The organism is Acinetobacter sp. YH01008 (assembly GCF_013420435.1).
Taxonomy (GTDB): domain Bacteria; phylum Pseudomonadota; class Gammaproteobacteria; order Pseudomonadales; family Moraxellaceae; genus Acinetobacter; species Acinetobacter pseudolwoffii.
The window spans coordinates 1-57671 of the sequence record NZ_VOYD01000009.1 but is presented as its reverse complement, the minus strand read 5'-3'; the positions used below and the strand labels follow the sequence as shown (position 1 = coordinate 57671).

Here is a 57671-nt window from a genome sequence, read left to right as displayed (position 1 = left end):
AGGCATTTCAGATATTGCCCTATCAGGCACCCTATTTTGAATTGGCGTAAATTAATGATTTTACTGCTTGTACAGGCACTGATATTTTAGTTTCAGGCAACTCGCCGTATTTTCATTTTTTAAAATGGGTGAATTGAAATCAAATACCATAGTTAGCGGTTGAGAGATTATTCACCTCTAGTTAAACTAAGGAACTTTGATAATGAATATGCGTACAACCTGTGCGATTAAATATTCGTTAATCCCTTTTTAACTTTAGAAGTGAATGATTGATCATGAAGCCAAATGATGTTGTGACATCTCTGCCCGAGAACCCGACCCAAAAGAACAATGCAGTCGATTCAGTGCAGCAGCAAGAACAACAACCGGGCTTGGACTTTGTACGTCAGGTCATTACGGATGATTTAGCCGCTGGTCGTACCCAACAGATCGTCACGCGTTTTCCGCCTGAGCCAAATGGCTACTTACATATTGGCCATGTGAAAGCAATTTGCTTGAACTTTGGGATTGCTGAAGAATTCCAGGGGGTGTGTAATCTTCGTTTTGATGATACCAATCCGGATGCTGAAGAACAGGAATATGTTGATGGTATTGCCAATGATGTGAAATGGTTGGGCTTCCAGTGGGAGGGCGAGCCGCGCTATGCATCGAGCTATTTTGATCAACTTTATACATGGGCGGTTCAGCTGATTGAACAGGGTGATGCCTATGTGGATTTACAAAGCCCCGAAGACATCCGTTTAAACCGCGGTAATTTTGTCGAGCCGGGTAAGAACTCGCCACAACGTGATGCAACTGTTGCAGAGAATCTGGAACGTTTTGAGAAGATGCGTAGCGGCGAATATGCTGAAGGTCAGGCTGTTTTACGCGCTAAAATCGATATGACCTCACCGAACGTACATATGCGTGATCCGATCTTGTATCGTATCTTGCATTCAGCGCACCATCAGACGGGCGATACATGGAAAATTTATCCAATGTACGACTATGCGCATCCATTGTCTGATGCGATTGAAGGCATTACTCACTCGCTTTGTACATTAGAGTTCCAGGATCACCGTCCGTTCTATGACTGGGTGGTGGCAAAGGTTAAATCACCATCTGTGCCACGTCAGTACGAATCTAGCCGTTTGAACGTGGATTACACCATCACCTCAAAACGTAAATTACGTAAACTGGTTGAAGGTGCTCATGTGAATGGTTGGGACGATCCACGTATGCCGACCGTAGTCGGTATGCGTCGCCGTGGTTTTACACCTGAAGGTCTGCGTGATTTCTGTCAACGTGTCGGTGTATCGAAAGTAGATGGCAGTATTGTGGATGTCGCGATGCTGGAATATTGCATCCGCCAGTCTCTGGAAAATACTGCAGCGCGTGGTATGGCCGTGTTAAATCCACTGAAAGTGACCTTAAGCAACTTGCCAGCAGATATGGATCTGACCCATTCACGTCATCCGAACGTGGATATGGGGGAGCGCGTGATTCCTTTAACCACTGAGCTGTTTATTGACCGTAAAGACTTTGAGGAAGAACCACCAAAAGGCTTTAAACGTCTGATTCCAGGTGGTGAAGTACGTTTACGTCATGCCTATGTGATCAAATGTGATGAAGTCATTAAAGATGAAAATGGTGAAGTGGTTGAGCTGAAATGTTCGATTGATCCTGAAACTTTGGGTAAGAATCCTGAAGGCCGCAAGGTGAAAGGTGTGGTTCACTGGGTATCTGCGACTAAAGGTGTTCCTGCGGAAGTCCGTATTTATGAACGTCTGTTCACTGAGTCGGATCCTGAAGTGGGTGATGACTTCCTGGCCAACTTGAACCCTGAATCCTTAAAGGTGGTTCAAGCCGTGATTGAGCCGGCATTGGCGCAAGCTCAACCGGAAGATCGCTTCCAGTTTGAGCGTGAAGGTTACTTCGTTGCCGATCAATACGATCATAATAGCAAGAAACCAGTATTTAACCGTATTCTTGACTTGAAAGACAGTTTCAAGCCAGGCAAATAATCAGGTTTAAATCAGATATTAAAAGCCCAACTTCGGTTGGGCTTTTTCAATACAGCAGGGAAAATGCCATGATTGTGCGTGATAAAAACAATAGTATCGGTTTACTGTTTGCCTGGCAGGGCACAATTTTGCCTAAGGTATTGCCGGCTTTAGTCTTGGTGGTCTTTATTTCCGGCCTACTGGTCTATTTGAGTCAGGCACATTTTGTGAATCTTCCTGCCGTACCCGCAATCGGCTTTACCATTTTTGGTGTGATTCTTTCGATCTTTCTCAGCTTTAGAAATACGGCATGTTATGAGCGCTGGTGGGAAGGGCGCAAGCTCTGGGGAGCGCTAATCGCCACCACACGTCATTTATGCCGGGACAGCCATGTGCTGGATGATCAGACCCGCGAGGTCTTGTTATATCGCATGATGCTGTTTAGCCATCTGTTGCGTGACCGGCTCAGACAGCAAGTACAAAGTATTCAGCATTACCAAACAACCACGCATTTTGAAAATATGGCATTCGATCAGTTGCTCGTGCAAATCAATCCTTCACAATGGGTGCTGGAACAGATGCAAAAGGAGTTGGTTCAGCAATATAAGCAGGGCAACATCAGCGATATTATTTATAACAATTTGAATCAGCATACTGTGGCCTTGGGCAATATTCAGGCCGGCTGTGACCGGATACTGTCGACGCCATTGCCATTTTCTTATTCAGTACTGTTACATCGTGCAGTGTATTCGTTCTGTTTTATTTTGCCTTTTAGTTTGCAGGCCAATCTGGGCCTGTGGACGCCGATTCTGGTCGGGTTGATTGCTTATATGCTCTTAGGCCTAGATGAGCTCAGTGCTGAGCTAGAAGAGCCTTTTGGGCTACAGGATAATGATCTGCCACTCGATTCAATGGTACGACTGGTAGAGCGGGAAACCTTAAGCTCTTTGGGTAAAGGTTTACCTGAAGCGATTCAGGCCAAAAAAGGTTATTTAACCTGATCTGTTCCTTTTAATATCAAAGTTTAAACCCGAACTCAAAATTTCTTACTAACAAAAAATCATCGGCAGGCTGAGCTTTAAATTAACGATGTTTAAGATTAGTCAGGTCTGACACTTTCGTTTTAGCCTGATCTTGCAATTCACGGTATTGTTGCAAACGCAGATTGGCTTTATCTCTAAGCTTCTTCTTGATGTACAAGGCCAAGGCAAAACTCGTCGTGGTCAGGGTCAGGAACATGCTGTTCATGAAACTCATCATCGAGCTGATATAACCAATCGTGGTCAGGCGATTCATCATATAGATCACTTGCGGGCTGCTTTCTACGCCGGTAATCGCCCAAGTACACAGATGTTCGCAATTATTGATAATCAGATGATAATTATTTTCATGCATTCTGGAACGCATGCGACGCACAACTTTACGGCCTTTATATTTCGCTGAGTCATAATGTTGCACATGAATCGCTTTGCCATGACTGAATTTTTCAATAGAGGTTATTTCAATGGGGCGTTTCTTGAATAAATGTGCAAAGCCCGAATAATGAATAACACGACCACGTCCAGCGTATATCCCATGATGGGTATAACCGAAATGTTTAACCATAAGGTGCGCTCCTATGGGAAACCGTTTAGTCTGTTGCATATCAGAATTAAGCCATTTAAAAAAGCATTGTAGTTTAATAACAAGTGTACTGCCTTTTGCTAAATTAATCGACGCTTTGCTTGATTTTAGGCAGACAAGCAATAGGCGTATGCAGCAAGTGACTTGATCACCTGTATGGCAGAATTCAGATGAACATCTGTTCAGTAACATCTATAAATAGCCTAAGCTAACTTTTACATTTCAATAAAATCAGAAAAAGTGAGAGGAAGAAGTGTTCAGATTTATTACCAATTACTCAACAGAAGGCAGAAGGTTGTGTAGTCGGATTTATACAATTGAACTCTCTAAGTTTGGTTCTTCTTCAATGTAATTAAAGCGACAGATATAAAAAAAGCACCTGGTTACACAAGTGCTTTTTTTGATCAGGCTAGAGCCCTTGCCGATTACTGCAAGGGCAAGTGTTGAAGTTCATTCAGTTCCTTACGGCTATAGCCGCGTGATACAAGAACCTTTTTGATTCCGATGATGATCTCTTCATCAGTTGCTTTAGACAAAGCTTCAAGAAGCTGTTCATTTGTCTTGAAAGAGCAATCATTTTCTACACAAGCAATCTGATTCTTGTGTTCATTGTGTTGTTCCACAGAAAACAACTTTTGCCAAAAACTCATAGAGCCTTCATACAACAACCTAACATAGAGTGAAATATAGCCAATTAAATAAATAAAGCAATAGGACCTATGTGATAAAAGCAGCAGTTAGTCTTTAAAATTTCCGATTGAAGCTCAAAGAGCTAACGATATTTTTAGCTGTACAAATGATAATTTGTTATTAAGTTAATGATTTAAGATATAAAAAAAGGAATTTCGAAAAACTCCTTTTTTGTAACAAGAAAATAAATTGAAACAAATTCTTTATCTTCTTTCTAACAATACGCCCGTTTCTACATGGTGTGTATATGGAAATTGATCAAACATAGCGAATTTGCTGATTTTATGGGTTTGAGACAACTGTTTCAGATTGTCATGCAATGTGTCTGGATTGCAAGAAATGTAAATAATGCGTTGGAAGCGCTGTAATAGTTTAAGCGTTTCATCATCAATACCGGCACGCGGTGGATCGACAAATACCGTATCAAAGTCATAAGTCGCAAGATCAATATTGGCTTCTTGCAGGCGGCGGAACACACGCTCGCCGTTGTAAGCTTGGGTGAACTCTTCTGCAGAAAGACGCGCGACCTGAATGTTCTCAATCTGGTTTTGCTCAATATTCCACTCAGCCGCATAGACTGAAGATTTGGCTAACTCGGTTGCCAGAACACGGCGGAACTTGGTCGAGAGTGGCAGGGTAAAGTTACCATTACCACAATATAATTCCAGCAAATCTTGATCAGATTGCTCTGCCGCATCACATGCCCATTCCAGCATGTTTTGGCAGACTTGGGCATTCGGCTGGGTAAAGCTGCTTTCGATCTGTTTGTATTGATAGGTACGATCAAAAACAGAAAGTTCTTCCACCACATATTCATCAGACAGGACAAACTTCTGTCCACGGCTGCGGCCAATTAACTTGATATTTAACTGTTCTGCCAGTGCTTTGGCTGCCGGTTCCCAGCTTTCATCCAATTTACGATGATAAATCAGAGAAACCAGAACCTGACCACTTAAGGTCGCCAGAAAATGTACTTCAAACAGACGTGTCGATAATACTGGATCTGCTTTGAGCGCTTGCAGTAATTTAGGCATCAACTGATTGATACTGAGGTCTGCAACCGGAAATTCATCAATGCGGATGACTTTTTTCTGTTGATCTTCATTGCGCTCGAACATGGCATAGAACATGTCATCCTCAGTATGCCAGATCCGAAATTCAGCACGCATGCGGAAATATTTTTCAGGAGACTGGAATACTTCGAGGGCAGGTGGTTGATATTCGGCAAACTGAGCGCTGATGCGTTCAATTTTGGCATCGAGTTGTTGCTGATAAGATGAAGTCATATGCAGTAAGAAGTCGCAAATATTTTAAAGCGCAAATGGTAGCAAATAATTGCTGATCTGCCTAAGCCTATTGTGGCTGAGCGGCTTTAAAAACTGCATAAAAAAGACCAAACCCTCTGAGGAGAAAAATTTGGCCGTAAAGAGGAAATCATGAACAGAAAAATGACAAGATGATTCGATTAATTTAGAGATGACTCATCGTCATCAAACTGGCATTGCCACCGGCTGCTGCCGTATTGATGCTAATGGCCCGTTCAAGCACCAATCGCTCCACCGGAATGTCATGATTGCCTGAGTTTAAATGCGTGATTCCTACAATGGGGCCTTTTCGAGCCGCAATACGCTTCTGTAAATCAATCAATTCCGCAGCATCACCATGATGTAATACAGCATCAAATTCCCCACTTTCAATGTCTTGAATCACTTTGAATCGGGCAGCAACTGCTTTTGGCATTGTTTGTAGATATTTCAGCACAAAAGTATTTTCAGCCAATACTGCAGGGCGACTGCCGACCGATAAAATGGCCAAAATTTGCTGAATCTGGTCTTGCTCGGTGTGCGCCAAAGATAGAACACTTTCACGTGGCAAGATCATGTACTGGTTTTCTTCGCCGGTTGGACCTTGCAAACTAAAGCTTTGTCCGGTCGCAATCTGGCTGGGTGCTTTTAAGGAGATTGTGGGGAAAGTTTTAGAGGCCCAAGCCTTAAATTCCTGGACTGGTTTGTGTTCAATAGGGGCTTGATCAGATCGCATGGCATAAGGCTGCGCCAGTTTCTTCTCGGAAAGCTGCTGCATTAAACGGTAGATGTAAAGCGGCCCACCAGCTTTAGGGCCAGTACCGGACAAGCCTTCACCACCGAAAGGCTGAACACCCACAACTGCACCGACGATATTACGGTTGATATACAAGTTACCGACTTCTGCTCGCGCAATCACGGTTTGTATGGTTTCATCAATACGTGTGTGTAAGCCCATGGTCAGACCATAGCCTTTGCTGTTGATCTGTTCCAATAACTGTTCCAGTTCACCATATTTATAGCTGATTAGATGCAGCACCGGACCAAAGACTTCACGCTCCAGATCGTTCAGGTTTGGAAGTTCAATCAATGTTGGCGGAATAAAGGTGCCTTGGGTTAATTCAGTCTCATCTTGGTCAAACATCAGTTGATGGACTTTGTGACCTTTGCTGCGCATCTGCTGAATATGCGTCTGAATATTTTGCTGGGCCTCAAGATCAATCACCGGACCAATATCGGTTTTTAATAAAATCGGATTGCCGACTCTTAACTGCTGCATGGCACCTTTGAGCATCGTGCGCACAGCATCCAGGTTATCTTCTTGCACACAGAGCACACGCAAAGCAGAACAACGCTGGCCGGCACTGTCATAGGCAGAATTAACCACATCAAGCACCACTTGCTCAGTTAATGCAGATGAATCGACAATCATGGCATTTTGACCGCCGGTTTCAGCAATCAGGGTCACACTTTCGCCAAACTGGTTCAGACGTTCTGCTACAGTTTTTTGCAGAATATGGGCGACCTCGGTTGAGCCGGTAAACATGATGCCCTGAATACGTGAATCTGCACTGAGCTGTGCACCAATGGTTTCACCGCGCCCAGGTAGCAGCTGTAATACATCCTGCGGAATACCGGCTTCCCATAAAATCTGTACGGCTTGTGCTGCAATCAGCGGCGTTTGTTCAGCCGGTTTGGCAATCACGGTATTGCCAGCGACCAGCGCTGCTGAAAGCTGACCGGTAAAAATCGCCAGCGGGAAATTCCATGGACTGATACATAGCACGGTGCCTAAAGGCTGGATCTGTACATTGTCATTGAGATCCAAAACTTGAGCTGCATAGTAACGCAAGAAATCTACCGCCTCACGCACTTCGGCAATCGCATTGGCATAGGTTTTACCTGCTTCACGAGAAAGAAGAACCATGAGCGGTAGCAGGCGTTCTTCCATCAATTCTGCGGCTCTATTCAGGCAGGCAGCACGCTCATTTTTTGACAGATTGGCCCAGAAACTTTGTGCATTAACGGCTTGGGTGAGTGCAATTTTGGCCTGTTCAGAAGTTGCTTCATAGACTGTACCGACCACATCCTGATGTTGTGCCGGATTGATTACGGGAACTGCATGGGTTGTATCCACGCTGCTAAATGCCGTTCCCATAGCCGCTGCCTGAAATTGCGTATTTGCCAGACTGGATGCAACTTCATTTAAAATACGGAGCTCAGCATCATTGGCCAAATCGAGTCCGGATGAGTTAATGCGTGCATCGGCATAAAGATCTTGCGGATAGGGAATATGCGGATGCTTGGCTCCCAATACGTTTTCCTGTTTTGATGCCTTTAAAATCGTTTGCTGTGGATTTTCAATCAAATCTTCAATGTTTAAAGTCTTGTCGGCAATACGATTGACGAATGAGGTATTGGCACCATTTTCCAGTAAACGACGCACCAGATAAGCCAGCAAGGTTTCATGATTGCCGACTGGCGCATAGATCCGGCAGGGTATACCGAGTTTATTTTTCGATGGATCACCCACGACATTTTCATACAGCGGTTCGCCCATGCCATGCAGACATTGAAACTCGTATTGGCCAGCATAATACTGCTCAGGTTGCGCTAGCTGATAGATCGTCGCTACCGTTTGTGCATTGTGTGTGGCAAATTGCGGGTAGATATAATCCGGTTCAGCCAACAGCTTACGCGCACAGGCGATATAAGACAGATCTGTGTGTACCTTACGGGTAAATACCGGATAATCCGACATTCCATCAATTTGGGCTTTCTTGATTTCACTGTCCCAATACGCGCCTTTGACCAGACGAATCATCAAGCGTTTCTGACTACGCTTCGCCAGATCAATGATGTAATCCACCACATAAAAACAGCGTTTTTGATAGGCCTGAATCACAAAGCCAATGCCTTTCCAGTCCTGCAATTGTGGTTCAAAACACATGCGTTCTAATAATTCTAGCGAAATCTCAAGGCGATCGCTTTCTTCAGCATCGATATTTAAACCAATATTGTACTGCTTGGCCAAGACCGCGAGTTTCAGTACTTTTGCATAGAGCTCATCATGCACGTGATCCATTTGCGAGCGCTGATAACGTGGATGCAGCGCAGAGAGCTTGATAGAAATTCCGGGACCATCATAAACATCTTTATCCTGTGATGCTTGACCAATGGCATGAATGGCTTGCTGATAATCCTGATAATAACGTTCAGCATCCGGATCGGTCAGCGCTGCTTCACCCAGCATGTCATAGGAATAGCGAAAGCCTTTTTCTTCCAGCGGTTCGGCATTTTTCAGGGCTTCATCAATGGTTTCACCCGTAACAAACTGCTCGCCCATCATGCGCATGGCAACATCGACGGCCTTACGGATAATCCCGCGGCCACTGCGTGCCAAAAGACCCGTCAATAAGCTAGACAGGCTTTTTTGCTGCGGGGTTTCCATCAGCTTACCGGTCAGCATCAGCCCCCAAGCTGCCGCGTTCACAAACATTAGCTGGCTCTGGCCTAAATGCTCTTTCCAGTTACCTTGATTGATTTTGTCTCGAATCAGCAGGTCACGTGTGGCTTTGTCCGGAATCCGCAGCAGGGCTTCTGCCAGACACATCAGCGCAATACCTTCCTGAGAAGATAGGGAAAATTCCTGCAATAAGCCTTGTACGATCCCGGCTTTCCCAGTGGAGCTTTTGCGCTCACGCAAGGAATGCGCGAGATCAAAGGCAAGCGCCTGAATCTTGTCACTCATCTCGGAAGAAATTTCACTATGCAGCAAGAGTTCTTCGACGCATTCAGTTTCAGCACGACGCCATGCCGTATTAATATGTTCTTCGTATTGGTTTTTATATTTAAATTCAGCAATATAATTCGAGTGCTGGGCCGCATCTAAAATTGAATCTGGGCGGAGAGTGGTTGGCATAGTGACTTCCTGTACTGCGTCAATCAGTTCTTTGAGGTGAATGAGTTTTAATCTATAATCACAGAATATTTGACGAATATCTCACTATAGTTTTCGCTTTTTTTAGAGAATAATTCTAATGACAAGTCCTTATTTGAACCTTGACCGTATAGATATTCGTATCCTGGGTTTATTGCAATCCGATGCTAAGCTGTCCAATATCAAACTGGCTGAACTGGTCAATCTGTCGCCTACAGCAGCCTTGGCGCGTGTACAAAAGCTGACCCGTGAAGGTTTTATTGTGGGCTATGAAGCGCGCCTCAATCCAGTCATGTTGAATAATGGTTTTGTGGTCTTTGTTGAAATTTTACTGGATAAAACCACACCGAATGTTTTAGATGAATTTTCCCATGCAGTCCGGCAGATTCCTGAAATTATCGAATGTCACATGATCAGTGGCGGCTTCGATTTCGTGGTAAAAATCCGCTGTGCCAATATGGATGAATTCCGCAAAATCTCAGGTCAGATCTTGTGGCAATTGCCCGGAATTAAAGAAACGCGCAGTTATCCGGTGATGGAAGTGATTAAAGAAAGTCAGCGGATCCATCTGAAAATACCGGGAAAATCTAAATAATTTGTAGCGTATTAACGACTAATCTAAAAAACACAAAAGGGACTCGAAAGTCCCTTTTATTGTATTGAATATCCAGACTATTTTTTCATTTCAGCCATTTCTTTTTGATATTCAGCTTTGGCCATTTCAAAACGATGTACCACATCATCACTCGGTGCCTTATCCACTAAGCTGACAATCACGATACTCAGGGTAGCCAGAATAAAACCGGGAATAATCTCGTACAGGCCGGTATCACCCATATAGTTTTTCCAGACGATTACCGTCACCGCACCGACCAGCATGCCGACAATCGCGCCGTTGAGGGTCATACGCTTCCAGAACAGAGACAAGATAATCAAGGGGCCAAATGCTGCACCAAAGCCTGCCCAGGCATAAGCCACCAGACCTAAAACCTTGCTGTTCGGATTAATCGCCAAGGCAATCGCAATTAACGCAATTACTAAAACCATAGCACGACCGACCCAGATCAGTTCTTTTTGCGAGGCATTTTTGCGCAGGAAGCTCTTGTATAAATCTTCAGTCAGGGTGGTTGAACAGACCAGAAGCTGACAGCTCAAGGTGCTCATAATCGCGGCCAGAATAGCTGCAAGTACGATGCCAGCGATCCATGGATTAAACAGGATTTTAGTCAATTCCATAAACACGGTTTCAGGGTTCTGGTTCACCACCGAGGCGAATGCTGGATTAACGGTGAAATAGGCAATCCCGATATAACCAGCTGCCACTGCGCCGCCCAGACACAGAATCATCCAGGTCATGCCAATACGGCGTGCAGCAGGAATGGTCTTCACTGAATCTGCTGCCATGAAGCGCACTAAAATATGTGGTTGACCAAAATAACCCAAACCCCAGGCCAGACTGGAAATAATCGCCACCACGCTTAAGCCTTCAAGCATACTGGACGCATGTGGACGGGCAGATTCAAGGATGACACTCACTTGCTGGCTATTGTCACCCAAGGCCAGGAAGGTAATGATCGGGGTCAGCAACAGTGCGAAGATCATCAAACCGGCCTGAAAAGTATCCGTCCAGCTGATTGCCAGAAAACCACCAATACACACATATAAAATTGTCGCCATCGCACCGATGATAAGCGCCGTGGTGTAATTCCAGCCGAACAGGCTTTCAAACAGGCGTGCACCTGCGACCATGCCCGAGGCACAATAAATTGCAAAGAACACCAGAATCACCAAGGCAGACAAGACCCGTAAAATGCGTTTGCGGTCGGAAAAACGGCTGGTGAAATAATCTGGCAGGGTCAGGGCATTATTCTGGTATTCGGTATGCGCCCGTAGACGACCTGCCACCAGTAACCAGTTTAGCCACGCTCCGATAATCAGGCCGATGGCAATCCAGGCTTCTGACAGGCCAGACAGGTAAATTGCGCCCGGAAGACCCATCAGCAGCCAGCCACTCATATCTGATGCACCTGCGGAAAGAGCTGTAACGACACTGCCCAGACTACGTCCACCTAAAATATATTCATCAAAATTGGAGGTTGCACGGTAAGCATATAAACCGATTGCAATCATGGCGATAATATAAAACATGAAGGTAATCAGGGTCGGATTTAAATAAGTCATAGGCAGGGCATCCTGTAAATATGGAAACCATCGTTCCAGATGATTTTTTGTACGGAGATCACAAGGCAGTGATTCAAGCACGGTTTAAAAATTACACTCTGTAACATTTACACAGCTTTTATGTATGTTTATTGTAAATACTAATTTAACTAGATGGAACTTAAGGAAAGTTAAGCCACTTAACAGCGAGAGATAAAGTATTGGATTGAGGCAAAACAAGCTAATTCAGGATAAGCGATTAAAAGATTTAAATTTTAGCTTTTTATTTACATGATCTTACAAAACTCACAGCTTTACTGTATTGGTAATAAATCGTAGCAAATTTAGGTTAAAGTCCTCCTATTCGCTCTGTATTTGTTTGCTCATATTGAGACCACACCAAATACGGTGCATCGCCAAGGTATTTTTTAGTGGACAATATGCTGCAAATCGAACCGACCCGCATTGAACGTGACTTATTGGGGGAAAAACAGATCCCATTACACAGCTATTATGGGATTCACACTTTACGTGCCATCGAAAATTTCCAGATTTCAGGATTGGCTATAGGGCAACAATCACATTTTATTCGTGCATTGGCTCAGGTCAAAAAAGCTTCGGCACAGACCAACCTGCATTTTCAAAAAATATCCGAGCAGACGAGTACTGCTATTCAAAAAGCCTGTAATGAATTGATTCAGCATCCTGAAAACTGGCAAGCGGCCTTTCCACTTGATCCTTATCAGGGCGGTGCTGGTACGTCAATTAATATGAATGCCAATGAAGTCATTGCCAATATCGCCTTAGAGATCTTGGGGCATCATAAAGGTGAGTATCACATCCTGCATCCGAATGATCATGTGAATACTTCGCAATCGACCAATGATGTCTATCCAACCGCTTTACGTTTGGCAACTTATAGCAGCCTGAATGAATTATTGGCAGTGCTGAAAGCACTGATTGACTGTTTATATACGAAGGCAGCCGAATTTCAGTATGTGATCAAGATGGGGCGTACCCAGTTGCAAGATGCCGTCCCGATGACCATGGAGCAGGAATTCCGGGCTTTTGCGACTTTATTAAAGGAAGATTTAAAACTGATTGAGCAGATGCGTCAGTTATTGCTGGAAGTCAATTTAGGTGCAACAGCGATCGGGACTGGGGTAAACACGCCGCCAGGTTATGCGACGCGAGTCGTCGAAACTTTGGCGCACCTGACGGGGCTGCCTTTAAAAGGTGCAGAAGATTATGTGGAGGCCACCAGTGATTGTGGTGTCTTTATTATCTTGTCGAGCAGTTTAAAACGCCTGGCAGTGAAACTGTCCAAAATCTGTAATGACTTGCGCTTGCTTAGCTCGGGACCACGTACAGGTCTGGCTGAAATTCGCTTACCGGAATTGCAAGCAGGCTCATCAATTATGCCGGCAAAAATCAATCCTGTGATTCCGGAAGTGGTCAATCAGATTGCCTTCCGGGTCATCGGTAATGATTTGACCATTACTATGGCAGCGGAAGCTGGGCAGTTACAACTGAATGTGATGGAACCTGTGATTGCCCTGACCATGAATGAGTCGATTCAATTGTTGACTCAAGGCATGCAAACCCTGAATCAGAAATGTATTGCTGGCATTCAGGCCAATGAAGAAATCTGTTTAAGTTCGGTCATGCGCAGTGTCGGGATTGTGACCTTACTTGAGCCGATTCTGGGGCATGCCAAATGTGATGAAATTGGTAAACAATGTATGCGTGAAAATAAAACCGTGCCGCAAGTGGTATTGGAACTCGGTTTATTAAGCGAAACACAATTAGAAGAAATCTTTGCATTTGAAAATCTGGTGTCTGAAATACCTGTAGCAGAGAGTCAGCTCGAACAGGTTTCTTGATAGCATAAATTGTCTTGAAACAGCTCAACTCAACTGATTGTTGTGATTTTGACAATTTGCCTCAAGTTCGATATGTGGATTTGAGGCATTTTCATCTAGACTAGGGTCTGAACTTTATTTGGCTGGGTAAATGGCGATGTTTGATAAAATCAGTGCATTATTTAAAACTAATAAACCGACTGCTGCACAGTTATATTTAGACGAGCAGAATATCCAGCATGTCGAAGGCACAGGTTATATCGTGGATGGCATTGACTTAAATCAGGAACTGGCCGCACGCTTAGAATATTTGTCCAATCGCCGTCTAAAACAGTTTGATGATTTAAAAGCTTTATACGACACCGCGATGCTGATCAATGAAAAGATTGATCTGGAAATTGCCCATCAGCGTTTTAATGTGACTTTGGGAAATACCGAAGAGAACCTGCTGCAATTTAAAATGATCCTCAAGAAGTTAAATGATTATTATCGTAACTTTCTGCGAGAGAAAAAATAAGTGTTAAAAGTGGCTTGAAATCGAAGCGTATGGATGTGGCAAGACTGCATAAAAATAACAAAATATCCTGAGATCATCGTGCTAGTATAAGCCTCAGGTTATTTAGACTTTAAAGCTATATCCATGTTCCAACAAGAAATTTCCCAACTCAATTTACCACAACTCAAAGCAGGCGAGAAACGCTGGTTAGGCAATCTGCAAGGTTCCTCGACGGCATTGTTGCTCAAAGAAATCGTGCAGCAGCAATCGCGTTTATTTATTGTGATTGCACGCAATAACCAGCATTTGGGTCAACTGGAAAGTGAACTGGAATTTTATGGGATTAAACCCACGATTTTTCCAGATTGGGAAATTTTGCCTTATGACCGTCTCTCCCCACATCAGGATATTGTCTCGGAACGTCTGGCGATCTTATCCAATATGCCAAAAACTGGCGTACTGTTGCTGTCCGCCTCAACTTTGGCACAGCGTGTCGCACCGACTTCATGGATTTTGGGTGAACATTTTGATATTCACGTCGGACAGAAATTCGATCTGGAACAACAGAAGAAAAAGCTGATTCAGGCCGGTTATCATCTGGTCGATACGGTTTATGATCCGGGTGAGTTTGCGGTACGCGGCAGTATCATGGATATTTATGCCTCGGGGCAGGAAGCACCGATTCGGATTGACCTGTTTGATGATGAAATTGAAAGCCTGAAATTTTTCGATTCCGAAACTCAGCGCACCACACAAAGTTTGCAACAGTTTACCGTATTGCCGGCACAGGAATTTCCACTCAAGGAAGGCCGTGCCACCTTCCGTGACCGTTATGCCGAATTTTTCTCAACTGCCAATCCAAAGAAAAACCCGATCTATCTGGATGTGATGGAGGGCATTGTTTCACCGGGAATCGAGTTTTATTTACCGCTGTTTTTCAGTGCTGAGGCCATGCAAGACCAAAGCTCACTTATTTCGTACTTACCAAAGAATGGCATTGTCATTACAGATCGGGCTTTAGACGAGAGTTTAACCCAATTCTGGCAAGATGTGGTGCGCCGTTATGAAGATCGCCGTCACAATGTTGATCAGCCGATCCTACCCCCAGACAGCCTGTTCTTTCAGACCAATCAGGTTCTGGAGCAGCTGAATCAATTTGCACGTATTATTGCCGCCCAAACGCCTTTTGACCAAAAAGCCGGCGTATTGAACCTCGATACCCAGTTGCCACCACGTCTGCCTGTCGATCCAAAACGTGAAAAACCATTTATTGAAGTCAAAAAATATATCGATCAGGCCAATCATCCGGTTCTGCTGGTGGCAGAGAGTGCCGGACGCCGTGAAAGCTTAAAAGATGCGTTACGACCAAGTCTGGGTGATATTCCGACGGTTGATAACTTTGAGAGCTTTATCACCTCCCTGTATGCGATTGCGATTACCAATGCGCCATTAGAGCGTGGTCTGGTGCTGACCGATCGTGTCAGCATTATTTCTGAAAACCAGCTCTATGAACATCGCGTGGTACAACGCCGCCGTAAACGTCAGCAGGAAGTTTCAGAAGAATTTCTGATCCGCAGTCTGACTGAACTGACCATGGGCGCGCCTGTGGTGCATATCGATTATGGAGTGGGGCGTTATGCCGGTCTGGTCACCTTAAGTATTGATGATCAGGATCATGAATTCTTGCAGCTGGATTATGCCGATGCGGCCAAAGTCTATGTGCCGGTGACCAATCTGCATTTAATCAGCCGATATAGCGGTGGTGATCCGGATCTGGCACCATTGCATAAGCTCGGGACAGATGCATGGAATAAAGCCAAACATAAAGCGCTGGAACAGATTCATGATGTTGCGGCCGAGTTGCTGCATATTCAGGCACGCCGTGTCTCTAAACCCGGCATCAGTTTTGAAATTGATCAAAGTCTGTATATGCAGTTTGCCAGTGGCTTTGCCTATGAAGAAACACTGGATCAGGCCAATGCGATTGAAGCCACGCTGCATGACATGCAACAAGCCAAACCGATGGATCGACTGGTCTGTGGTGATGTCGGCTTTGGTAAAACGGAAGTGGCGATGCGTGCTGCATTTGTTGCGGTACAGAATAACCGGCAGGTGGCGATTCTGGTGCCAACCACCTTGCTGGCACAACAGCATTATGATTCATTCAAAGACCGCTTTGCCGATTGGCCAGTTCGGATTGAAGTGCTGTCACGTTTCGGTTCTTCCAAAGCACATACCAAGACCATTGACGACCTGATTGAAGGCAAAGTGGATATCGTGATTGGTACGCATAAAATTTTACAGGAAAATGTCCAGTTTAAAAATCTTGGCCTGATGATTGTCGATGAAGAACATCGTTTCGGGGTGCGCGATAAGGAACGGATTAAGGCCATGCGTGCCGATGTCGACATGCTGACACTGACTGCGACCCCAATTCCGCGTACGCTAAATATGGCCTTTAGTGGCATGCGTGATCTGTCGATTATCGCCACACCGCCGGCACGCCGTCTTGCGGTGAAAACCTTTGTGCAAGAACATACCGATGACACCATTAAAGAGGCAATCCTGCGTGAATTGCTGCGTGGTGGTCAGGTCTATTTCCTGCACAATGAAGTCGATACGATTGACCGTGCCGCAGCGCATATTCGTACATTGGTGCCGGAAGCCCGGGTGATTGTGGCACATGGCCAGATGCGTGAACGTGAACTGGAGCAGGTCATGCAACAGTTCTATCATAAAGAATACAATGTTCTGGTCTGTTCGACTATTATTGAAACCGGGATTGATGTCCCGAATGCCAATACCATTTTGATTGAACGTGCAGACAAACTGGGCCTGGCACAATTACATCAGCTCCGTGGCCGAGTCGGGCGCTCGCATCATCAGGCCTATGCCTATTTAATGGTGCCGTCTTTAAAAGCCTTAAAAGGCGATGCCGAAAAACGTCTGGATGCGATCCAGCGTGCTTCGACCTTGGGGGCCGGATTTATGCTGGCCACCGAAGATCTGGAAATTCGCGGGGCAGGTGAATTACTCGGCGAACAGCAGAGCGGTTCAATGCAGGCGATTGGTTATAGCCTGTATATGGAAATGCTGGAAAAAGCCACCAAAGCCATTCAAAAAGGTAAAACCCCAAACTTCGATGCACCCTTGTCATTGACCGCAGAAATTACCCTGCATATGCCAGCGCTCATTCCGGATGATTATCTCGGAGATGTGCATCAGCGTCTGTTGTTCTATAAGCGTATCAGTAATACTGATACTCAGGAGAGGCTGGACAATATTCGGATGGAATTGATCGACCGTTTTGGCATACCGCCACAACCGGTCAAACAGCTCTTTGCCGTGCATCAGATTCGTCTCAAAGCCGAGCAGCTTGGCATCACCAAAATTGATATTAGTGCTCAAGGTGGGCATGTGGAATTCGCGCCAGATACCCCGGTTCAGGCCATGACCATTATCCAGATGATGCAGAAACATCCAACCTATTTCCGGATGAATGGCGGGCAACGTCTTAAGGTCATGGTCATGCTGGAAGATTACCAAAAGCGGATTCAGTTTATTCAGGATTTGCTGGACAGTCTATTGAAAGAAGTGGGCTAATTTGATTTAGACTAAATCAGTTTAAAACTTCATGATACATTTCATTTTCATTGAAATTTTCAGGAATGATAAACCAGATTTTTTAATGAAATGTTCGAACAAATTCTCGTGATGCGCCTTGCAACAAATCATGAGAATTTGTCTTTAAACACATTGCTTTCAATATTCAGCTTCGGTTGGATATGTTAGTATTAGCCATCATTCTAATTTTGCATCATTTATAAAGATATGTTTAGTTTGCATCCACAACTTGCTCAAGATACTTTTTTTGTAGGCGACTTTCCTTTGTCAACATGTCGTTTGATGAATGATATGCAATTTCCCTGGCTGATCCTGATTCCACGTGTGCCGGGTGTCTCTGAATTATATGAATTGAGCCAAGCTGACCAAGAGCAGTTTTTACGTGAATCAAGCTGGTTATCAAGCCAGCTGGCACGTGTTTTCCGTGCGGATAAAATGAATGTCGCGGCATTGGGCAATATGGTTCCGCAATTGCATTTTCATCATGTGGTTCGTTATCAAAACGATGTAGCATGGCCGAAGCCTGTTTGGGGTACACCAGCTGTTCCTTATAGCAGTGAAGTATTGGCACATATGCGTCAAACACTCATGCTGGCGCTACGTGGTCAAGGCGATATGCCATTTGACTGGCGTATGGACTGATTAGCCCCAAGTATTCCGAGATCTATGAACGATTGCGGACTTCAGGGAGTGACTGAATGCAATTAGACGACTGGATTCAAAAAGAACCACAACAGTTTGAATATTTTCATCGCTTGATGGGCTATATCATGCTGTCTCTGGTTCTGGTCGTCTTTCATTACACTGAACCGGATACCCAGTATCAGCTCTTTGTTCCTGTATTTTTATTCCTGATTTTATTGATTAGCTCGAAACTGTCGCGCTGGTTAATCTATCGCCATGATTATCGTATTCGGCGCAATGTTCTTTTTCTGATTGATGTTATTGTCATTGTAGTGGTTTTAGCCGCAGTACAGCTGGATCTGGTATTGTCCTTGCTGGGTTTGGTGGCAATACTCTATACCGCAATCAGTAATAAAATTTCATTGATGATGGCTTCTCTGGCCAGTCTGGTCGGGATCACCGTTTTTTATCTGGCCAATATTCTAGTCTTTGGTTTTGGGAATTATTTTGAACCGACCAGCAGTGAACTGACGGTTTTAGGCTTCATCTGCCTGATTACCTATTTTGGTGTCGGAAGTTTTTATCAGAGTGGTCGTGTGCAGTATATGACCCAGAAGAAAAATCATTATTTTGAACAGATGAACCGTTATATGGAATTTGCCAATCAGCTGAGTCGTTATGCGCCTGTGCAGTTGTGGCAATCCATCATGAAAGGTGAATCTGAAGCGAAAATTGAATATAAACGTAAAAAGTTAACAATTTTCTTCTCGGATATTCAAGGCTTTACAGAACTGTCTGAAACGCTTATTCCAGATGATTTAGCATTCTTGCTCAATGATTATTTGCGGCATATGACCGAAATCGCCAAAAATTATGAAGCGACTGTCGATAAATTTATGGGTGATGCCATCCTGATTTTCTTTGGTGATCCAAACTCTGAAGGCGTAGAGCAGGATGCCAAGAACTGTATGGAAATGGCGATTGCCATGCGTCAGCAAATGAAACTGCTGCGTGAGCGTTGGATTAAAATGGGTTATCCGCCACTGCATATCCGTATGGGTATTTCGACCGGTTATTGCCACGTCGGGAATTATGGTGCGACGCATCGGATGGCCTATACCATTGTAGGACGGGATGCCAATCTGGCAGCGCGCTTACAGAGCGCAGCTGAAGTGGATGAAATCCTGATTTCAGAAGATACTCATAATCTGATCAAAAATGATTATTTATGTGCGCCGAAGAAACCAATTTTCTTGAAAGGCATTAAAGCACCGGTAAGAACCTGGCAGCTAATGGAAAAATATGCATCGCAGAAAGTTGAGTATCAACGTTGGTTCGACTATGAATATAAAGGCTTTCATTTACTGCTCAATCTGGACGAAGTACAAAACTTTGAATATCCAGAATTGATTCATGTACTGGAAAAAATGATTAAACGTATTGAAACTCAGCAGAAATTGACCAACTCTCAAGGCATCGTCAAGCTTAAACTTGAAGATGAAGTGATTGAGCATCTCCAGCCACAAGACGAATTTGAATCACTCAAAGACTCCAAAGTAATTTAATCATTCTCATAAATATAAAAAACCACGTCTAAGCGTGGTTTTTTATATGATCTTTCAAGAAAAATCTTAATGATTTTCCGAAGCGTGATTGATGGTGTATTTTGGAATTTCAATTTCCAGATCTTCATCGACCAGTGTGACCTGACAAGAAAGACGCGAATCAGGTTCCAGACCCCAAGCGCGATCCAGTAAATCTGCTTCTACATCATCCATTTCTTCAAGGCTATCGAAGCCTTGACGTACCACAACGTGGCACGTTGTACATGCAGCTGACATATCGCAGGCATGTTCGATTTTAATGCCATTTTTGAGCAGGCTTTCGCACAGGTTGGCATTGTGTTCGACTTCAAACTCAGCACCTTCGGGGCAAATCTGCGCATGTGGAAGAACTTTAATACGTGGCATAGTCGTTACCTTAAATTAGTTTGAGTTTGACCAGTCGTCGAGTTTAGTGCCCTTAAGAGCGGCATCAATATGTTGGTTCATACGTGCTGCTGCAAAAGCATCACTATGTATTTTAAGCTGTTCAACTGCAGATTCAATCGCTTTGATGTCTGAACCTTGAAGCTCGGTTTCAAGTTGTGCCTGTGCAGTTTGCAGTGCTGCCAGTTGCTCTTCAGTCAACAGAGCGGCATCTACTTTTAGTGCCTGAACCAGTGCTTCCAGCTCACGCTGGGCTTCAACTTTGGTTTCATTCAAATGACGCAGATTTTTATCTTCCTCGGCAAATTTATAACCGTCAAGCAACAGGCGCTCGGTATCTTCACCAGATAAGCCATAAGATGGCTTAATATCAATTTGCGCATGCACGCCAGATGTTGTTTCTTTGGCAGATACCGTCAACAAACCATCAGCATCGACCTGGAAAGTTACTTCGATACGTGCCTGACCGGCTGTCATTGGTGGAATGTTATGCAAGACAAAACGACCCAGACTACGACAATGTTCAACCAGATCACGTTCACCTTGAACCACATGGATCAACATGGCAGTCTGGCCATCTTGATAGGTAGTAAATTCCTGACGACGTGCTACAGGAATGGCAGTATTACGTGAAATCAGACGTTCCACCAGTCCGCCCATGGTTTCAAGACCAAGAGACAATGGGGTCACGTCTAATAACAATGAACCATCGGTTGAGTTGCCTATCAGTTGGTTTGCTGTAATCGATGCGCCAATGGCAACCACTTCATCCGGGTTAATCGTGCACAGCGGTTCTTGGCTAAATACGTCACCAACTGCTTTTTGTACGGCATAAGAACGAGTTGAGCCACCCACCAGAACCACATTTTGAATGTCATCCAGTTCAAGCTTGGCATCACGCATCACACGTTTACATACGCTGATGGTTTTGTCCAAAGCAACTTTAATGATTTCTTCAAAGGTTGAACGGTCAAGGTTTAAAACTTGATCGAGTAATTGAATCTGAACAGTTTCAGCATCTGAAAGTGCTTCTTTGGCCTTACGTGCTGCCACAATAAAATGTGCATATTCAGCATCATCTAAGGTTTCGATGTTTAGCTGTTTCTTGGCCCATTTCAAAATTAAACGGTCCAGGTCATCACCACCGAGGGCAGTGTGGCCACCAGTCGCAAGCACTTCAAACACGCCTTGCGAAAAACGCAAAATCGAAACGTCGAAAGTACCGCCACCCAAGTCATAAATCACATAGTTGCGATCTGTACTCAAGTTGCTTTCCTGATCGAGGCCATAAGCCACAGCAGCAGCGGTTGGCTCATTCAATAAACGTAAAACATTCAAACCGGCAAGCTGGGCAGCATCTCGGGTTGCCTGACGCTGTGCTTCATCAAAATACGCTGGAACGGTAATCACTGCACCATTCACCGGATTTTGCAGACTTGCTTCAGCACGATCTTTGAGCTGCTTTAAAATTTCTGCAGAAATTTCAACCGGAGTTTTACGACCTTGTGCGGTTTCAAAAGCCGGCATTTCATTCGCTTCGCCCACCAAGGCATAAGGATGCTGGAATTTGATATCCGCTTGAGAGCGCCCCATGAAACGCTTGACTGAAACGATGGTATTTTTAGGATCGCTGGTAATAAAAGGCGCGGCTTCATTACCATATTGAGTCTGCTGTTCTGCATAATGCACGATAGAAGGAAGTAGCACACGACCTTGTTCGTCATTCAGCACTTTGGCTTTACCTGAAAGAACCGTGGCAACCAAAGAGTGGGTGGTGCCTAAATCGATACCAATCGCAATGCGGTGTTCATGTGGTGCACTTGATTGACCTGGTTCTGCAATTTGCAAGAGAGCCATAGTGTTACATCCTTTGCACGTTAAATATTAAAAATTAGAAATCATCATCAAGGTCAAAGCTGTCATCGTCCAGGAAGCGGTCTTCCGCCTTGTCGATATCTGCCATGACTTTAACAAAGAAGCGTAGTTTACGCACTGTATCGCGTGCTTCAGCCCAGTCTTCATCGGTATAGTCAATTTTAAACTCACGAACCAGCCCGTCAATCCATTGCTGTACTTCAACTTTCAGTGAAGTTAAATCTTCAGCAGAGGTGGCATCGTCGAGTTGTTCACGAATTTCCAGAGCGTCCTGCAAGAATTCAAAATCACTGATCGATTGATCTAAGTGATAATCCTGTTTCTTGAGGGATAATAAATACGCTGCACGGCTATCGACCGCTGACAAAACTTTAAAAGCCTGATTGATATCACTTGATTTAATCAGGGCCTGATCTTTGTCTTCAGCTTTATCGGGATGATATTGTTGCTGTAACTTTAAAAATTCAGTTTTTAAAGTTGTCAAATCAATATCGAGTGCTACTGGAAGATTGAACAGCTCAAAATGATTCATGGGAGATGGGGTCCGCGATTAATGTGCAAAAATAACTGTATAAATGCAATTAAAACAGTGTGAAACACACTGTTTTAATGTCAAAAGAGAATAACTGCCGGGTTTATACAGTGAAGGATTCACCACAACCGCATTCGCCTTTTTTGTTGGGGTTGTTAAATTCAAAGCCTTCGTTCAAGCCGTTTTTAACATAGTCCATCTCCATACCTTCAAGATAAACCAGACTTTTCGGATCAATGAATACTTTAACCCCAAACTGCTCAAATGCTTGGTCATGTGTATCGACTTCATCAACAAACTCGAGTACATAAGCCAGACCAGAACAGCCTGAAGTTTTCACACCAACGCGAATGCCTTCACCCTTACCGCGATTTTTTAAATAATTGCTGATATGAGTTGCAGCATTTTCAGTTAAATGGATCATGAAAACTCCGTTAAAATTTCAAAACGTGGAACAATTAAGCTTTAACTTTCTTGCTACGGTAGTCTTCTACAGCTGCTTTGATTGCATCTTCTGCAAGAACAGAGCAGTGTACTTTTACTGGTGGAAGTGCCAGTTCAGTTGCAATATCGATATTCTTGATTGCTTGAGCTTGATCCAAAGTTTTACCTTTGAGCCATTCAGTCACCAAAGAACTTGATGCGATTGCTGAACCACAACCATAGGTTTTAAAACGTGCTTCTTCAATCACGCCTGCATCGTTGACTTGAATCTGTAAACGCATCACGTCACCACATGCGGGTGCACCAACCATACCCGTACCAACGTTTTCAGCATTTTTATCTAAAACGCCAACATTACGAGGGTTTTCGTAATGATCAATTACTTTTTCGCTATAAGCCATGTTGCTTCTCCAAACCTCGGGGTCAGCCTTAGTATTATTAAATATGGGGGTTAAAAAACTTTTCTCAATGAGATAGCAACCGATTGGTCACTATCTCAGAATGAAGATTAGTGCTCAGCCCATTCAACTTTAGAAAGGTCGATACCTTCTTTAAACATATCCCAAAGCGGAGAAAGTTCACGTAACTTCTCAACAGCAGCTTTAGTGATACTCAATACATGGTCGATATCTTCTTCAGTGGTGTATTTACCAAAGCTGAAGCGGATCGAACTGTGTGCAAGCTCGTCTGAAAGACCCAATGCACGAAGTACATAAGAGGGTTCCAGTGTTGCAGAGGTACATGCTGAACCTGAAGATACCGCAGCATCTTTCAAGGCCATCATCAGTGATTCACCTTCAACAAAGTTGAAGCTGATATTCAAGTAGTTCGCTACGTTTTGTGTAGGATGACCATTCAAGAACACCTGTTCAAGGTCTTGTACGCCATTCCAAAGCTTGTCGCGAAGTACACGTAAGCGGGTTTGTTCAGCTTCCAGGTTTTTACCTGCAAGTTCAAATGCTTCACCCATACCCACAATTTGATGCGTTGCAAGCGTACCTGAACGCATGCCACGCTCGTGACCGCCACCATGCATTTCAGCTTTTAGGCGTACACGTGGGCTACGACGTACAAACAGGGCACCAATACCTTTAGGGCCGTAGATCTTGTGCGCAGAGAAGCTCATCAGGTCTACTTTTAAAGTTGAAAGATCAATTTCAACTTTACCTGCCGCTTGTGCTGCATCGACATGGAAGAAAATTTTGTTGGCACGAGTGATTTCGCCAATCGCTGCAACATCAGTAATCGTACCGATTTCGTTGTTCACCATCATCAGTGAAACCAGAATCGTATCTGGACGAATTTCTGCTTGAACCATTTCCGGAGTAATTAAACCGGTTTGCGGCTGTGGTTCAATATAGGTAATCTCAAAACCTTCAGACTCTAACTCACGGCACGTATCTAAAATTGCCTTGTGTTCGATTTTAGAGGTAATGATATGTTTACCTTTCGATGCATAGAAATGAGCCACACCTTTAAGCGCAAGGTTGTCTGATTCGGTTGCACCTGAAGTCCATACGATTTCACGTGGATCAGCTTTAATTAAATTAGCGACCTGTTCACGTGCATATTCAACTTTTTCTTCTGCTTGCCAGCCATAAGCATGTGAACGAGATGCAGCATTACCGAAGGTACCTTCGAATGTTAAACATTCCATCATACGTTCAGCAACCTGAGGATCTACCGGAGTCGTAGCTGCATAATCAAGATAAATCGGACGTTTCATGTCAAATACCTGTAACCGATAAAAGGGCTGAATCAAAGGATGCTGAATTTTGGCGTAATGACACTGTTTGTACATTGTCACGTGCAACCAGATCAGCAAGCGAGATTTTTGCTAAATAATCGGCAATGTGGTGGGAGAGTTCCTGCCATAAATCATGAGTCAAGCACATCGCACCATTCTGGCAGTTGCCTTTATGGTCACAGCGAGTCGCATCAACTGTTTCGTTTACAGCTTCGATAATTGCTAACACAGTAATTTCATCTGCATTACGTGCTAAATGGTATCCACCATTTGCTCCACGAACACTTGAAACTAAGCCATGGCGCTTGAGTTTCGCAAATAACTGCTCAAGATACGCAACAGAAATAGTTTGACGTGCCGCAATTTCGGCGAGCGTAATCGTTTTTTCAGAAGGCTGCAAAGCTAGATCAAGTAGAGCAGTCACAGCGTAGCGACCGCGAGTGGTTAGGCGCATGATTCGATACACATGGTTAGACTAGATGTGTCGATTTTAAGAATCCCGACTAAATTAGTCAAGTTATTTTTAGTAGACCTTAGTGGGATTTAATTTTTTCATAATGAAAGATTTAGATACTGAGCCAATTATACACTAATAACGTAATCAAAAGTATGCTACTCAGGCCAAAAACAATATTAATGCGCTTTTGACGGCGTTCGATCCGTTTCAGGCGGTTTTTATACTGTTTGACTTCTACTTGCAAGGTATTGATCTTGGAACGCTGCTCTTCAATTTTCTTTAAGAGTGGTGCTATACGCTTTTTGGACGCAATAATTTCCGTTTCATCAGTGGGTGTTTCAGACAGCCAGTGTTTCCAGTCGGCTAATACTTTTGGCAAGCTGAATACTGTTAATAAATCACGAAATTCGTCTTTCAAAACCTGATGACCATCAATGCGCATACTACGAATGCTACGACGATTGCCAAAAATAAAAATTTTGATCAGATCGGGGAGTGTGGTACGCACATCCAGATCTACAATGCGACCCGGTGCTTTATGGTCAAATAAAAGACCATTTGTGGTGAATTGCACATAAAAGTCGAAATATGGAATATAGCTATTGATTTTAATCGAGATATTTTCATCTACAAACTTCTTGGCTTGTAATGCAACGACACGATCATGCTTGAGAATGAAGGTAAATATTGTTTCTAAAACAATTAACGTCATCGTAAGCAACAAATGCGGTTGATTTTGACTTTGTTGCGATTCGCTCATATACAACCAATCCTTACCTGAAATATAAAGTGAAAAAGCTTCCTGCCTGTGAAGAGATTTCAGGGTTAAATCAAATTAGACTTGAAATAAATTGCTTTGTAGAACAGTTTAGCAAATCTATCAAGTACTAAATTTGCTATTATGCAGTGATTTTGTAGAATAATTTATAATAATTGCGCAGAAAACAAACAGGAGCCGTGCACATGGACAAGTCAAAAACAGCACAAGACTCAGCTGAAGCTTTAAACCAGAAAACAATGAAAGCCAAGTCCAAATCTGCTTCGGAGCGCAAATCGGCTCTTGATTTTCGTAAATATACCAAACAGATCTGGCTGGCTGGACTGGGAGCATTTTCACGTGCCGAAGAAGAAGGCAATAAACTGTTTGACTCACTGGTCAAGGTTGGAGAAGAACTGGAGTCTAAAACTGCAGATATTGCAGATCAAACTGTAGAAAAGGTCTCAGAAAAGGCCAAAGAGTCGGTCACAGAGACCAAAGATAAAGTGGAAAAGCTGATCGACAACTCTGTTCAGCACTCATTGAATCGTATAGGATTAGTCACACTCAAGGATGTACAACATTTGGAACGTTTAATCCTTCAGTTACATGCCAAGGTTGATCAGTTGACTGCGGAACAAGAAAAAATGCAGGAAGAATTGTCGAAAAAAACACAAATAAAATGACTTTATTTATTATTCAATGTTTTTTTCGCATATTTTTTGAAAAAAAAGAGGTTCTTAAGTATTGCGTTTATACCTAAAGCATTGCTATAAAGGCGTTATGGCATGTTAAACAAATTCTTGAACCTTAAATAAACGATATTAAGAGGACGTAATCTTCATGAATAAATCAGAATTAATTGATGCAATTGCAGAGAAAGGGGGATTATCTAAGGCTGACGCAGGTAAAGCTTTAGATGCTACAATTGCTTCTGTTACTGAAGCTTTAAAAGCGGGTGATACAGTTACTTTGGTCGGTTTTGGTACTTTCGGTGTAAAAGAACGTGCTGCACGTACTGGCCGTAACCCACAGACTGGCGCTACTCTTGAGATCAAAGCAAGCAAAGTGCCTAGCTTCAAAGCGGGTAAAGGCTTAAAAGACGCTGTAGCTTAAGCTTACCCAGCGATGAAACGCGCCTTCTTTGGCGCGTTTTTTATTGATAAAATAAATTGTGATGATTAACACATTCATTCAATGGGTATTTTCGGTTAAAATCCTTTGCAAATAAAATATTGGAATACTTATGGAAGCTTTTCGTAAAGTTATTAAGGGTTGGTTGGGTAAAGTTTTACTCGTTCTGTTTTTGACCCCGTTAGCGCTTGTAGGTATTGAAGGATATTTTAGCGGCGGGAGCTCTGATGCGGCAAAATCCGTGAACGGAACTGAAATATCTCAAAAAGAATTAGAGTCACTGACGAAATCATTTAAAGAACAATATCTCAGTTATGCCAATGGCGATGAAACCTTGCTGAATCAAAGCTTCATTGACCAGAAAGCCATGGATACTTTGGTTTCACGTACCTTATTGCTACAACAGGCAGAAGAATTAGGCATCAGCCTGAGTGACCAGCAAATTGTACAGATGATTGCCCAGCAGCCGACTTTCCAGCAAGATGGTAAGTTCTCTGATGCTTTATATGAGAACTATCTTAAATCAATTGGCATGACCAATCGTGCTTTAGTCGAAAGTTTGCGTAAAGATCATGCGCTGAAAATGCTGTCTTCGACATTCCTGGACTATCCACTGGTGAGTCCGGTCGAAATGCAGCAAATTGCCGATTTACAGACTGAACAACGTCATATTCATATTTCCAGTATTAATCTGGACAGTTATAAACAAGATGTCAAAGTCAGCGATGCTGAAGTCGCTGCCTATTATGAACAGCACAAGGCATCGTTTACACAGCCGACCAGTGTCGATGTAGACTATGTGGTGTTGAAGCCAAGTGATATTCAAGCACAGGGTTTGGCAGTGACAGATGCTGAGCTTCAGGAAGCGTATACAGCCTTTGTTGCGATACAAAAACAGGCAGTTAAACCAGAGGTGAAGCATATTTTGATTACGGCGGACAGTCGTAGTGATGCTGAAGCACAAAAACTGGCTGCAGAAGTGGCAGCGAAAATTAAAGCCGGTAACACTTTTGCACAGGCTGCAGCACAATATTCTGAAGATCCTGAATCCAAGTCTAAAGGCGGAGCAATTGCAGTCTATGAAACTGGCGTATTTGGTAGCACATTTGACCAGACTGTTAGCTCTTTAAAATCAGGTCAGGTCTCTGCTCCTGTGAAAACAGATTATGGCTATCATATTATTTCTGTGCAATCACCTGATGTGGCTGTGCCATCTTTTGAGTCACAAAAAGCACGTTTATCTGAAGAGGTTTTGGCTGCTAAAAAATCCAATGCATTCTCCGATACGGTGAATAGCTTGAATGATATGGTGGTGGGAAGTGATTCTCTGGAGGTCGTTACACAAGAAGTGAAAGGCGTGCAGGTTCAGAAAGCCCAAGGAGTAAAACTTTCAACCCGTGACCCAGTGTTGAGCGATGCCAACCTTAAAGTCAAACTGTTTAATGATGATGTCAAAAATGGTGATCGTAATGCTTCATCAAGCATTCAGTTGGCCAATGGTGATGTGGCCTGGATCAAGGTGCGTGACTATCATGCAGCTGGTGAACAAACACTGGCAGAAGCGAAACCGCGTGTTCAGGCTCAATTGATTGAAGACAAAGCCGCTGCTTTGGCAAAAGCAAAAATTCAGAAAGCTCTGGATGAGTTCAAAACCAAACCTGCTGCATCAGTCGCCAAAGGTGCTTTGATTTTTGAAGATGCTGGCGTGTATACCCGTGCTGAAGGTTTGCTAAAACGTGATGTACAACGTGCCGCTTTTAGTCTTCCGACACCAAAAGCAGGCCATTGGTCAGTGACCACAGCGAAAATGCCAAATGAGCTGGTCGTGGTTGCGGTATCAGAAGTAAAGAAAAACCCGGTGGATGTATTGAGTGCAGAGCAACGTAGTGAGTTGGTGAAGTTGTATCAGCAACTTCGTGGTCAGCAAGAATTTGATGACTATACGCGCTACCTGAAATCTCAGGCAAAAATCAAATAAGACGATCTTGAATAAAAAAACCAGCCTGCGGGCTGGTTTTTTATGCTCTAGCCAAATGAGGGTTTAAGCACGAATAATCAGTTCATAACCGGTATATTTACGCATATTGATTACACCGGTATCCAGAATTAAATACTGACCTTTAATACCCTGTAATTTGCCACGAATCACCGGAGTTTTATCCAGATTATGTGATTTAATCTTTTCTGGATATTGCTCGACCGGATAAATAAACTCGCGTGCCAATTCCTGCTCAAGCACTTCAATATTTTCATTAAACTCAAGATTCTGATTAAATTCTTCACGAATGCTTTGAATTTTAGGTGCAAATTCTTCTAACAGCTGTTCACGGACTTCAATCAGATTCAGTGGTTCTGCTTCACCTTTGAGCAGCTTGCGCCAGTCTGTTTTGTCTGCGACCTGCGTACCAAACATGACTTCCAATTTGCCAGAGAGGCGACGTGAGCCAACTTTCATAATCGGCAGGGCTTGGGTTGCGCCCTGATCCAGCCAGCGGGTCGGCATTTGGCTGGTACGGGTAATCCCGACCTTCAATGCACTGGAATTGGCTAGATAGACAATATGCGGTTGAAAGCAGACATTCTGGGCAAATTCATCTTCGCGGCAAGTGCCTAAATGATAATGACAGGTTTCTGGCTTCATGATGCACATATCACATGAAGCATTGGTCTTAAAACATTTAAAACAGTGACCTTGCGAGAAAGATTTTGAGGTTTTATTGCCACAAGATACGCAATAAATTTTCCCTGTCCATTCAATCTCGATGTCTTGGCCCAAATTAAATGGAAGATCGATTTCTGCACGATCCAGAATTAATTTATACTCAACATTTGCCCGCTGTATCTGTTGATCAGTTACACTAAGGTCTTTGAGGCCGACATGCATTTTATGGCAAATGCCCTGAAGTTCCATAAAGATTACTCACTTAAATCATAAGGATGCAGTTATGGCTGAGCAGAATGTCATTACTTCAATGCTAGACGATTTCGCACAGGAACAGCCAATTCATACTGCTATTTGTATTGGGCAGGACTTAAGGCAAGTCCAGTTTCAGCCATCTATTCAATGGCACTATTTTAGCGTATCTGGCTTTTTAAATCTGCCTTTTCAGCAGCGTTATGACCTGGCTGTGGTAATGCTGGATACGATAGAAACCGAAAACTTGTCTGAACAGATCATGAGTCAAATCTTGGTGAAATTGCGTGATTTATTTGCTAAACGTCTGGTGGTGATCAGTCGGCTGCAAGATGAAAAACTATTGAGAGCTTTGGGATTTACCCAGCTGATTGACAAGACCACGCACGGGGCGGATTTTGCGCTGTGGCAGTTTAATATTTTAACCTATAAGCATGTGCCCGACTGGTTTAATTCCAAGTTCTGGGCCAATCCGGAAAACTGGGATAAATTTCGCTGGTAAGCCTGTGCCTGCTTAATTGCAAATATTAACACAATCCTGCCTAGACAATATGAGGACAGACCGTATTCTGTAACTATGATGCATACAGGATATAGAGCATGACGAATCTGAGTAATATCGTGGAAATATTGGCCAAGCAGGCATTGGGTGGCGGGCAGTCTCAAAAGCGATCTTCACAGCAGGGTGGTCTGGCAGATATCCTGGGATCGGTATTGGGTCATTTGAATAAATCTCAGACTCAACAAGATCAGAGTCAACACAATCAGAATCAGCAGAATCAAGCCGGCCAGCAGACCCGACAAAATGGTTTGGGTGCAATTTTAGGTTCAGTTCTCAGTCAGTTAGGTGGTGCAAATCGTCAAAGTACTGCTCAACCCCGTTCAGGATTGGGAGGAGGTTCGACTGGCAAAACCTTATTGATTGCGGTGCTACCTCTGGTACTGGCCTGGATTCAAAAACAGGGTGGTTTACAGGGTGCATTGGATAAGCTTAAAGGACAGGGGTTGAATAGTCAGGTTGATGACTGGGTGTCGACTGGCCCGGGTGAAAATGCCAATGTCGATCCGCAGCAGGTACAAAATCTGTTTGATGATCAGGAAATTGAAGAAGTTGCACAGCAAACTCATGCGCCTAAACAGGATGTGTATAGTGCAATTTCACAAGTTTTGCCGCAGATTATTGACTCACTTACGCCACAGGGTGAACAGACCAGTAAGCAGGAAGCCAATAATGATATTCAAAATGTCTTGAATATGGTCTCAGGGCTTCTCAAAAAATAAATTCCATCATGTAAAAATCCCGATTTGAGTCGGGATTTTTTAATGCTATGCAGACTTTAAAATCGCTAATCTAGGTTCAGGCTAAACAGCTGGTTAGAGTCACAGATTTTTTTGGCAATATAATGAGATTTTCGGGTACGAATTAAAATAATTTGCGATTGAAAACCCAGTTCACCAAACTCTGGCTCTACCTGTACATAATGCAGTTGCCCATATTCATCTCGAACCCGCGCTTGAGCAGAAAATCCAGGGCGGGCATTGCCACTTGAAATCGTTGCCAGACGGCCGAGCAAATTGACATTATTCTTTTTATATTTGGGTGGAATGACCTGATCCAGACAATGAATCATGAAAATCGTAAAAAAAGTGGCAATAATTAAAGCCGGAATAATCAGATAATAAGCCGGCAGAAACTCAAACTCCTGAGAATAGATCAGGAATTGTAAAACATAGCCAGCAAAGCTGAAATTCATCAGAAAGAAAAATACAATTAGGGTTTTGGAGAATTTGACATTCAACAGGTCTAATTGTTGAAAATTATAAGGTGAAATTTTTTGCAAAAATTTGCTGGATCTGAGTCCAAAATAGAAACCAATGGTTTTCACCACGCCAAACAAAATAATCGCCAATAAACTGAGATGAAAAGGCATCAGATTATAGTCTAGAAAAAATGCAGGCATGGTGAAGTCCGTTTTAAGTCTTATTCTGTGAGGTAAATTCCACCATCAGAATGCACGGTAATTTCTACTTTTTCAAGTGATTGACCTTGGCAAGGCCCGGAAATACATTCACCACTTTCTACCAAAAACAGTGCACCATGCGTTGAACATTCAATAAATTCCTGATCACGATCCAAAAACTGGTTTTCCAGAAATTCCAGCTCGACTTGCAAATGCGGACACAGGTTTTGATAGGCATAAAAGGCTCCATCGCGCTGAGTAATAAAAATAATATCCCCATTCTCCAGTTCAAAAGCTCGGGCTTCACGCTCTGGAATATCTTCGGTCATACAAATTTTAAACATTAAGCACATTCCTTCTGAAAGTCTTGTAATAATGCCGCATAGTCTTCAATCGCTAAACGTGGGCCAAATTGCGAAACTACCTGACTGGAAATTAAAATCGCCAGTTCAGCCGCAGTTTTAAGGCCTAGGTTGGCATTCAAGGCATACAAGAAAGCCCCGGCAAATGCATCACCGGCACCATTCGTATCTACTGCAGTAACTTTGCGGCCAGGAACTTTAAATGTATTGTCGTGATCCGAAATAAGTGCACCCTCGGCTGACAATGTAATGACAACGTGTTGGCTGAGTGTTTTTAACTTAACTAGAGCCGCGTCAATATTATCGGTCTCTGTATACATCAGGGCTTCTTGCTGGTTACACAGCAACAGGTCGACACCTTCTGCAATCATTTCATCCAGACCGGCACGCGCATATTGCACCATGGCAGGATCCGATAAAGTTAAAGCAATTTTAACTCCGTTAGCGCGGGCAATTTCACGTGCCTGTTTGACGGCATGGCGTGCTGTTTCAGAAGTCGATAAATAACCTTCGATATATAGCCATTTCGCAGTATTTAGCGCACTAAAATCAATTTGTTGATCCGTGAGTTCAGCAGTAATACCTAGATAAGTATGCATGGTACGTTCAGAATCAGGACTCACCAGAACCATACAAGTTCCCGTTACACCTTCGCTGATCGACTGGATTGTGGTCTGAATGCCTGCATCATTTAAACCTTTCAGATAGATTTGCCCCAGTTCATCATTACCAACACGGCAACCATAAAATGCAGAACCGCCAAGTGCAGAAAATGCCACGGTAGTGTTGGCTGCTGAACCGCCTGAAGCCTGACCTTTATAAACTTGAGTCGCTTGAAGATTTTGATAAAGCGTGGCCTGAGTATCACCATCTGTCAGCTGCATGGTGCCTTTTTGCAAGTGATGTGCAGTTAAAAAGTCGTCAGACACTTTAAATTCTTGGTCAATCAGCGCATTACCAATTGCAAAAAGATCAACATTTGCCATGTTTAAATATCACATTAAAAATGAAAGTGCCAAGTTTACACGATTGCTTGGGATTGCTGTAGTTTGCTGAATCATTTTCAAATATTTTCCAAGAATGCTGTATTTTATTCAGTGACTATCTTTGGTCTAAGATTTGACTTATTTTTATGCACTACGTTGCTGTAGCATTGATTTAAGCATCAAATTTTATTTATAAGGATATATCGCGTTCGACATGATACTTTAAAGTCGTTCTGCGAAGATCATTCTTCACAATCATTTCAAATAGTGTGCGTATATGGATATTAAAATTGTAAAAGTTGAACAACTTCCTGACCAAGTCGAAGCGCTCGCAACGCTGGCGCGCAAAGAAGGCTTAGATGTGTTGGATAAGTTAATTGAAGAATATCGCACCGGTAAAAACTGCTTTGCTCAAGCCAATGAACATTTACTGGTCGCGCATGATGGCAAAAAACTGATTGCCTGTGGTGGCCTAAACCAGCAATGGGGCGATAATGGCATTGAAGAGCGGATTGGTCGTGTGCGCCGTTTTTATGTCCATCCAAAATATCGGCTGCATGGGGTCGGTAAACAGCTTCTGGCTTATCTGGAACAGTTGGCAGCTCCGCATTATTCGGCCTTATGTCTGCAAACAGATACCCGACTGGCTGCAAGTTTTTATCAAAAACAGAATTATGTATTTGTGGAAAATAATCCAAGTTATAACTACTTCAAATATTTGATTTCGTGATCTTGCGGCTGTTGAGCCAGACTTAGCCAGTAAATTTGATGATTTAATTTTCAAATGATCAAGTTTACTTAATTCGATCAAAATCCTCGGTTTTCAACGTGAATAATTCAGATAACTAAAGCTATAATGTCCTTAGTTATTTTAATTAAAGCATTAGGAGATCGCATGACTGTAGATGTCACTGAAACCATTTCTCAAACTGTACATCCTGCGTTTCAGTTGTTACGTCAACAACATGTTGAAGCTTTAGACATTTTTGTGTCTGAATATAAACATAAAGTGACTGGTGCCACACATTATCACCTGGCGACCAATCACGATGAAAATGTCTTTCTGGTGGCGTTTCGTACCCAGCCGATGGATTCTAAAGGCGAAGCACATATTCTGGAACATACGGCACTTTGTGGTTCAGAAAAGTTCCCGGTGCGCGATCCATTCTTCCTGATGATCCGCCGTTCATTGAACACCTTCATGAATGCTTTTACTGCGGCAGACTGGACGGCTTATCCATTTGCAACGCAAAACAGCAAAGATTTTCAAAACCTGCTTGAAGTGTATATGGACGCGGCATTTGCTGCGAACCTGAATCCACTGGATTTTGCTCAGGAAGGCATTCGCATTGAACTGGAAAATGGCGAGCCAGTCTATAAAGGCGTGGTCTTTAATGAAATGAAAGGGGCGATGAGTTCGCCTTCAGACCAGCTGTATCATACGCTGGCGCATCATTTATATCCGCATACCACGTATCATTATAATTCTGGTGGTGATCCTAAAGACATTCCTGACCTGACTTACCAAGAGTTAGTTGATTTCTATAAGTCACATTACCATCCAAGTAATGCAGTGTTCATGACCTTTGGCAATAAAACCGCTTTTGAATTACAAGAGCAGTTTGAAAATCTGGCATTGTCCAAATTTGAAAAAGGTCAGACTTTATATCCAACGCCTGAAACCCGTTTGACTGCACCATTGACCGTTACAGACAGCTATGCAGTCGATGCTGAAGATCTTCAGGACAAGACCTATCATGTGTTGTCATGGTTATTGCCTGAAGCCAGTGATATTAAACTGCGTTTGGGTATGCGTTTAGTCGAAGGGATTCTGCTTGAAGATTCTGCATCACCATTGCGTCATTATCTGGAAACCTGTGGTTATGCCCAGTCGACCGGTCCATTTATGGGCGTGGATGACTCTAATTTCGAGATGACTTTCTACTGTGCGGTGCAGGGTTCAAATCCTGAACATGCAGAAGAATTTAAAAATGGTGTGTTCAAGGTGCTGGAAGATGTTGCCTCGAAACCGGTCGATCAGAACATGGTCGATGCAATCCTGCATCAGATTGAATTGCATCAGCGTGAAATCAATGGCGATGGCACGCCTTATGGTCTGAGCCTGATTCTGAGCGGTCTGGGTAGTGCGATTCATCACCGTGATCCGGTCGAAGTCTGGGATGTGGATTCTGCCATTGCTGCGGTTAAAGAAGAACTGCAAGATCCAATGTGGCTCTCCAATCTGATTAAAGAATATTTGCTGGATAATCCGCATCGTGTCCAACTGACGCTGATTCCGGATGCAACGAAATCAGCCAAAGAAGCGGCCGATGAAAAAGCCCGTCTGGTTGAAATTGGCAAGAATCTGACCGAAGAGCAGAAAGCAGACATTATTGCCCAGACTGAAGCATTGAATGTGCGTCAGGATACTCCGGATGATTTGAACTTGTTGCCAAAAGTTGGCCTGGAAGATGTACCTGCGGAATTACAGGTGGTTCAGGGCCAGTTACGTGAGATTATCTGTAATCAGGTCGATACACCGTTGAATCTGTATCATGCCGGTACCAATGGTATTTATTACCAACAGGTTCTGGTCAATATTCCGGATGAAGTGGTGCAGTCGCCGTATTTCAACCTGCTGTCGATCCTGATGGGCGAAGTCGGTGCGGGCGAATATGATTATCTAGAATTCCAGCAGCTGCAAACTGCGGTGAGTGGCGGTCTGGGCATGGGCGCATCCTTGCGTTCTAAAGTCGATGACAAAAACAAGATCAGTGCCTGGTTGACTTTGACGACCAAGTCGCTGGTTAATCATCTGGATGCGATCCGTCTGTTGAAAATCGGTTTTGAACAGCTACGTTTTGATGAGAAAGACCGTATTGTTGAGCTGTTACAACAGCGTAAAACACGCTGGCAGTCGCGTATTTCCGGTTCGGGTCATAGCTATGCGATGCAATCTGCATCTCGTCAGCACAGTGCCTTGGCATTGCGTGATTATCACAATACTGGTCTGGGTGCATTAAACTGGCTGATCGAGCTGGTCTCTAAAATTGAAAAAGATCCGGCTGAATATGATCTGCTGATTGACGAGTTAAAACGAATTCATCGTGTCTTGTTGCAAGCCCCGAAGCAGTTCCTGCTGGTGTGTGAAGAGCCGCAATCTGATAGCTTGATTGAAGAAATCCAGAATGTCTGGGACAAACTGGCGGTTGATCCTGCACCGGTTGCACTGACTCAAATCGAAAAAGTGACGCATGATCAGCATGAAGCCTGGTTAATTCAGGCCAATGTCCAGTTCTGCGCGGCTGCTTATCCGGCGGTCGAAGTGGCGCATCCTGATGCTGCTGCCTTGATGGTGCTGGCGGGTTATTTACGTAATGGCTTCCTGCACAGTGCAATCCGTGAAAAAGGTGGTGCTTATGGCGGTGGTGCCAGCTATGACGGCAATGCCTGTTCATTCCGTTTCTACAGCTACCGTGACCCGCGTCTGGCAGAAACCTTTCAGGACTTTGATGCCAGTATTCAGTGGTTACTCAATGCGCCGCAACAGCCGCATCAACTGGAAGAAGCGATTCTGGGTCTGATTGCCAGTATGGATAAACCGGGTTCACCAGCGGGCGAGGCAATCACTGCATGTTATGCCTATCTGCATCAGCGTACACCAGCATTCCGTAAGAAATTACGTGAACGTCTGTTAAATGTCACACTGGATGATTTAAAGCGTGTTGCACAAACTTATCTGCTTGAGCAGCAGGCTACTAAGGTAGTCGTGGCGCCAGTGGCAAAACGTGAAACGCTGGAGCAGCTTGGTTTTGTAATTCAACAAGTTCTATAAATAAAAAAATGAGGATAAGGGATGGCGCTTAATTCGTTTAGGCGCTCAACTCTGCAGCTGAGCGTTGTGCTGGGCTGTACAGTTGGGACGCAAGTGAATGCGGAAGAAAAAATAGTGGTGAATAGTCCCATGCCGGCAACGGCTGAAGCCTGTGCAGCACTGGAAATCAGTGCAGAACGTCTGGCCTGTTATGATAGCTTGTTTAAAATAGCGATTATCGATAAGCCGGTGATCGTTTCTGAACGTCGTGCAGCAGTAGAAATTGCGCCTGAACCTGATAATTTAAAAGCCAGAATGGGACAAACCGTTTCTAATATTTATGCTTCTGAAGGATCAAAGCTGACACCAAATCTGTCTTTGCTGGATAGTCGCTGGGAATTGTCTCCGGAAAGTAAACTGGGTACCTGGAACATCCGTTCTTATCAGCCAATTTATCTGATGCCCGGTTTTTGGACTTCAAAGAAAAATGAATTACCCGAGAGTGAAAATCCCAACAATATAGAGACAGAGAAACAGAATCTCACCTCGACTGAAGCTAAGTTTCAACTGTCTTTAAAGACCAAGGCGGTTGAAAATATTCTGGGGAATAATGGGGATCTCTGGCTCGGTTATACTCAGTCTTCACGTTGGCAGGTCTATAACTCGGAAGAGTCACGTCCGTTTCGTGAAACCAATTATGAGCCCGAAGCAAGTTTTGTTTTGCGTACCAATTATGACCTTTTTGGTCTTAACTGGCGTATGTTGGGACTAACCATTAATCATCAGTCCAATGGCCGTTCTGACCCGTTGTCGCGTAGCTGGAACCGCGTCATGCTGAATCTGGGCTTTGAAAAAGACAATTTTGCCCTGATGGTTCGCCCTTGGTATCGCTTTGAAGAGAATCGTGACGACGATAACAATCCCGAGATCAAGAACTATATTGGACGCGGCGACATGACGGCTTTTTATCGTCATAACGAGCATGATTTTTCCTTGATGCTGCGTCATACCTTAAAAGGCGGTGATGACAATCGTGGTGCAATCCAGTTTGACTGGTCATTCCCGATCAGTGGCCGTTTACGTGGTCAATTCCAGCTTTTTGATGGCTATGGCGAAAGTCTGATTGATTATAACCATCGTGCCACTTATGTGGGCTTGGGTGTTTCCTTAATGAACTGGTTCTAAGTTTCCAGGCTTCATCATTTTAGAATTAATATAAAAAAACCATGCTGTAGCATGGTTTTTTTATTGGGTGGTTTAACCAATCTGGATTTCTGAAGGCGGATGTTTGATTCGGCTCTTTTTCGGGGTAGCAATGAAATAAGCTAAAGTCAGTGGCCCTAAACGCCCTGCAAACATTAACAGCATCAAAATAATCAAACTGGCAGGTTGCAGCTCTTCGGTTATTCCTCGGGTCAAGCCGACCGTGCAGGCTGCTGACACGGCTTCAAACAACAGATCGAGAAAGTCATGTTCAGGTTCCAGAATTAATAAACTCATAAAGCCCATCACAATTAAGGCAGCTGTAATACAGACCACGGCCAGTGCCTTAAATGTGGTTTTTTCGGGAATAGAATGATTAAACAGACGGATTTCATCTTCGCGTCTTAAAAAACTGATCACGCTAATCAATACAATAATAAACGTGCCGACTTTAATTCCGCCCGCCGTACTTAAGGAGCCGCCGCCAATAAACATCAGAAACATGGTGACGAGGGTCGATGCATCACTCATTTGCTCCATCGGTAAGCTATTAAAGCCTGAAGAGCGGGGAACAGTGGCATGGAACCAGGCATTCACGGCTTGATCGCCTAGACTCATCAGGCCCAAAGTTTGCGGATTAGAGGCTTCGAGTAGCCATAGTACAATAAACGCACTCAGATTGAGCCCCAGAATCGTCGAAAGAATGAGCTTGCTATTGGTACTTAACTTGCGCCAGCGTCTATGTTGCTTGACATCCATCAGCACCAGAAAGCCGATACCACCAATGATATACAGCATACTGATGGTAAAGGTGATCAGATACTGCCCTGAAAAGCTCATCAAGCTATTTGGAAAAAGCGAAAATCCACCATTATTGAACGCTGACACACTATAAAAGGCAGCATAAAAGAGTGCTTCACTGAATGGATATTCTCTGAGCCAGGACAAGGTTAGAATCAGCGTACCGATAGCTTCAAAAAACAGGGAATATAAAAATACCGCTTTAATGGTAAAACTGACTTTTTTCAGGCTGGTCTGGCCAATCGATTCCTGTGCCATGACTTGCTGTTTGAGCCCCATCTTGGGTGCCAGACTCATCACTGCCAGAATGGCAAAAGTCATAAAACCCAATCCACCGCATTGCAGCAGAAACATAATGACAACCTGGCCAAATACCGTATAGGCTTCACCGACATTCACTACGGACAGTCCGGTAATGGTCACCGCAGAAGTAGCCGTGAAAATGGCTTGCAACCAGCTGATATCACCCTGATGGGCAATAGGTAACATCAGTAGCAGTGAACCGATCAGGATTAATCCGAGAAAACCCAAGGCCAATAAACTCGGCGGGCTGAGATTAATGGTTCTATGTTGCTTTAAGTCAGAACTTCTCATAGCGCTTTAAAATATCTGGCGAGATGGCGTAAAGGCTCCAGTAATCCTTCAACCACAAGAATATCGCCTTCCTGCAGAATCAGGTCGGATGCGACCTGGTATTGCACCACTGATCCGCGCTTATGTAATAAGGTGGTGATTTCAGGGGCGTGCTTCATCAGTTGGTTGAGCGGCGTAGCATGATGATCGGCATGAATCTCAATTTTGACAATATAATGATCATCTTCCAGTGCCATATAACGACTGACCATCGGGTAGCTTAAAGACTGAGCCACACGCACGCCCATATCTTCTTCAGGATGAATGATTTTCTCGACATTGAGATGGGTCAGAATCATGTGATGGGATTTGGATTTGGCTTTTACCCAGATTTTTTTGACGCCCATATTTTTCAGGTGCAATACACACAAAATACTGGCTTCAATATCTTCTCCGATCGCCACGACTACGGCATCACAACGCTGCACATTCAGTTCATCCAGCACATGCTCATCGGTTGCATCGGCAATTACAGCATGGGTCAGTTGATCAGAAATATTTTCTACATATTTTTTATTCAGATCGATTCCGATCACTTCATGATTCAGACTGATCAGTTGCGTGGCCACAGTCGCACCAAAACTACCCAGCCCAATCACTGCAAATAATGCCATGAATATTGTCCTAACTATTTTTATTACATCTCAATTTTAGTGTAAGAGAATTTCATAAAAATTGCGCTGTTATTCAGCAAGCTATGCCGAGATAAATAGTATGATCATGATTTTGAGTTGCACATAAAAAACCGCCTCGAAAGGCGGTCTATATTTTAACAATTACTTCAGGAAGCGCTGATAGCCCAGATTATTGGTAATTTCCTGATATGGATAGGTAATGGTTTCAAGGGTTTCAATCAAGCCATCCGGATTCTGCTGCGCATCGGTCGCCTCCAGACCCACTAGAACACGCCCTTCCGCAGCGCCGTGGTTACGGTAATGGAACAGGGTAATGTTATGCGTTGGGCCAAGACGTTCCAGGAACATTAATAAAGCACCAGGACGTTCTGGAAATTCCACCCGGAACAGGCGTTCATTTTCAATATCGGCATGACCACCAATCAGGTAACGAATATGCAGTTTTGCCACTTCATCATCAGACAGGTCATCGACGTCATACTGGAATTTTAGCGTTTCATAAATTTCCTGACGTTCTTTTTCACCATTTTTTAAGCTGATCCCAACAAATACTTGAGCAGCAGAGACATCACTGGCACGGTAATTAAATTCGGTAATATTGCGACCTTGCAAAGCGCGACAGAAGTTGAGGAATGAACCTTTCTGTTCCGGAATCGTCACGGCAAAAATCGCTTCTTTACGTTCACCGAGTTCGGTACGTTCGGCGATATAACGCAAACGGTCGAAGTTCATATTGGCACCGCATACAATCGACACCATATTTTTGCCTTCGATTTTATGTTCTTCGACATATTTTTTAATGCCGGCCAATGCCATAGCACCTGAGGGTTCGACAATGCTGCGGCATTCGTCATAAGTATCTTTAATGGCTGCACAAATTTCGTCGGTATTGACCAGTACCACATGTGGTTCTACGATCGGGCCAGAATTATCTGACTTTTGCAGGCGAATCACTTCAAATGGTTTTTCACCAATTTGTGCAACGGCTGTACCGTCAGCGAATAAACCCACAGAAGGTAAAATGACACGTTCATTGGCCTCTAAAGCTGCTTTTAAGCATGCCGATTCGTCATATTCCACCGGAATGACTTTGACATGCGGGGCAACATCACCCAGGTAGGCTGCCACACCTGCGATCAGGCCACCGCCACCTACCGCTACAAATACATAATCGACATCACGCCATTGACGCAGAATTTCATTGGCAATGGTACCTTGACCCGCCATCACCAGCTCATCATCATAAGGCGGAATAAAAGTCATGCCATCTTCTTGAGCACGTTGAATTGCATATTTGTTGGCAACGTCGAATGAGTCACCATGTAAAACAACTTCACCCCCAAGGCGTTTTACCGCTTGGACTTTAATATCTGGTGTTGTTTTTGGCATTACGATAATGGCGCGAATACCCAATTTTTTACCTGATAATGCCACGCCTTGTGCATGGTTGCCTGCTGAAGCTGTGATGACACCACGTTCCAGTTGAGATTTCGGCAATTGACTAATGCGGTTATAGGCACCGCGTAGCTTGAATGAAAAAACCGGTTGTAAATCTTCACGTTTAAAGCGGATGTTATTATTGAGTCGTTCGCTAATTCGTGGTGCTGCTTCGAGTGGGGTTTCGATTGCAACATCGTAGACCGTTGCTTGTAATATTTGTCGAACCAAACGAGACAGCATGTTAATTTTCCATCTAACAGTTTAAAATAGGCGCTTATTGTAACAAACCATACGGCTTTGCGGTTCGAAAATACTGCAAAAGTCCAAAATAGTTGAGTGAAGCCATGAGTCTATATGCAACCCAAGATGAGAAAAAACAAGCAGCGGCCCGTGCTGCTCTGAAACACTTACCAAAAGGCGGCATTTTAGGCGTAGGTACCGGAAGCACGGTTAACTTTTTAATCGATTTATTGCCAGAACTTCAGTTAGAAGCGGCTGTGGCAAGTTCTGAAGCAACGGCGCAACGTCTTAAGAAGTTAGGCATTGAAGTGGTCGATATGAACTCTGTCGGCGGACTAGATGCTTATGTCGACGGCGCAGATGAAATTGATCGTCATTTGCATATGATCAAAGGTGGTGGTGCAGCACTGACACGTGAAAAAATTGTGGCATCGATTGCGAAAAAATTTGTGTGTATCGTGGATGATTCAAAATGGGTCGGACAATTAGGACGCGATTTCCCGCTGCCAGTTGAAGTGATTCCTATGGCACGTTCTGCGGTTGCACGTAAAATTGTCTCTTTGGGCGGTGATCCTGCATATCGTGAAGGTGTCGTGACTGACAATGGTAATGTGATTTTAGATGTGCATAATCTGAATATCTTAAATGCACTCGAGCTTGAAAAAACGCTTAACAATATTCCTGGCGTGGTCTGCAACGGAATTTTTGCGATTAATAAAGCGGACATCGCAATTGTGGCAACCAATGACGGTATTGAAGAACGTATTGCGGTTTAATCCTTTAATTTTATAAATTAAATCCCCCTAAATCTCCCTGAGCGAAGTTTTAAAGCACTGCTTTAAAACAAGTGCAAGAAGGGAGATTTTTAAAAGCCCCTCTTTGAAAAAGGAGGGTTAGGGAGGATTAAAAATAAAATCAATAAAATATGACCCCAAACCTGCCTGAAATCCAAATTACTCGAAAATTACGCGCAACACGCTTAAGACTGCGTGTAGAGCCGACGCAAATTAAATTAACTGTGCCGCAGTTTTGTACACAGCGCCAGGTTCAAGAATTTTTAAAACAATCAGAACAATGGCTGATTAAAACCTGGCAATCGCAGCAGGAAAAAGTCCAAAAAATAGACCGAACGCTACCAACTGAGCTGCAGTTGTTTAATTTAAACGTGCCAGTTCAGATTCATTATCAAAGCCAGAAACATAACTTTGTTTTCGATTCTGAGAAGTTACAGCTCTGTGTCAGTGATCGACATCCTGAAGAATATTTAAAAGCCTTTGTCATCAGCTATGCCAAAGACCAGCTTCCCCTATATTTAAATCTTGTCTCACAGCAATGCAATCTGCCTTTTAAGAAGTGCAATATTCGCCAACCCAAAACCCGGTGGGGAAGTTGTTCTGCTCAGCATGACATTATGCTGAATAGTGCTTTGGTGTTATTTCCCGAAGAAATTACCCGTTATGTCGCGGTACATGAACTGGCACATACCCAATATTTTGATCATAGTCCAAGGTTTTGGGCGGAAGTTCAGAAATATGATGCAAATTTTCAACAGCATCGGAAAATGCTAAAAAATACGCCGTTGCCATATTGGTGGGAAGCTTAAATTGAACTGAATAGAGAATGAGAGGGAAATAAAGGCTTAAAATAGCCTAAGCAATATAGATGTTACTTTTCCATCTCTCTTTAATTTTGAAATTGTGTTCAGTACTTATAAAAAACCAGTAATCCCCGCTGAAACAGTTTAGAAAACCTCAACTTCCTGTCATACTACGCAGTTACGAAATGGAAACTTTGATTTGAGGTAGTGATCGTGATTACTGTTGGTATTGTCGGTGGTACAGGTTATACAGGCGTTGAATTGTTGCGTCTTTTGCTACGACACCCAAATGTACAGGTGAATGTACTAACATCACGTACCGAAAATGGTCGCCGTGTAGATGACATGTTCCCAAGCTTACGCGGACATACCGATCTTCAATATTCAGATTTAAATATCGATGAACTTAAAAAATGTGATGTCGTGTTCTTTGCAACGCCGCATGGTGTTGCAATGAAACATGCCGAAGCGCTTGTGGCTGCAAAGACCAAAGTCATTGACCTGGCGGCAGATTTCCGTTTACAAGATCTGCAACAGTTTGAAAAATGGTATGGCATGCAACATGCTTGTCCAGAACTGTTAAAAGACTCTGTTTACGGTTTATCTGAATTGAATCGTGAACAAATTAAACAGGCCAATGTAGTTGGAAACCCGGGTTGTTATCCAACCACGGTTCAGTTGGGTCTGGCGCCAGTATTAACATCAAGTGACGCATTAGTGAAACCTGAAAGCATTATTATTGATGCGAAATCAGGTGTGTCGGGTGCAGGTCGTAAAGCAAGCTTGGGCGGCATCTATACTGAAAATGCCGATAACTTTAAAGCCTATGGCGTAGCAGGTCACCGCCATCACCCTGAAATTGTCGAAGCCCTGGAAAATATCTCAGGTCAAAAAGATGTGTTTGATCACATTTTATTTGTTCCGCATTTGGTGCCAATGATCCGTGGTATGTTGTCGACCATCTACATCGATCTCACTGAAGCAGGACAAGTAGCAGATTTACAGGCATTGTATGAACAGTTCTATGCCAATGAAACTTTTGTCGATGTCATGCCAGCAGGCAGCTCACCAGAAACCCGTTCAGTGCGTGGTGCCAATCAGTTGCGTATAGCCTTGTACAAGCCGCAACCGACCAAGCTGGTAGTCTTGGTTGTACAGGATAACTTGGTGAAAGGTGCAGCAGGTCAGGCCGTACAAAACATGAACCTGATGTTCGGATTTGCCGAAGATGCTGGCTTAAATAATATTGGTTTATTACCATAAGAAACGTATTAGAACTTCACACACATTTAGATTTGGATTTAAATGTGTGTCTTGAATAAAGCAAACAAGAGATCAAAATGCCGAATAACGAGTCAAATACGACCATTCCTCAGGAACCAGCTGCAAAAAAATCTTTGATGAAAGGCAATACGCCCTTGGTCATTGGTGCGGCTGTATTGATCTTGAGTAGTGGTGTGCTCGGATATACCGTAGGACACCGTCAGGGTTTGACTGCGGCGGGTTATGATGCAGATGCAGAGCAACTGGTCGATGTGGTACAGACACAAAAAGCCAGTCTGGAAACATTAAATAAGAATCTGAATACTGCGGTTCAGGAGCGTGATCTGGCGGTGAGTAATGCCAATGATCTCTATCTGGCCATGACCAAGGCGCGTGATGAACAGGTGCAGGCTGAAAGTGTCGGAACCATTTATCGCGAAATTTTGCGTCAGCGTGGTGGTTTGGCATTGGCGGTTCAAAACCTGTCGATTAAACCTTTGCCGGAAAATGCCTTTGAATATCAGATTGATCTGGTTCAGGTCAGTCCAGGCAAAAGTCGTGCCTCCGGGAGTATTGAATTACGCTTGATTAAAGGGACTGAAATTCTGGTGGTGCCACTGGAAGACAAAAACTTTAATTTTGAAAATTATGAGCGTTTAACCGGTCGCTGGAGCATGCCAAAAGGCTTTAAGCCAGAATTTATTGAGATACGTCTCAGCGGTGCCAAACCGGTGATCCGTCGTTTTAGCTGGGAACAGGGCAAAGCAGTTGAAAATCAGTCTGCCGCCTTGTCAGAAATTCCGAAAACCGAAGCAAATGCAAATTAAGTGTGAAATATAAATCTTATGCCAAGCAATAAACGTCAAATGTGTTTAAGTGATATCAAAAATTCTTTTTATGAATCTGGAATTGTTGATTGGCATATCAGCCCGCGTTTAGCAAATGAACCTCTGGAAGGTGATGATTCTGACCTTGCTGTGCAGACTGCACCGCCAGAACTGAAACGTCCGCCCTTATATGCTGTCGTTTTAATGAACGACGACTATACCCCGATGGAATTTGTAATTGAAATTTTACAACAATACTTTGCAATGAATCTTGACCAAGCTACACAAGTAATGCTAACTGTACATTATGAAGGAAAGGGTGTAGCTGGGGTCTATCCTCGAGACATTGCGGAAACCAAAGCGAACCAAGTCAATAATTATGCTCGATCACAAGGTCATCCATTACTTTGCCAAATAGAGCCTAAAGATTAAGGGGGTTACATGCTCAGTCGTCAATTAGAAGTATCACTACGTTTGGCTGTCAGCATGGCTCGTCAAAAGAGACATGAGTTCCTGACCGTAGAACATTTATTATTAGCCTTGCTTGACAATGACTCTGCCGTAAATGCGCTTAAAGCATGTGGCGCAGACATTATCGTGTTGCGCAAGGAATTAGAAGAATACGTAGAACAGCATACCCCTAAGCTTGGTGAAAATAGTGATCAGGCACCACACCCAACAGAAAGTTTTGACCGGATCTTGCAGCGCGCGATTTTTCACGTGCAATCTAGCGGTGGTGATCGGACTGTAGAAGGTGCTGATATTCTGGTTGCGATGTATTCTGAGCGTGACTCATTTGCCGTCTATCTATTGAAACGTCATCAAATTAATCGCCTTACGCTAACTCAGTACCTGTCTCATGGTACGCGTAAAGAAGAAGTACAGGGTGAAGAAGAAATTGAAGACCTCGATGGTGAGTCTGCATCTTCAGCCAGTTCAGGTCCGCTTGAACTGTATACGACTAATCTCAATATCGAAGCGCAAAAGGGCAAGACCGATCCACTGATTGGTCGTGAAAAAGAAATTGAACGTGCCGCTCAAATTCTGTGCCGCCGCCGTAAAAATAACCCACTTCTTGTCGGTGATCCGGGGGTCGGTAAAACCTCGATTGCAGAAGGTTTGGCATGGTTGATCGTTAATGGTAAAGCGCCAAAACCACTCGAAAATGCTGAAATTTTCAGTCTGGATATTGGAGCATTGGTTGCCGGAACAAAATACCGTGGTGACTTTGAAAAACGCTTGAAACAGCTTTTAAATGCGCTGAAAAAGAAACCTGAAGCTGTGCTGTTTATTGATGAAATTCACATGATTATTGGTGCAGGCTCCAGTATGGGCAGCACCATGGATGCATCGAATCTGATCAAGCCTGCATTGGCCAATGGCACTTTACGTTGCATTGGTTCAACCACTTTTCAGGAATACCGTCAGGTCTTTGAAAAAGATCATGCTTTGTCACGCCGTTTCCAGAAAATCGATGTGAATGAGCCATCTATTTCTGAAACCATTGATATCCTACGTGGCTTGAAATCGAAGTTTGAAGATTTCCATCATGTGCAATATGACGATCAGGCATTGGTATCTGCGGTTGAACTTTCTGCGAAGTTCATCAATGACCGTTTCTTGCCAGATAAAGCCATTGACGTGATTGATGAAGCAGGTGCGCAGCGCCGTTTAAAAGCTGAACAAGATGACAGTTTGATCACGGTAGAAAACATCGAAGATATCGTGTCGAAAATTGCGCGTATACCACCAAAAACGGTCTCTAAAGATGACAAGAGCGTACTGGAAAATCTTGAGCGCGATCTGAAACGGGTGGTCTTTGGTCAGGATGAAGCGATCGAAGCTTTAGCGTCTGCCATTAAACTGTCTCGTGCCGGTTTGAAATCTCCAGATAAACCTGTGGGCAGCTTTGTTTTTGCTGGCCCAACCGGTGTCGGTAAAACCGAAGTGACCAAGCAGCTGGCTAAGCAGATGGGCGTAGAGCTGGTTCGCTTTGATATGTCCGAGTACATGGAACGCCACGCAGTGTCGCGTTTAATCGGTGCACCTCCGGGCTATGTCGGTTTTGATCAGGGTGGTTTGTTGACTGATGCGATCCATAAAAATCCACATTGTGTGCTATTGCTTGATGAGATCGAAAAAGCGCATCCAGATGTCTTTAACCTGTTATTGCAGATTATGGATCATGGTTCCTTGACTGACAATAACGGACGTAAATCGGATTTCCGTAATGTTGTCCTAGTCCTCACCACCAATATTGGTGCTGAAAGTATTTCACGTATTAGCATTGGCTTTATGGAACAGGACAATAGCAACGATAACCAGGAAGCGATGAAGAAAGCCTTCTCTCCGGAATTCCGTAACCGTCTTGACGGCGTGATTCAGTTCAAGGCATTGCCAAGCAGCATCATTGAAAATGTCGTGGATAAATTCCTGACCGAACTTCAAGCGCAACTTGATGATAAGAAAGTCATGCTGGAAGTGGATCAGAGTGCGCGTGAATGGATGTCAGAGCAAGGCTATGACCGTTTAATGGGCGCACGCCCAATGCAGCGTCTGATTCAGGAACACCTGAAAAAACCATTGGCAGAAATGATCCTGTTTGGTGAACTGGCTGAAAATGGCGGTAATGTTGCAGTGTCGGTGAAGAAAGAAAATGGTAAAGCTGTTGGCTTAAAACTTGAAGTCTTTGAAGACCAGACTGCTGAACCTGCTTAATCAATATGAAAAAATAAAACCCGTGCAAGCACGGGTTTTTTCATGCACTCATATTTTAAATCATCACATTCATTCATACAGTTCAAAAGACAAATCATGGATATTCAAATTACCAAGCTGCTCACCACTTTTTGCCTGTTTCTGGTCACGGCATTGATGGAAATTTTAGGCTGTTATTTTCCCTACCTGATTTTAAATCAGGGAAGAAGTCACTGGTTGTGGATTCCAACAGCTCTGGCTTTGGCGGCTTTCGTCTGGCTACTCACCTTGCATCCGGCTGCTTCTGGACGGATTTATGCCGCTTATGGTGGCATCTATATTTTTTCGGCGCTAATGTGGTTGCGCTTCGTTGATCAAGTCACACTGTCACGTTGGGATTTGCTTGGCGGGATGGTGGTAATACTGGGGGCACTGATTATAATTCTACAGCCGCAAGGTTTGGTGCGTTAGCAGGATATAACAGCAAACCTCATCAAAAAGAGGCAGCTATAGCGACCTCTTTGTTTTCTTGATGTTTTAATCCTGAATAAAAGCCAATATCTTATTTCTTTAGACTATTTCAATTTGCAATCTTTCTGGGAAATATCAGTTTTATAGGTTTGTGTTTGCGAGCTCAGGCTGAGCTCGACCTTGTATGGGTTTTCAATCTGATAGCGATGCTCAAAGAAAATCTCGCAATTATTGAGCAGATTATTACGGATCATTTTCATCACTTCTTTGCGGCCCAGATCTTTTTCAAATTGGCTAAAATCCGGTGTGGTGATTAAACCTTTCAATGTGGTTTTATTGGCACTTAACTGTAATTGTTCAATAATTGTATTCTGATCGATCTGTAAAGGTAAAGTTCTGGAATCTTCTGCACTGAGTACCGCGAGTAATTCATTCAGTTCAGCTTTTTTCTGAATTTTAAATTTGCTGTCAATAATATTTTTTTCTTGAAGATATTGGTCAAATTCAGAAGCATGAACGGAGAAGGTGGCACTGCTAAAACCTGCCAATAGTGCCAAGGCCCAATATTTATTTTGCATTGTATAACATCACTTTTTATTCCATTTCAATCATGATTATAAGAGCTGAGACAAAAAAAGCACCAGAGATTGGTGCTTAATTTGTGAAGATTCAGCTTTTAATTTAGTCTTTTTTCAGATTTTCATTAATCAGGAATTCAACCAGGGCTTTTTGTGCGTGCAAGCGATTTTCAGCTTCATCCCAAACCACGGCATTTTTATGGTCAAGCAAGTTTTCTGAAATTTCTTCGCCGCGGTGCGCAGGTAAGCAGTGCATAAACAAACAATCCGGATGCGCAAGATCCATCAGGCGTTCATTCACTTGATAGTCTGCAAAGGCTTTCTCACGGATTTTTTGTTCTTCTTCCTGGCCCATGCTTGCCCAAACGTCAGTCACAATCAGGTCAGCATTCACGGCTGCATCTTCCGCGGTATCGACCAGTTCAACACAATGCGCAAATTCAGACAGGAATTTTTCTTGTGGTTCATAACCTTTTGGCGCTGCAATTTTCAGATTAAAGCCCCACATGTGTGCTGCTTCAATATATGAATTACACATGTTGTTGCCATCACCGATCCAGGCAACAGTTTTACCTTCGATTGAGCCGCGTTGCTCTACATAGGTCTGCATGTCAGCAAGTAACTGGCAAGGATGGTGATCATCTGTTAAAGCATTAATCACAGGAACTTTTGAATAAGATGCAAAACGTTCCACGATATCATGACCGAAAGTACGGATCATCACGATATCTAGCATGCTTGAGATCACGCGTGCAGAATCTTCAATCGGTTCACCGCGGCCTAACTGGGTATCGCGAGAAGACAGGAAAATTGCGCTACCACCAAATTGGCTCATGCCAGCTTCAAACGAAACACGCGTACGGGTACTCGATTTCTCAAAAATCATGCCCATCACTTTACCAACAAATGGTTGGAACACTTCATTGTTATGCTGTTTGCGCTTAAGCTCAATTGCGCGTTGCAAAATCTGGTTAAGTTCTAAAGTTGATAAATCGCGTAAGGTGAGAAAGTGACGGAGAGCCATTCGTTACTCCACAATAATTGCCGAAAAACTCGATCAACAATCAGTTGTTGGTTAGTTTAAGAAAAAATACGGAATCGGCTAATATACTATAAGCAATGAAAAATGCAAAAAAACTAGACTTTTTGATGACCGTCTAAAAAGCGATCCACACAATAACTGATGTATTTGTCGATTTCCTGATCATCTTCTTGTATGGAAATTCCCATCAGGATGCGCCATTCCAGATTACGCAAAATACCAAAATATAGCTGAGCCGAATATTGCGGATTTTCACAATGCAATAAGCCTTGTGCATCTGCCTGTTCTAAAGCAGTGGCAATCGCACTCTGGACATGTACAGGACCATGTTCATGAATATGCTGAGCCAGTTCTGGATTACGCTGACTCTGTTCCAGAACCAGACGCATAAAGGCTGAGTTTTCAGGTTGCATGATCTGATGATAAAAATTCAGCAAGGTGTGAACCAGATAACTACGAAAATCCAGTGCCATCAGTTCGATCGGAATGCTGATATCTTCAAAAAACTTGATACGACGATAATCACAGATGGCCTTAAACAAGCCTTCTTTATTGCCAAAGTACTTATAAATGGAGGCTTTGGAGCCACCTGCATGCTGAACAATATCATCGAGAGACACAGCATCATAACCCCGTTCCAGAAACAGCTCGGTTGCACTGTTCAGCAGCGCAATACAGCGCTCATGACCACGTTTGGTCTGCGGCAGGTCTTTGGCGAGCGGTTCTAGGACGAGGTCTTGCATAGGAGATAATACATCAACATGTCAATAAAGATTGAAACGCCATCATAGCAAATATATGTACATATTTCATAATTGCACCGCATAAGCGCAGTATTTGCCGGATTAGGTAAAGTAAAACTTAAAAATTTGACTAAAGTTTTAGAGTATTTGTTCTATCAGATTGTGGAATGAGCAAGTCAAATGAGTATACTCGAGTTTCAATAATTATAGCCAAGACTGTGGAAAAGGAAGATGACAGAACAAATGTCTGCAGGTCTAAGATTTAGACAAGCACTTGAAGTCGAGAAACCATTGCAAATTATGGGTACGGTAAATGCCTATGCTGCCATGATGGCCAAACAAGTCGGTTATAAAGCCATTTATTTATCAGGTGCGGGTGTCGCGAATTATTCTTATGGTTTGCCTGACCTGGGCATGACCAGTCTGGATAATGTTCTGGAAGATGTACGCAGGATTACAGAGCGTGTTGATACACCTTTATTGGTCGATATCGATACCGGTTGGGGCGGTGCATTAAATATTGCTCGCACGATCAAACAGATGATTGCAGCTGGTGCAGCCGCGGTGCATATTGAAGATCAGGTGGCACAAAAGCGTTGTGGTCATCGTCCAAATAAAGAAATCGTGTCACAGCAGGAAATGGTCGATCGTATTAAAGCGGCGGTCGATGCGAAAACCGATGCAAACTTTGTGGTCATGGCGCGTACCGATGCGCTACAAAAAGAAGGCCTGCAAGCGGTGATTGATCGTGCTTGTGCCTGTGTTGAAGCGGGTGCAGATGCAATTTTTGCCGAAGCGATGACCGATATCACCATGTATCGCACCGTATGCGATGCAGTTGGTGTGCCAGTCTTGGCAAATATTACCGAATTTGGTGATACACCGTATTATACGGTAAATGAGTTGGCAGAGCAGGGTATTGGCATGGTGCTGTATCCATTATCAGCGACACGTGCCATGCAAAAGGCAGCCCTTGAAGTGATGCGTTCGGTGCGTGAACACGGCACTCAGGTGAATGTGCTGGATATTATGCAGCAACGCAAAGAACTCTACGAATTTTTAGATTATCACAGCTTCGAAGACACATTAGATAAACTGTTTAAACAGGAGAATTAAAAAAATGGCTGAAGGAAAAGTACTCACCGGCGCAGGATTGCGTGGACAAGTGGCAGGGAAAACTTCACTCTCAACTGTAGGCAAAAGTGGCGCAGGTCTGACCTATCGCGGTTATGACGTACAGGATCTGGCTGAACATTGCCAGTTTGAAGAAGTGGCTTATCTGATTTTCTTTGGCGAACTGCCAACTTCAGAGCAGTTAGTTGCCTATAAAGCCAAATTAAAATCTTTGCGCACGCTACCTCAAGCCTTAAAAGAAGTGCTAGAGCGTATTCCTGCCGATTCTCATCCGATGGATGTGATGCGTACTGGCGTGTCGATGCTGGGCAATCTTGAAACTGAACTGTCTTTTGAACAGCAACAGGATATTGCAGACCGTATTCTTGCCACTTTACCGGCAATTATCTGTTACTGGTATCGTTATAGCCATGACGGTGTGCGTATTGAAGAAAATACGGATGATGATTCAATCGGTGCACAGTTCCTGCATTTATTACGTGGCGAAAAGCCAAATGAACTGCATGAACAGGTGATGAATGTTTCTCTGATTCTATATGCAGAGCATGAATTTAATGCTTCGACCTTTACGGCGCGTGTATGTGCATCGACTTTATCTGACATGCATTCTTGTATTACCGGTGCAATCGGTTCCTTGCGTGGCCCTCTACATGGCGGTGCTAACGAAGCTGCAATGGATATGATCGAAAACTGGACTTCGCCTGAAGAAGCTGAACGTGAAATGCTGGGCATGCTGGAACGTAAAGAAAAAATTATGGGCTTCGGTCATGCGATTTATAAAGACAATGATCCGCGTAATGGCATCATCAAAATCTGGTCTGAGCGTTTAGCCAAAGATGTCGGTGATACGGTACTTTATCCGGTCTCAGTGCGCTGCGAAGAAGTGATGTGGCGTGAGAAGAAATTATTCTGTAATGCCGATTTCTTCCATGCTTCGGCTTATCACTTTATGGGCATTCCAACCAAGCTGTTTACCCCGATTTTTGTCATGTCACGTGTCACAGGTTGGGCAGCACATGTGATGGAACAGCGTGCAGACAACCGTATTATCCGTCCAAGCGCGGATTATACTGGGCCTGAACTGCGTAAAGTAGTACCGATCGCCGAGCGTTCTACAGCGGCTTAATATTTATTAATATCTTGAATAAAAAATAAGGTCTCAATCGAGACCTTATTTTTTATCGACTTAACAGGACTGGATCTTCAATGCTATAGCCTGTTTCAAAAGGAATCCCCAAATACTTGACTGTCACCAGCGTTTTATTCTGTTTAGGAACTTTATAGGCCTGGCTAATTTTTAGACCTTGCTGATAACTGACCGCTTGATGAGTCGGACTTTTTTGTGAGCCAGATTTGACTTGATATTGATAAGTCCATTTTGGCACTTTTTCTTGTGGATCGTACCAGGCAGCTGCCGTCCCTGTTGTGGTTTTTAAAATTTTAAGTTGTGGCTTTGAACTTTGAATCGGACTCAGTGGAACTAAACGTTTTTTGATTTTGGCAATGTCCTGATCAAACTTGCGACTGTCTTGGTCATAATCAATACGTTTGGTTTTTGGATTGATATATAAGGAGTTGACCTGAATCAACTGATTCGGTTTTGCGGATTTAAAATTATAATAATACAGCTGTGGCAAGCGCCCACGACCATCAAGGTAATGACGCATGACATAGAGCTTTTGCTCTTTGACTTCATAGCCTAGAATTTCAATATTTTGTGGGCCACCGACCGTAGCAAAAGCCAGACTGGGCAAGCCAAGAGGGAGCAGAAACAGCGCAGTTTTAATATTCATGGTTATTCTACCCGCAAAAAATAGATTAGCATTTGATCATGCTAATCTATCTTAAAATACAGTAGAAATAATGAAGCTTGTTGCGGCGTAATTATAAAACTAGATTAATGATTGAGTAGATTAATCATATCGTGTGCAACCACGGCAGACAGTTTATTCAGACGTTCGAGTGGAGTACCTTTCAAATAATACTGGAATTGATGCACTTGAGTACCATCATTAATTGCTACAAAAAAAGTCCCTTCCGGTTTCTCTGGTGTCGCACTACCACCGGGTTTAAGCAAACCTGTACAGGCAATAATCCAGTCTGCATCCCGGAACATCTTTTTACCCGCTTCTGCCAAGGCAACAGTAACTGGCATGGATTCGGCAGTGTAACTATTGATCAAAGTCTGGGGAATGTTTAATACCGAAGTTTTTACACCAACATCGTAGCAGACCAATCCGCCAGCCAGAATTTCGGCGCCGTCACTTTTACAGATGGAAAACTGGCTACATAGATATCCAGAGCTCGCACTTTCAATAAAGGCAATTTTTATATTTTTCTCTTCGAGTAAGTTGCAACAGGTCTTTATCATAGTCTCTATATTTTCTTTATGATCCGAGTGGTTTTAGCTTAATTTAGACAGATTTTTTCTGTCGTTCAACTCCGAGTATATTTATATTTTTATGAAAGTTAAAATTTTTCATGGATTAGTACAATTTGATACTGATTTGATCACAAAACCTGAGTGGTTAAAGCTTAGACTATTTTTTCAAATAGAGGTTTCTTCTCAAGCTGAACAGTGGTAAAAATAAAAATAAAGTGCTTAGTGAAAGTAGGGCGTTAGAATGAAAACCACAGTAAAATATGTAGTCTTAAAAAGTCTTGACTACCAATTGGGTACACCATTATTTCAGGAAGAAATTGATGCTGATGGTCAATATTTTGATCAGATTCCAAGCACGATTTCTTATCAGAATTTACAGTTCAAAGTAAAAAGCAAAGAGCTTAAACGTTTACATCTGGCTGAAGAGCAGGAAGATACCCAAACGATTATTGTTAAAGTTGTGAATATCTAAGATAAACCTTAAAGTGAATAAGCCTCTTTTTTTAAGAGGCTTATTATTTGGCTAACATTAAGTTAATAAAAGCTTTTTAAAAATAAAAAATTACCAAAATTAATGTCAGTCTGATTGATAAATATCTTTTATTAAAGTCAAGATAAATTGGAAACAACTTAGTCGTTATACGTGATTCAATGTTACGTATCGTATATTCGTTTATTAAAAAACTGTTTAGAAAAATTACCTTTTGCATGTTTTATTCCATTTTTAAAAATATTAATACTTAGGCTGAGTTATTGAATTTAATCATAAATATCATGAGCATAGATTTTTAATATATTTTACTTGATAATATATTGTTATTTTTTAAAATATTTTAAATGTCTTTTTTATATATTTTACTCAGGTTAAGTTATTCCTTTTATTGAATAATAAAAATTTCGAAACATATTATCTTTCATCATGTGTCTATTTTATTGGATAAAGTAATTTATGTTGCTTATTAATCTTGATTTCAACTACTTGGCTTACCATTTTTTACATTGAATTAATCTGTAACAGGTTATAGGTTAGAGAATTCTGAAAAATGCGTAGAGTAGATATTAAGTCGAAACTCTATCGGCTTTTAATTAATTTAAAGCAAATAGTAAGGAGTTACACCATGGCTAATAATCAACAGCAAGACCAACAGAAACAGCAACAACAGCAAAACCAACAAGGCACGCAAGATCAACAGCGTCAGCAAAACAACCAGCAAAACCCAAACCAGCAACAAAATAACCAGCAGCAACAACAGCCGCAGGGACAAAATAACCAACAACAGCGCGATCAGCAGCAACAACAGCAGCCACAGCGTAATCAGAAAAAAAACCAGCAATCTCAACAAGATCTGGAATAATCAACAGAACTAGCAGCCATAATAGAATTAACTAGCAGCGTGGGTATGATTCATAAGATCTGCCAAAACTGTAGCGTTAATTCTGTTTAAGCTGTACGTTCATAAAAAAAACCGCCTGAATTAGGCGGTTTTTTTAGGGTAAAAATTTGGTTATAGACGTTAATCAGTATGAATTAACACTGGATATTGGCTTTCTGCTTATAAAAGCTTAAGGCATTGTCTAAATCTGTAAGCAGTCCTTTTTCTGTATATTCCTGAGGCATAAGTTTTAATAAAGCCGGCATATAACGAGTTTTATATTCTTTAGGATATTGTTCACAGAGTATGCGTGTTCTTTCTTCTGGACTAATACTGGAAGAATCTAGTTTGTCCAGATAAGCACTGAGTTGATTATCTGATTGTTCAAATTGGGCTTTGAGGGCTTGATCAGGTTCCGCTGAACTGTCGGCTTGCTGCTTTTGGCAGCCACTTATTGTCAGACTTATCAATAAAGTAATCAGTATACGATTTATCATGATGTCAAAATCTTGTTATTTGTCATATCAAAAATTATAGAGAGAAATAGCCAAAAAGAAAGCAGTCATCTACCAACTTTAGAAGAAGTCAAAAATTCCTGATATTCACATACAGTACAGCAACAGGGAGTTTTATCCTAAAAAATGAACAAATTTATTGTTATGCATATTGATCTAAAGTGTCCATCTGTTTTCTCTTAAGCATAAAATTTAACGAATAAAATATATTTTGCCTAAATTAAAGCCATTCAATTAAGAAAAGTAACGCTTATTGCACATTTAGAAACATAGCCTCTATATATCACACACAGATTGACTGCTGGGCCAGTGATATCTTGGCTTCATTCCAAGAACTTAATGAAAATAATTAGAAAATCAGCACATTATAAAGCCTGCTTAATTTAGGAGAGTTAAGCAGGCTTTTTCTTGTTTATAAACACGGATTGCTCAATGAGAGCTTTTTACTTTAATTATTCTCTTTCACATAAGTTTTCATATACAACATAAAGCCTGAAAATTCTCTCAAGAGTGAAACATGAATAGATGGTATTTATATATCTCTTTTTATAAAAAGACAGGGCAAAGCTATGATGAGATGTATATGTGCATTTGGCATGGGTGTGATGGTAGGTTGTTGTTTTAAATCTTGCAAAGAAAAAATGTGTCATATGATGGGCAATGATCATTGTAAGAAGGATCAAAAGACTAAAAGTGAACCGTACCGGGTTTGTCGGAGAGTCAATATTCTGAGAGACTATCCCGATGACAAAATTAAAATATACCCCTGAAATCAGAGAAAGAGCGGTTCAATTATTGATTGAATCTGAAAAAGATTATC

At 42.9% G+C, this 57671-nt stretch carries 53 protein-coding genes; 27 read left to right on the top strand and 26 right to left on the bottom strand.

Features of this window, described 5'->3' with window-relative positions; genetic code table 11:
* Positions 1-275 precede the first annotated feature (275 nt).
* Positions 276-2003, top strand: a complete 1728-nt coding sequence (locus tag FTT75_RS07295) for a glutamine--tRNA ligase/YqeY domain fusion protein (protein ID WP_005171137.1) — start codon at positions 276-278, stop codon at positions 2001-2003.
* Positions 2004-2071: 68 nt separating this feature from the next.
* Positions 2072-2983, top strand: coding sequence for a bestrophin family protein (locus FTT75_RS07290; RefSeq protein ID WP_005096746.1), 912 nt, complete (start codon positions 2072-2074; stop codon positions 2981-2983).
* Between the two features lie 82 nt (positions 2984-3065).
* Here the strand turns inward: FTT75_RS07290 and FTT75_RS07285 are convergent, their stop codons facing one another.
* The 4 genes from FTT75_RS07285 to putA all read right to left on the bottom strand — a co-directional run bounded on the left by FTT75_RS07285 (position 3066) and on the right by putA (position 9521).
* Positions 3066-3626, bottom strand: a complete 561-nt coding sequence (locus FTT75_RS07285; protein ID WP_034608524.1) for a lecithin retinol acyltransferase family protein — start codon at positions 3624-3626, stop codon at positions 3066-3068.
* A gap of 404 nt (positions 3627-4030) precedes the next feature.
* Positions 4031-4255, bottom strand: coding sequence for a hypothetical protein (locus FTT75_RS07280; protein WP_005096749.1), 225 nt, complete (start codon positions 4253-4255; stop codon positions 4031-4033).
* A 243-nt stretch (positions 4256-4498) separates the two neighbouring features.
* On the bottom strand, positions 4499-5581 hold the full coding sequence (gene trmA, locus FTT75_RS07275) for a tRNA (uridine(54)-C5)-methyltransferase TrmA (RefSeq protein WP_005096751.1): 1083 nt from the start codon (positions 5579-5581) through the stop codon (positions 4499-4501).
* Between the two features lie 184 nt (positions 5582-5765).
* On the bottom strand, positions 5766-9521 hold the full coding sequence (putA, locus tag FTT75_RS07270; RefSeq protein WP_180186178.1) for a trifunctional transcriptional regulator/proline dehydrogenase/L-glutamate gamma-semialdehyde dehydrogenase: 3756 nt from the start codon (positions 9519-9521) through the stop codon (positions 5766-5768).
* 118 nt (positions 9522-9639) lie between these two features.
* Between putA and FTT75_RS07265 the strand changes: the two genes are divergently transcribed.
* Complete coding sequence (locus FTT75_RS07265; protein WP_180186177.1) at positions 9640-10134, top strand: Lrp/AsnC ligand binding domain-containing protein; 495 nt, start codon at positions 9640-9642, stop codon at positions 10132-10134.
* A 77-nt stretch (positions 10135-10211) separates the two neighbouring features.
* On the opposite strand, the gene putP is transcribed toward FTT75_RS07265, so the two are convergent.
* Positions 10212-11720: a sodium/proline symporter PutP gene (putP, locus tag FTT75_RS07260; RefSeq protein WP_074383168.1), complete on the bottom strand. Its 1509-nt coding sequence runs from the start codon at positions 11718-11720 to the stop codon at positions 10212-10214.
* A 419-nt stretch (positions 11721-12139) separates the two neighbouring features.
* Between putP and aspA the strand changes: the two genes are divergently transcribed.
* From aspA to FTT75_RS07235, 5 genes are all read left to right on the top strand, one after another.
* On the top strand, positions 12140-13582 hold the full coding sequence (aspA, locus tag FTT75_RS07255; RefSeq protein WP_005096757.1) for an aspartate ammonia-lyase: 1443 nt from the start codon (positions 12140-12142) through the stop codon (positions 13580-13582).
* A 130-nt stretch (positions 13583-13712) separates the two neighbouring features.
* Positions 13713-14078 carry a hypothetical protein gene (locus FTT75_RS07250; protein ID WP_005171129.1) on the top strand — a complete coding sequence of 122 codons (366 nt, stop codon included), beginning with the start codon at positions 13713-13715 and terminating at the stop codon, positions 14076-14078.
* Between the two features lie 123 nt (positions 14079-14201).
* On the top strand, positions 14202-17660 hold the full coding sequence (gene mfd, locus FTT75_RS07245) for a transcription-repair coupling factor (RefSeq protein WP_180186176.1): 3459 nt from the start codon (positions 14202-14204) through the stop codon (positions 17658-17660).
* Between the two features lie 228 nt (positions 17661-17888).
* The gene (locus tag FTT75_RS07240) at positions 17889-18323 is read left to right on the top strand and encodes an HIT domain-containing protein (RefSeq protein ID WP_004646760.1); all 435 of its coding nucleotides are present in this window, start codon (positions 17889-17891) and stop codon (positions 18321-18323) included.
* 56 nt (positions 18324-18379) lie between these two features.
* Positions 18380-19870 carry an adenylate/guanylate cyclase domain-containing protein gene (locus tag FTT75_RS07235; protein ID WP_100357143.1) on the top strand — a complete coding sequence of 497 codons (1491 nt, stop codon included), beginning with the start codon at positions 18380-18382 and terminating at the stop codon, positions 19868-19870.
* A gap of 66 nt (positions 19871-19936) precedes the next feature.
* Here the strand turns inward: FTT75_RS07235 and fdx are convergent, their stop codons facing one another.
* The 8 genes from fdx to FTT75_RS07195 all read right to left on the bottom strand — a co-directional run bounded on the left by fdx (position 19937) and on the right by FTT75_RS07195 (position 26108).
* On the bottom strand, positions 19937-20275 hold the full coding sequence (gene fdx, locus FTT75_RS07230; protein WP_005171126.1) for an ISC system 2Fe-2S type ferredoxin: 339 nt from the start codon (positions 20273-20275) through the stop codon (positions 19937-19939).
* Positions 20276-20290: 15 nt separating this feature from the next.
* Entirely contained in the window at positions 20291-22150 is a 1860-nt protein-coding gene (gene hscA / locus FTT75_RS07225; protein ID WP_180186175.1) for a Fe-S protein assembly chaperone HscA, read from the bottom strand.
* Between the two features lie 34 nt (positions 22151-22184).
* A complete protein-coding gene (gene hscB / locus FTT75_RS07220) occupies positions 22185-22700 on the bottom strand; it encodes a Fe-S protein assembly co-chaperone HscB (protein ID WP_100328683.1) in 516 nt (171 codons plus the stop codon).
* A gap of 103 nt (positions 22701-22803) precedes the next feature.
* Positions 22804-23124: an iron-sulfur cluster assembly protein IscA gene (gene iscA / locus FTT75_RS07215; RefSeq protein WP_005096766.1), complete on the bottom strand. Its 321-nt coding sequence runs from the start codon at positions 23122-23124 to the stop codon at positions 22804-22806.
* A 34-nt stretch (positions 23125-23158) separates the two neighbouring features.
* Positions 23159-23545 (bottom strand): Fe-S cluster assembly scaffold IscU, encoded by a 387-nt coding sequence (gene iscU, locus FTT75_RS07210; protein ID WP_005096767.1) that lies wholly within the window; start codon positions 23543-23545, stop codon positions 23159-23161.
* A gap of 107 nt (positions 23546-23652) precedes the next feature.
* A complete protein-coding gene (locus tag FTT75_RS07205) occupies positions 23653-24870 on the bottom strand; it encodes an IscS subfamily cysteine desulfurase (protein ID WP_180085314.1) in 1218 nt (405 codons plus the stop codon).
* A 1-nt stretch (position 24871) separates the two neighbouring features.
* Positions 24872-25345 carry an Rrf2 family transcriptional regulator gene (locus FTT75_RS07200; RefSeq protein WP_005171122.1) on the bottom strand — a complete coding sequence of 158 codons (474 nt, stop codon included), beginning with the start codon at positions 25343-25345 and terminating at the stop codon, positions 24872-24874.
* Positions 25346-25457: 112 nt separating this feature from the next.
* Positions 25458-26108, bottom strand: a complete 651-nt coding sequence (locus FTT75_RS07195; RefSeq protein ID WP_005171121.1) for a hypothetical protein — start codon at positions 26106-26108, stop codon at positions 25458-25460.
* 203 nt (positions 26109-26311) lie between these two features.
* On the opposite strand from FTT75_RS07195, the gene FTT75_RS07190 reads away from it, so the two are divergent.
* The 3 genes from FTT75_RS07190 to FTT75_RS07180 all read left to right on the top strand — a co-directional run bounded on the left by FTT75_RS07190 (position 26312) and on the right by FTT75_RS07180 (position 29217).
* Positions 26312-26791, top strand: a complete 480-nt coding sequence (locus FTT75_RS07190; RefSeq protein WP_180186174.1) for a phasin family protein — start codon at positions 26312-26314, stop codon at positions 26789-26791.
* A 157-nt stretch (positions 26792-26948) separates the two neighbouring features.
* Positions 26949-27221 carry an HU family DNA-binding protein gene (locus FTT75_RS07185; protein WP_004786051.1) on the top strand — a complete coding sequence of 91 codons (273 nt, stop codon included), beginning with the start codon at positions 26949-26951 and terminating at the stop codon, positions 27219-27221.
* A 130-nt stretch (positions 27222-27351) separates the two neighbouring features.
* Positions 27352-29217, top strand: coding sequence for a SurA N-terminal domain-containing protein (locus FTT75_RS07180; RefSeq protein ID WP_180186173.1), 1866 nt, complete (start codon positions 27352-27354; stop codon positions 29215-29217).
* 63 nt (positions 29218-29280) lie between these two features.
* Here FTT75_RS07180 and FTT75_RS07175 read toward each other — a convergent pair whose 3' ends face one another.
* A complete protein-coding gene (locus FTT75_RS07175; RefSeq protein ID WP_005096774.1) occupies positions 29281-30150 on the bottom strand; it encodes a DUF2797 domain-containing protein in 870 nt (289 codons plus the stop codon).
* 34 nt (positions 30151-30184) lie between these two features.
* Between FTT75_RS07175 and FTT75_RS07170 the strand changes: the two genes are divergently transcribed.
* Positions 30185-30655 carry a DUF6231 family protein gene (locus FTT75_RS07170; RefSeq protein ID WP_074382836.1) on the top strand — a complete coding sequence of 157 codons (471 nt, stop codon included), beginning with the start codon at positions 30185-30187 and terminating at the stop codon, positions 30653-30655.
* A 98-nt stretch (positions 30656-30753) separates the two neighbouring features.
* A complete protein-coding gene (locus tag FTT75_RS07165) occupies positions 30754-31434 on the top strand; it encodes a YidB family protein (RefSeq protein WP_005171114.1) in 681 nt (226 codons plus the stop codon).
* Between the two features lie 65 nt (positions 31435-31499).
* On the opposite strand, the gene FTT75_RS07160 is transcribed toward FTT75_RS07165, so the two are convergent.
* Genes FTT75_RS07160 through FTT75_RS07150 form a run of 3 tightly spaced genes read right to left on the bottom strand, consistent with a single transcriptional unit; the run spans position 31500 to position 33462 of the window.
* Positions 31500-32114, bottom strand: coding sequence for an OB-fold-containig protein (locus FTT75_RS07160; protein WP_005096777.1), 615 nt, complete (start codon positions 32112-32114; stop codon positions 31500-31502).
* Positions 32115-32134: 20 nt separating this feature from the next.
* Complete coding sequence (locus FTT75_RS07155; protein WP_171304337.1) at positions 32135-32443, bottom strand: Rieske (2Fe-2S) protein; 309 nt, start codon at positions 32441-32443, stop codon at positions 32135-32137.
* A gap of 14 nt (positions 32444-32457) precedes the next feature.
* Positions 32458-33462 carry an adenosine kinase gene (locus FTT75_RS07150; RefSeq protein WP_180100870.1) on the bottom strand — a complete coding sequence of 335 codons (1005 nt, stop codon included), beginning with the start codon at positions 33460-33462 and terminating at the stop codon, positions 32458-32460.
* Between the two features lie 277 nt (positions 33463-33739).
* Here FTT75_RS07150 and FTT75_RS07145 point away from each other — a divergent pair, with 277 nt between their 5' ends.
* The 3 genes from FTT75_RS07145 (at position 33740) to FTT75_RS07135 (ending at position 38461) form a co-directional block, all read left to right on the top strand.
* Positions 33740-34192 (top strand): GNAT family N-acetyltransferase, encoded by a 453-nt coding sequence (locus FTT75_RS07145; RefSeq protein WP_180096589.1) that lies wholly within the window; start codon positions 33740-33742, stop codon positions 34190-34192.
* A 165-nt stretch (positions 34193-34357) separates the two neighbouring features.
* Entirely contained in the window at positions 34358-37297 is a 2940-nt protein-coding gene (locus FTT75_RS07140; RefSeq protein WP_180186172.1) for an insulinase family protein, read from the top strand.
* A gap of 21 nt (positions 37298-37318) precedes the next feature.
* On the top strand, positions 37319-38461 hold the full coding sequence (locus tag FTT75_RS07135) for a phospholipase A (protein ID WP_180186171.1): 1143 nt from the start codon (positions 37319-37321) through the stop codon (positions 38459-38461).
* A 72-nt stretch (positions 38462-38533) separates the two neighbouring features.
* Here FTT75_RS07135 and FTT75_RS07130 read toward each other — a convergent pair whose 3' ends face one another.
* The 3 genes from FTT75_RS07130 to ilvA form a co-directional block, all read right to left on the bottom strand.
* Complete coding sequence (locus FTT75_RS07130; protein ID WP_180085323.1) at positions 38534-39874, bottom strand: TrkH family potassium uptake protein; 1341 nt, start codon at positions 39872-39874, stop codon at positions 38534-38536.
* Positions 39871-40527: a TrkA family potassium uptake protein gene (locus FTT75_RS07125; RefSeq protein WP_005171105.1), complete on the bottom strand. Its 657-nt coding sequence runs from the start codon at positions 40525-40527 to the stop codon at positions 39871-39873. The genes FTT75_RS07130 and FTT75_RS07125 overlap by 4 nt, the downstream gene beginning before the upstream one ends.
* 162 nt (positions 40528-40689) lie before the next feature.
* The gene (gene ilvA / locus FTT75_RS07120) at positions 40690-42228 is read right to left on the bottom strand and encodes a threonine ammonia-lyase, biosynthetic (RefSeq protein WP_005171103.1); all 1539 of its coding nucleotides are present in this window, start codon (positions 42226-42228) and stop codon (positions 40690-40692) included.
* Positions 42229-42332: 104 nt separating this feature from the next.
* On the opposite strand from ilvA, the gene rpiA reads away from it, so the two are divergent.
* From rpiA to FTT75_RS07085, 7 genes are all read left to right on the top strand, one after another.
* On the top strand, positions 42333-43004 hold the full coding sequence (rpiA, locus tag FTT75_RS07115; RefSeq protein WP_180075075.1) for a ribose-5-phosphate isomerase RpiA: 672 nt from the start codon (positions 42333-42335) through the stop codon (positions 43002-43004).
* Positions 43005-43153: 149 nt separating this feature from the next.
* Positions 43154-43831: a M48 family metallopeptidase gene (locus FTT75_RS07110; protein WP_180085324.1), complete on the top strand. Its 678-nt coding sequence runs from the start codon at positions 43154-43156 to the stop codon at positions 43829-43831.
* Positions 43832-44032: 201 nt separating this feature from the next.
* Entirely contained in the window at positions 44033-45088 is a 1056-nt protein-coding gene (argC, locus tag FTT75_RS07105; protein ID WP_180186170.1) for an N-acetyl-gamma-glutamyl-phosphate reductase, read from the top strand.
* Between the two features lie 77 nt (positions 45089-45165).
* Positions 45166-45915 (top strand): DUF6776 family protein, encoded by a 750-nt coding sequence (locus FTT75_RS07100; protein ID WP_180186169.1) that lies wholly within the window; start codon positions 45166-45168, stop codon positions 45913-45915.
* An 18-nt stretch (positions 45916-45933) separates the two neighbouring features.
* A complete protein-coding gene (gene clpS / locus FTT75_RS07095) occupies positions 45934-46347 on the top strand; it encodes an ATP-dependent Clp protease adapter ClpS (protein ID WP_005171093.1) in 414 nt (137 codons plus the stop codon).
* A gap of 9 nt (positions 46348-46356) precedes the next feature.
* The gene (gene clpA / locus FTT75_RS07090; RefSeq protein ID WP_005171089.1) at positions 46357-48633 is read left to right on the top strand and encodes an ATP-dependent Clp protease ATP-binding subunit ClpA; all 2277 of its coding nucleotides are present in this window, start codon (positions 46357-46359) and stop codon (positions 48631-48633) included.
* 96 nt (positions 48634-48729) lie between these two features.
* Complete coding sequence (locus FTT75_RS07085; protein WP_005096798.1) at positions 48730-49083, top strand: YnfA family protein; 354 nt, start codon at positions 48730-48732, stop codon at positions 49081-49083.
* Between the two features lie 104 nt (positions 49084-49187).
* On the opposite strand, the gene FTT75_RS07080 is transcribed toward FTT75_RS07085, so the two are convergent.
* The 3 genes from FTT75_RS07080 to FTT75_RS07070 form a co-directional block, all read right to left on the bottom strand.
* Positions 49188-49661, bottom strand: coding sequence for a hypothetical protein (locus tag FTT75_RS07080; RefSeq protein WP_005171087.1), 474 nt, complete (start codon positions 49659-49661; stop codon positions 49188-49190).
* Positions 49662-49764: 103 nt separating this feature from the next.
* The gene (gene argF / locus FTT75_RS07075) at positions 49765-50685 is read right to left on the bottom strand and encodes an ornithine carbamoyltransferase (RefSeq protein WP_005171086.1); all 921 of its coding nucleotides are present in this window, start codon (positions 50683-50685) and stop codon (positions 49765-49767) included.
* Between the two features lie 113 nt (positions 50686-50798).
* Entirely contained in the window at positions 50799-51446 is a 648-nt protein-coding gene (locus FTT75_RS07070) for a TetR/AcrR family transcriptional regulator (RefSeq protein WP_005171084.1), read from the bottom strand.
* A gap of 231 nt (positions 51447-51677) precedes the next feature.
* Here FTT75_RS07070 and prpB point away from each other — a divergent pair, with 231 nt between their 5' ends.
* Positions 51678-52562 carry a methylisocitrate lyase gene (gene prpB, locus FTT75_RS07065; RefSeq protein ID WP_005096803.1) on the top strand — a complete coding sequence of 295 codons (885 nt, stop codon included), beginning with the start codon at positions 51678-51680 and terminating at the stop codon, positions 52560-52562.
* A 4-nt stretch (positions 52563-52566) separates the two neighbouring features.
* A complete protein-coding gene (gene prpC, locus FTT75_RS07060) occupies positions 52567-53706 on the top strand; it encodes a 2-methylcitrate synthase (protein ID WP_005096804.1) in 1140 nt (379 codons plus the stop codon).
* Positions 53707-53758: 52 nt separating this feature from the next.
* Here the strand turns inward: prpC and FTT75_RS07055 are convergent, their stop codons facing one another.
* A complete protein-coding gene (locus FTT75_RS07055; protein WP_220387178.1) occupies positions 53759-54379 on the bottom strand; it encodes an aminotransferase in 621 nt (206 codons plus the stop codon).
* Between the two features lie 98 nt (positions 54380-54477).
* Positions 54478-54951, bottom strand: a complete 474-nt coding sequence (locus FTT75_RS07050; protein ID WP_005171076.1) for a CinA family protein — start codon at positions 54949-54951, stop codon at positions 54478-54480.
* Between the two features lie 253 nt (positions 54952-55204).
* On the opposite strand from FTT75_RS07050, the gene FTT75_RS07045 reads away from it, so the two are divergent.
* Entirely contained in the window at positions 55205-55435 is a 231-nt protein-coding gene (locus tag FTT75_RS07045; protein WP_004280185.1) for a hypothetical protein, read from the top strand.
* Positions 55436-56081: 646 nt separating this feature from the next.
* A complete protein-coding gene (locus FTT75_RS07040; protein ID WP_180186168.1) occupies positions 56082-56318 on the top strand; it encodes a hypothetical protein in 237 nt (78 codons plus the stop codon).
* A gap of 173 nt (positions 56319-56491) precedes the next feature.
* On the opposite strand, the gene FTT75_RS07035 is transcribed toward FTT75_RS07040, so the two are convergent.
* Entirely contained in the window at positions 56492-56833 is a 342-nt protein-coding gene (locus tag FTT75_RS07035) for a hypothetical protein (protein WP_005096809.1), read from the bottom strand.
* Between the last annotated feature and the right edge of the window lie 838 nt (positions 56834-57671).

Bases quoted from the DNA above. Each gene is read 5' to 3' on its own strand.
- FTT75_RS07295 (WP_005171137.1), top strand. From the start codon at position 276: ATGAAGCCAAATGATGTTGTGACATCTCTGCCCGAGAACCCGACCCAA.
- FTT75_RS07290 (WP_005096746.1), top strand. From the start codon at position 2,072: ATGATTGTGCGTGATAAAAACAATAGTATCGGTTTACTGTTTGCCTGG.
- FTT75_RS07285 (WP_034608524.1), bottom strand. From the start codon at position 3,626: ATGCAACAGACTAAACGGTTTCCCATAGGAGCGCACCTTATGGTTAAA.
- FTT75_RS07280 (WP_005096749.1), bottom strand. From the start codon at position 4,255: ATGAGTTTTTGGCAAAAGTTGTTTTCTGTGGAACAACACAATGAACAC.
- trmA (WP_005096751.1), bottom strand. From the start codon at position 5,581: ATGACTTCATCTTATCAGCAACAACTCGATGCCAAAATTGAACGCATC.
- putA (WP_180186178.1), bottom strand. From the start codon at position 9,521: ATGCCAACCACTCTCCGCCCAGATTCAATTTTAGATGCGGCCCAGCAC.
- FTT75_RS07265 (WP_180186177.1), top strand. From the start codon at position 9,640: ATGACAAGTCCTTATTTGAACCTTGACCGTATAGATATTCGTATCCTG.
- putP (WP_074383168.1), bottom strand. From the start codon at position 11,720: ATGACTTATTTAAATCCGACCCTGATTACCTTCATGTTTTATATTATC.
- aspA (WP_005096757.1), top strand. From the start codon at position 12,140: ATGCTGCAAATCGAACCGACCCGCATTGAACGTGACTTATTGGGGGAA.
- FTT75_RS07250 (WP_005171129.1), top strand. From the start codon at position 13,713: ATGGCGATGTTTGATAAAATCAGTGCATTATTTAAAACTAATAAACCG.
- mfd (WP_180186176.1), top strand. From the start codon at position 14,202: ATGTTCCAACAAGAAATTTCCCAACTCAATTTACCACAACTCAAAGCA.
- FTT75_RS07240 (WP_004646760.1), top strand. From the start codon at position 17,889: ATGTTTAGTTTGCATCCACAACTTGCTCAAGATACTTTTTTTGTAGGC.
- FTT75_RS07235 (WP_100357143.1), top strand. From the start codon at position 18,380: ATGCAATTAGACGACTGGATTCAAAAAGAACCACAACAGTTTGAATAT.
- fdx (WP_005171126.1), bottom strand. From the start codon at position 20,275: ATGCCACGTATTAAAGTTCTTCCACATGCGCAGATTTGCCCCGAAGGT.
- hscA (WP_180186175.1), bottom strand. From the start codon at position 22,150: ATGGCTCTCTTGCAAATTGCAGAACCAGGTCAATCAAGTGCACCACAT.
- hscB (WP_100328683.1), bottom strand. From the start codon at position 22,700: ATGAATCATTTTGAGCTGTTCAATCTTCCAGTAGCACTCGATATTGAT.
- iscA (WP_005096766.1), bottom strand. From the start codon at position 23,124: ATGATCCATTTAACTGAAAATGCTGCAACTCATATCAGCAATTATTTA.
- iscU (WP_005096767.1), bottom strand. From the start codon at position 23,545: ATGGCTTATAGCGAAAAAGTAATTGATCATTACGAAAACCCTCGTAAT.
- FTT75_RS07205 (WP_180085314.1), bottom strand. From the start codon at position 24,870: ATGAAACGTCCGATTTATCTTGATTATGCAGCTACGACTCCGGTAGAT.
- FTT75_RS07200 (WP_005171122.1), bottom strand. From the start codon at position 25,345: ATGCGCCTAACCACTCGCGGTCGCTACGCTGTGACTGCTCTACTTGAT.
- FTT75_RS07195 (WP_005171121.1), bottom strand. From the start codon at position 26,108: ATGAGCGAATCGCAACAAAGTCAAAATCAACCGCATTTGTTGCTTACG.
- FTT75_RS07190 (WP_180186174.1), top strand. From the start codon at position 26,312: ATGGACAAGTCAAAAACAGCACAAGACTCAGCTGAAGCTTTAAACCAG.
- FTT75_RS07185 (WP_004786051.1), top strand. From the start codon at position 26,949: ATGAATAAATCAGAATTAATTGATGCAATTGCAGAGAAAGGGGGATTA.
- FTT75_RS07180 (WP_180186173.1), top strand. From the start codon at position 27,352: ATGGAAGCTTTTCGTAAAGTTATTAAGGGTTGGTTGGGTAAAGTTTTA.
- FTT75_RS07175 (WP_005096774.1), bottom strand. From the start codon at position 30,150: ATGGAACTTCAGGGCATTTGCCATAAAATGCATGTCGGCCTCAAAGAC.
- FTT75_RS07170 (WP_074382836.1), top strand. From the start codon at position 30,185: ATGGCTGAGCAGAATGTCATTACTTCAATGCTAGACGATTTCGCACAG.
- FTT75_RS07165 (WP_005171114.1), top strand. From the start codon at position 30,754: ATGACGAATCTGAGTAATATCGTGGAAATATTGGCCAAGCAGGCATTG.
- FTT75_RS07160 (WP_005096777.1), bottom strand. From the start codon at position 32,114: ATGCCTGCATTTTTTCTAGACTATAATCTGATGCCTTTTCATCTCAGT.
- FTT75_RS07155 (WP_171304337.1), bottom strand. From the start codon at position 32,443: ATGACCGAAGATATTCCAGAGCGTGAAGCCCGAGCTTTTGAACTGGAG.
- FTT75_RS07150 (WP_180100870.1), bottom strand. From the start codon at position 33,462: ATGGCAAATGTTGATCTTTTTGCAATTGGTAATGCGCTGATTGACCAA.
- FTT75_RS07145 (WP_180096589.1), top strand. From the start codon at position 33,740: ATGGATATTAAAATTGTAAAAGTTGAACAACTTCCTGACCAAGTCGAA.
- FTT75_RS07140 (WP_180186172.1), top strand. From the start codon at position 34,358: ATGACTGTAGATGTCACTGAAACCATTTCTCAAACTGTACATCCTGCG.
- FTT75_RS07135 (WP_180186171.1), top strand. From the start codon at position 37,319: ATGGCGCTTAATTCGTTTAGGCGCTCAACTCTGCAGCTGAGCGTTGTG.
- FTT75_RS07130 (WP_180085323.1), bottom strand. From the start codon at position 39,874: ATGAGAAGTTCTGACTTAAAGCAACATAGAACCATTAATCTCAGCCCG.
- FTT75_RS07125 (WP_005171105.1), bottom strand. From the start codon at position 40,527: ATGGCATTATTTGCAGTGATTGGGCTGGGTAGTTTTGGTGCGACTGTG.
- ilvA (WP_005171103.1), bottom strand. From the start codon at position 42,228: ATGCTGTCTCGTTTGGTTCGACAAATATTACAAGCAACGGTCTACGAT.
- rpiA (WP_180075075.1), top strand. From the start codon at position 42,333: ATGAGTCTATATGCAACCCAAGATGAGAAAAAACAAGCAGCGGCCCGT.
- FTT75_RS07110 (WP_180085324.1), top strand. From the start codon at position 43,154: ATGACCCCAAACCTGCCTGAAATCCAAATTACTCGAAAATTACGCGCA.
- FTT75_RS07100 (WP_180186169.1), top strand. From the start codon at position 45,166: ATGCCGAATAACGAGTCAAATACGACCATTCCTCAGGAACCAGCTGCA.
- clpS (WP_005171093.1), top strand. From the start codon at position 45,934: ATGCCAAGCAATAAACGTCAAATGTGTTTAAGTGATATCAAAAATTCT.
- clpA (WP_005171089.1), top strand. From the start codon at position 46,357: ATGCTCAGTCGTCAATTAGAAGTATCACTACGTTTGGCTGTCAGCATG.
- FTT75_RS07085 (WP_005096798.1), top strand. From the start codon at position 48,730: ATGGATATTCAAATTACCAAGCTGCTCACCACTTTTTGCCTGTTTCTG.
- FTT75_RS07080 (WP_005171087.1), bottom strand. From the start codon at position 49,661: ATGCAAAATAAATATTGGGCCTTGGCACTATTGGCAGGTTTTAGCAGT.
- argF (WP_005171086.1), bottom strand. From the start codon at position 50,685: ATGGCTCTCCGTCACTTTCTCACCTTACGCGATTTATCAACTTTAGAA.
- FTT75_RS07070 (WP_005171084.1), bottom strand. From the start codon at position 51,446: ATGCAAGACCTCGTCCTAGAACCGCTCGCCAAAGACCTGCCGCAGACC.
- prpB (WP_005096803.1), top strand. From the start codon at position 51,678: ATGACAGAACAAATGTCTGCAGGTCTAAGATTTAGACAAGCACTTGAA.
- prpC (WP_005096804.1), top strand. From the start codon at position 52,567: ATGGCTGAAGGAAAAGTACTCACCGGCGCAGGATTGCGTGGACAAGTG.
- FTT75_RS07050 (WP_005171076.1), bottom strand. From the start codon at position 54,951: ATGATAAAGACCTGTTGCAACTTACTCGAAGAGAAAAATATAAAAATT.
- FTT75_RS07045 (WP_004280185.1), top strand. From the start codon at position 55,205: ATGAAAACCACAGTAAAATATGTAGTCTTAAAAAGTCTTGACTACCAA.
- FTT75_RS07040 (WP_180186168.1), top strand. From the start codon at position 56,082: ATGGCTAATAATCAACAGCAAGACCAACAGAAACAGCAACAACAGCAA.
- FTT75_RS07035 (WP_005096809.1), bottom strand. From the start codon at position 56,833: ATGATAAATCGTATACTGATTACTTTATTGATAAGTCTGACAATAAGT.